The 57,671-nt window shown below is 65.5% G+C and carries 47 protein-coding genes, 1 tRNA gene and 3 pseudogenes (1 of these 51 running past the window's edge); 27 read left to right on the plus strand and 24 right to left on the minus strand.

All coding sequences use genetic code 11. The features are described 5' to 3' along the window. Positions 1-33 precede the first annotated feature (33 nt). The 4 genes from ACCQ03_RS08340 (at position 34) to ACCQ03_RS08355 (ending at position 3,837) form a co-directional block, all read left to right on the plus strand. Positions 34-1,068: an agmatine deiminase family protein gene (locus ACCQ03_RS08340; RefSeq protein WP_057661570.1), complete on the plus strand. Its 1,035-nt coding sequence runs from the start codon at positions 34-36 to the stop codon at positions 1,066-1,068. Positions 1,069-1,193: 125 nt separating this feature from the next. Then, complete coding sequence (locus ACCQ03_RS08345) at positions 1,194-2,078, plus strand: carbon-nitrogen hydrolase (protein ID WP_057661568.1); 885 nt, start codon at positions 1,194-1,196, stop codon at positions 2,076-2,078. A gap of 3 nt (positions 2,079-2,081) precedes the next feature. Next, positions 2,082-2,624, plus strand: coding sequence for a GNAT family N-acetyltransferase (locus ACCQ03_RS08350; RefSeq protein ID WP_057661565.1), 543 nt, complete (start codon positions 2,082-2,084; stop codon positions 2,622-2,624). Continuing rightward, a complete protein-coding gene (locus ACCQ03_RS08355; RefSeq protein WP_209227780.1) occupies positions 2,617-3,837 on the plus strand; it encodes a TraB/GumN family protein in 1,221 nt (406 codons plus the stop codon). The genes ACCQ03_RS08350 and ACCQ03_RS08355 overlap by 8 nt, the downstream gene beginning before the upstream one ends. 249 nt (positions 3,838-4,086) lie before the next feature. Here ACCQ03_RS08355 and ACCQ03_RS08360 read toward each other — a convergent pair whose 3' ends face one another. From ACCQ03_RS08360 to ACCQ03_RS08405, 10 genes and pseudogenes are all read right to left on the minus strand, one after another. Next, the gene (locus tag ACCQ03_RS08360; protein WP_057661563.1) at positions 4,087-5,001 is read right to left on the minus strand and encodes an endonuclease/exonuclease/phosphatase family protein; all 915 of its coding nucleotides are present in this window, start codon (positions 4,999-5,001) and stop codon (positions 4,087-4,089) included. 62 nt (positions 5,002-5,063) lie between these two features. After that, complete coding sequence (locus tag ACCQ03_RS08365) at positions 5,064-8,201, minus strand: discoidin domain-containing protein (protein WP_209227777.1); 3,138 nt, start codon at positions 8,199-8,201, stop codon at positions 5,064-5,066. A 26-nt stretch (positions 8,202-8,227) separates the two neighbouring features. Then, positions 8,228-9,064: a carbohydrate ABC transporter permease gene (locus ACCQ03_RS08370; RefSeq protein ID WP_057661559.1), complete on the minus strand. Its 837-nt coding sequence runs from the start codon at positions 9,062-9,064 to the stop codon at positions 8,228-8,230. Further along, a complete protein-coding gene (locus ACCQ03_RS08375; protein WP_017157814.1) occupies positions 9,061-9,945 on the minus strand; it encodes a carbohydrate ABC transporter permease in 885 nt (294 codons plus the stop codon). The genes ACCQ03_RS08370 and ACCQ03_RS08375 overlap by 4 nt, the downstream gene beginning before the upstream one ends. Then, entirely contained in the window at positions 9,942-11,312 is a 1,371-nt protein-coding gene (locus ACCQ03_RS08380; protein ID WP_209227775.1) for a sugar ABC transporter substrate-binding protein, read from the minus strand. Before ACCQ03_RS08380 ends, ACCQ03_RS08375 begins: the two co-directional genes overlap by 4 nt. 3 nt (positions 11,313-11,315) lie before the next feature. Next, complete coding sequence (locus ACCQ03_RS08385; protein ID WP_057678444.1) at positions 11,316-12,935, minus strand: glucoamylase family protein; 1,620 nt, start codon at positions 12,933-12,935, stop codon at positions 11,316-11,318. A 103-nt stretch (positions 12,936-13,038) separates the two neighbouring features. Continuing rightward, a pseudogene (locus ACCQ03_RS08390) lies at positions 13,039-16,018 on the minus strand (TonB-dependent receptor). A 136-nt stretch (positions 16,019-16,154) separates the two neighbouring features. Continuing rightward, positions 16,155-17,177 (minus strand): LacI family DNA-binding transcriptional regulator, encoded by a 1,023-nt coding sequence (locus ACCQ03_RS08395; RefSeq protein ID WP_150146375.1) that lies wholly within the window; start codon positions 17,175-17,177, stop codon positions 16,155-16,157. Between the two features lie 386 nt (positions 17,178-17,563). Next, positions 17,564-17,833, minus strand: coding sequence for a BolA family protein (locus ACCQ03_RS08400; RefSeq protein ID WP_039571900.1), 270 nt, complete (start codon positions 17,831-17,833; stop codon positions 17,564-17,566). Continuing rightward, entirely contained in the window at positions 17,830-18,129 is a 300-nt protein-coding gene (locus tag ACCQ03_RS08405) for a YciI family protein (RefSeq protein WP_039571903.1), read from the minus strand. Before ACCQ03_RS08405 ends, ACCQ03_RS08400 begins: the two co-directional genes overlap by 4 nt. Positions 18,130-18,356: 227 nt before the next feature. Here ACCQ03_RS08405 and ACCQ03_RS08410 point away from each other — a divergent pair, with 227 nt between their 5' ends. From ACCQ03_RS08410 to ACCQ03_RS08420, 3 genes are read left to right on the plus strand one after another with little or no spacing between them, the layout of a single operon-like run. Continuing rightward, positions 18,357-19,385, plus strand: coding sequence for a segregation and condensation protein A (locus tag ACCQ03_RS08410; RefSeq protein WP_209227773.1), 1,029 nt, complete (start codon positions 18,357-18,359; stop codon positions 19,383-19,385). 13 nt (positions 19,386-19,398) lie between these two features. Further along, positions 19,399-20,607, plus strand: a complete 1,209-nt coding sequence (gene scpB, locus ACCQ03_RS08415; RefSeq protein ID WP_209227772.1) for an SMC-Scp complex subunit ScpB — start codon at positions 19,399-19,401, stop codon at positions 20,605-20,607. Beyond that, positions 20,600-22,243, plus strand: coding sequence for a pseudouridine synthase (locus tag ACCQ03_RS08420; RefSeq protein ID WP_209227771.1), 1,644 nt, complete (start codon positions 20,600-20,602; stop codon positions 22,241-22,243). Before scpB ends, ACCQ03_RS08420 begins: the two co-directional genes overlap by 8 nt. A 337-nt stretch (positions 22,244-22,580) precedes the next feature. Here ACCQ03_RS08420 and ACCQ03_RS08425 read toward each other — a convergent pair whose 3' ends face one another. Next, complete coding sequence (locus ACCQ03_RS08425; protein WP_003487019.1) at positions 22,581-23,018, minus strand: hypothetical protein; 438 nt, start codon at positions 23,016-23,018, stop codon at positions 22,581-22,583. A 162-nt stretch (positions 23,019-23,180) separates the two neighbouring features. Here ACCQ03_RS08425 and ACCQ03_RS08430 point away from each other — a divergent pair, with 162 nt between their 5' ends. Next, complete coding sequence (locus ACCQ03_RS08430; protein ID WP_277601107.1) at positions 23,181-23,951, plus strand: glutaminyl-peptide cyclotransferase; 771 nt, start codon at positions 23,181-23,183, stop codon at positions 23,949-23,951. An 89-nt stretch (positions 23,952-24,040) separates the two neighbouring features. Here the strand turns inward: ACCQ03_RS08430 and ACCQ03_RS08435 are convergent, their stop codons facing one another. After that, positions 24,041-24,844 carry an amidohydrolase gene (locus ACCQ03_RS08435; RefSeq protein ID WP_057678273.1) on the minus strand — a complete coding sequence of 268 codons (804 nt, stop codon included), beginning with the start codon at positions 24,842-24,844 and terminating at the stop codon, positions 24,041-24,043. A 219-nt stretch (positions 24,845-25,063) separates the two neighbouring features. Beyond that, complete coding sequence (locus ACCQ03_RS08440; RefSeq protein WP_209227770.1) at positions 25,064-26,212, minus strand: pyridoxal phosphate-dependent aminotransferase; 1,149 nt, start codon at positions 26,210-26,212, stop codon at positions 25,064-25,066. Positions 26,213-26,437: 225 nt separating this feature from the next. Here ACCQ03_RS08440 and ccmA point away from each other — a divergent pair, with 225 nt between their 5' ends. The 11 genes from ccmA to ACCQ03_RS08495 all read left to right on the plus strand — a co-directional run bounded on the left by ccmA (position 26,438) and on the right by ACCQ03_RS08495 (position 35,728). After that, entirely contained in the window at positions 26,438-27,082 is a 645-nt protein-coding gene (gene ccmA / locus ACCQ03_RS08445) for a heme ABC exporter ATP-binding protein CcmA (protein WP_150146384.1), read from the plus strand. Further along, positions 27,079-27,774 carry a heme exporter protein CcmB gene (ccmB, locus tag ACCQ03_RS08450; protein WP_057678276.1) on the plus strand — a complete coding sequence of 232 codons (696 nt, stop codon included), beginning with the start codon at positions 27,079-27,081 and terminating at the stop codon, positions 27,772-27,774. The genes ccmA and ccmB overlap by 4 nt, the downstream gene beginning before the upstream one ends. Before the next feature lie 94 nt (positions 27,775-27,868). Next, positions 27,869-28,621, plus strand: coding sequence for a heme ABC transporter permease CcmC (gene ccmC, locus ACCQ03_RS08455; RefSeq protein ID WP_209227769.1), 753 nt, complete (start codon positions 27,869-27,871; stop codon positions 28,619-28,621). Next, positions 28,618-28,788 carry a heme exporter protein CcmD gene (locus ACCQ03_RS08460; protein WP_008573809.1) on the plus strand — a complete coding sequence of 57 codons (171 nt, stop codon included), beginning with the start codon at positions 28,618-28,620 and terminating at the stop codon, positions 28,786-28,788. Before ccmC ends, ACCQ03_RS08460 begins: the two co-directional genes overlap by 4 nt. Continuing rightward, complete coding sequence (gene ccmE, locus ACCQ03_RS08465) at positions 28,785-29,255, plus strand: cytochrome c maturation protein CcmE (RefSeq protein ID WP_057678279.1); 471 nt, start codon at positions 28,785-28,787, stop codon at positions 29,253-29,255. The genes ACCQ03_RS08460 and ccmE overlap by 4 nt, the downstream gene beginning before the upstream one ends. Before the next feature lie 171 nt (positions 29,256-29,426). Beyond that, on the plus strand, positions 29,427-31,364 hold the full coding sequence (locus ACCQ03_RS08470; protein WP_150146390.1) for a heme lyase CcmF/NrfE family subunit: 1,938 nt from the start codon (positions 29,427-29,429) through the stop codon (positions 31,362-31,364). Next, positions 31,357-31,959: a DsbE family thiol:disulfide interchange protein gene (locus tag ACCQ03_RS08475; protein ID WP_017157799.1), complete on the plus strand. Its 603-nt coding sequence runs from the start codon at positions 31,357-31,359 to the stop codon at positions 31,957-31,959. The genes ACCQ03_RS08470 and ACCQ03_RS08475 overlap by 8 nt, the downstream gene beginning before the upstream one ends. Continuing rightward, complete coding sequence (locus ACCQ03_RS08480; protein ID WP_057661533.1) at positions 31,956-32,390, plus strand: cytochrome c-type biogenesis protein; 435 nt, start codon at positions 31,956-31,958, stop codon at positions 32,388-32,390. Before ACCQ03_RS08475 ends, ACCQ03_RS08480 begins: the two co-directional genes overlap by 4 nt. Beyond that, positions 32,390-33,388 (plus strand): tetratricopeptide repeat protein, encoded by a 999-nt coding sequence (locus ACCQ03_RS08485; protein ID WP_057661531.1) that lies wholly within the window; start codon positions 32,390-32,392, stop codon positions 33,386-33,388. The genes ACCQ03_RS08480 and ACCQ03_RS08485 overlap by 1 nt, the downstream gene beginning before the upstream one ends. A 371-nt stretch (positions 33,389-33,759) precedes the next feature. Continuing rightward, positions 33,760-34,962, plus strand: coding sequence for a homoserine O-acetyltransferase MetX (metX, locus tag ACCQ03_RS08490; RefSeq protein WP_057678280.1), 1,203 nt, complete (start codon positions 33,760-33,762; stop codon positions 34,960-34,962). A gap of 151 nt (positions 34,963-35,113) precedes the next feature. Next, positions 35,114-35,728, plus strand: a complete 615-nt coding sequence (locus ACCQ03_RS08495; protein WP_209227768.1) for a DUF1294 domain-containing protein — start codon at positions 35,114-35,116, stop codon at positions 35,726-35,728. A 73-nt stretch (positions 35,729-35,801) separates the two neighbouring features. On the opposite strand, the gene cydC is transcribed toward ACCQ03_RS08495, so the two are convergent. Next, positions 35,802-37,487 (minus strand): thiol reductant ABC exporter subunit CydC, encoded by a 1,686-nt coding sequence (gene cydC / locus ACCQ03_RS08500; RefSeq protein ID WP_057678282.1) that lies wholly within the window; start codon positions 37,485-37,487, stop codon positions 35,802-35,804. Then, positions 37,484-39,220, minus strand: a complete 1,737-nt coding sequence (gene cydD / locus ACCQ03_RS08505) for a thiol reductant ABC exporter subunit CydD (protein ID WP_209227766.1) — start codon at positions 39,218-39,220, stop codon at positions 37,484-37,486. Before cydD ends, cydC begins: the two co-directional genes overlap by 4 nt. A gap of 151 nt (positions 39,221-39,371) precedes the next feature. Here cydD and ACCQ03_RS08510 point away from each other — a divergent pair. The 7 genes and pseudogenes from ACCQ03_RS08510 to ACCQ03_RS08540 form a co-directional block, all read left to right on the plus strand. After that, positions 39,372-39,941 (plus strand): annotated as a pseudogene (locus ACCQ03_RS08510) (cytochrome ubiquinol oxidase subunit I); the annotation flags it as partial. A gap of 66 nt (positions 39,942-40,007) precedes the next feature. Then, positions 40,008-40,979, plus strand: a complete 972-nt coding sequence (locus tag ACCQ03_RS08515; protein WP_150147813.1) for an IS5 family transposase — start codon at positions 40,008-40,010, stop codon at positions 40,977-40,979. Between the two features lie 125 nt (positions 40,980-41,104). Beyond that, positions 41,105-42,175 (plus strand): annotated as a pseudogene (locus ACCQ03_RS08520) (cytochrome ubiquinol oxidase subunit I); the annotation flags it as partial. A gap of 16 nt (positions 42,176-42,191) precedes the next feature. Then, positions 42,192-43,343, plus strand: a complete 1,152-nt coding sequence (gene cydB, locus ACCQ03_RS08525; protein WP_057678285.1) for a cytochrome d ubiquinol oxidase subunit II — start codon at positions 42,192-42,194, stop codon at positions 43,341-43,343. 88 nt (positions 43,344-43,431) lie between these two features. Further along, positions 43,432-43,542 carry a cytochrome bd-I oxidase subunit CydX gene (cydX, locus tag ACCQ03_RS08530; protein WP_008573380.1) on the plus strand — a complete coding sequence of 37 codons (111 nt, stop codon included), beginning with the start codon at positions 43,432-43,434 and terminating at the stop codon, positions 43,540-43,542. Between the two features lie 59 nt (positions 43,543-43,601). Beyond that, positions 43,602-43,678, plus strand: a tRNA-Pro gene (locus ACCQ03_RS08535). Between the two features lie 83 nt (positions 43,679-43,761). Next, entirely contained in the window at positions 43,762-45,027 is a 1,266-nt protein-coding gene (locus tag ACCQ03_RS08540; RefSeq protein WP_081023102.1) for a CynX/NimT family MFS transporter, read from the plus strand. Here the strand turns inward: ACCQ03_RS08540 and ACCQ03_RS08545 are convergent. Next, the gene (locus tag ACCQ03_RS08545) at positions 45,008-46,921 is read right to left on the minus strand and encodes a CocE/NonD family hydrolase (protein ID WP_209226833.1); all 1,914 of its coding nucleotides are present in this window, start codon (positions 46,919-46,921) and stop codon (positions 45,008-45,010) included. The genes ACCQ03_RS08540 and ACCQ03_RS08545 overlap by 20 nt on opposite strands. A 326-nt stretch (positions 46,922-47,247) precedes the next feature. Here ACCQ03_RS08545 and ACCQ03_RS08550 point away from each other — a divergent pair, with 326 nt between their 5' ends. Next, positions 47,248-49,659, plus strand: coding sequence for a glycoside hydrolase family 95 protein (locus ACCQ03_RS08550; protein ID WP_057678286.1), 2,412 nt, complete (start codon positions 47,248-47,250; stop codon positions 49,657-49,659). 262 nt (positions 49,660-49,921) lie between these two features. Here the strand turns inward: ACCQ03_RS08550 and ACCQ03_RS08555 are convergent, their stop codons facing one another. The 8 genes from ACCQ03_RS08555 to ACCQ03_RS08590 all read right to left on the minus strand — a co-directional run. Beyond that, the gene (locus ACCQ03_RS08555) at positions 49,922-51,166 is read right to left on the minus strand and encodes a glutamate-5-semialdehyde dehydrogenase (RefSeq protein WP_057678287.1); all 1,245 of its coding nucleotides are present in this window, start codon (positions 51,164-51,166) and stop codon (positions 49,922-49,924) included. A 129-nt stretch (positions 51,167-51,295) separates the two neighbouring features. Further along, positions 51,296-52,444: a glutamate 5-kinase gene (gene proB, locus ACCQ03_RS08560; RefSeq protein WP_209227991.1), complete on the minus strand. Its 1,149-nt coding sequence runs from the start codon at positions 52,442-52,444 to the stop codon at positions 51,296-51,298. 13 nt (positions 52,445-52,457) lie between these two features. Then, positions 52,458-52,718, minus strand: a complete 261-nt coding sequence (locus ACCQ03_RS08565; protein ID WP_057678289.1) for a YciI family protein — start codon at positions 52,716-52,718, stop codon at positions 52,458-52,460. Further along, positions 52,715-54,013 (minus strand): argininosuccinate lyase, encoded by a 1,299-nt coding sequence (locus tag ACCQ03_RS08570; RefSeq protein ID WP_057678290.1) that lies wholly within the window; start codon positions 54,011-54,013, stop codon positions 52,715-52,717. The genes ACCQ03_RS08565 and ACCQ03_RS08570 overlap by 4 nt, the downstream gene beginning before the upstream one ends. Positions 54,014-54,137: 124 nt before the next feature. Beyond that, positions 54,138-55,088: an N-acetyl-gamma-glutamyl-phosphate reductase gene (gene argC / locus ACCQ03_RS08575; protein ID WP_057678291.1), complete on the minus strand. Its 951-nt coding sequence runs from the start codon at positions 55,086-55,088 to the stop codon at positions 54,138-54,140. Beyond that, entirely contained in the window at positions 55,085-55,696 is a 612-nt protein-coding gene (locus ACCQ03_RS08580) for a GNAT family N-acetyltransferase (RefSeq protein ID WP_057678292.1), read from the minus strand. The genes argC and ACCQ03_RS08580 overlap by 4 nt, the downstream gene beginning before the upstream one ends. Positions 55,697-55,701: 5 nt before the next feature. Beyond that, on the minus strand, positions 55,702-57,045 hold the full coding sequence (locus ACCQ03_RS08585) for an acetylglutamate kinase (protein WP_209226842.1): 1,344 nt from the start codon (positions 57,043-57,045) through the stop codon (positions 55,702-55,704). A 44-nt stretch (positions 57,046-57,089) separates the two neighbouring features. Then, positions 57,090-57,671, minus strand: partial view of an acetylornithine deacetylase gene (locus ACCQ03_RS08590; protein WP_209226845.1) — the 3' portion only. Its footprint extends 519 nt past the window's final position; only the last 582 of its 1,101 coding nucleotides appear in the window; its start codon lies off the right edge, out of view; the stop codon is at positions 57,090-57,092.

Raw genomic sequence — 57,671 nt, forward strand, 5'->3', positions numbered from 1 at the left:
TGGCCCGCACACCAAGATGAGTATTTGCCTGGCATGATCGACCGTCTTCGCTTTCCCGCCGAGTGGGAACCCCAATCCGCTGTGTTGCTCGCGTGGCCGCACGCCGGTACCGATTGGGCCGAGCGCCTGGCCGATGTAGAGGAAACCTACATTGCGCTGGTCACGGCGATCTCCCGCTTCGAACCGGTGGTCGTCTGCGTGGCCGACGACGACCTGCAGATCTATGCCGAGGCGCGGCTGCGCTCGGCGCGGGTGGACATGACGCGGGTGCGTTTCGTGATCGCCGCCTACAACGACACCTGGCTGCGCGATTCGGGCCCGATCACGCTGCGCCAGGACGCCGGCTTCCGGTTGATGGATTTCCGTTTCACCGGTTGGGGCGGCAAGTTCGAAGCCAGCCTGGACGATCAGCTGGTGAGCTCGCTGGATGCCGCGCAGGTGTTCGTGCCGGCGCAGGTGGCGACGGTCGACTTCGCCCTGGAAGGCGGCGCAATCGAGACCGATGGTGCCGGCACCCTGCTGACCACCTGGAAGTGCCTGCATGAGCGCCACCCGCAGCACACGCGCGAATCGCTCAGCAGCGATCTGGCCGCCTGGCTGGCGCAGGAGCGCGTGCTGTGGCTGGATCATGGCTACCTGGAAGGCGACGACACCGACGCGCATATCGATACGCTGGCGCGCTTTGCCGGTCCGGATGCGATCGTCTATCAGGGCTGCGATGTGGCCAGCGATTCGCATTACACCGAGCTGCAGGCGATGGGCGCCGAACTGGCCGCGCTACGCACTGCCGACGGGCAACCGTATCGGCTGTTTGTGCTGCCGTGGGCACAGCCCATTCTCGACGAAGGCCGCCGGTTGGCTGCGTCGTATGCCAATTTCCTGATCGTCAACGGCGCGGTGTTGATGCCGGCCTATGGCGATGCCGCCGACGCAACCGCGCAGGCAGTGCTGGCGCAGGCGTTTCCGCAGCACGAGATCGTGCCGGTGCCGTGTCGTGCGCTGATCTGGCAGAACGGCAGCCTGCATTGCCTGACCATGCAATTGCCGGCCGGCCTGCTCGCGGCCTAATCGCAGTTGCGAACCTCGCCTGCGTCGCGGCCGCACCGACCGCGCGTGGCTTCCTGTTCCGGCCGGCAGGCCGGTGTTACGCCATGGCGCGCTACCTTAGTGCGCCACTTACGTTGGATGCTGCCATGACCCGTCATCTCCTTCCCGTCGCGCTGATCCAGGAGCGCAACCACGGCGACGCCGAGGCCAACCTGGCCGTCATCGCATCGCGCGTGGCCGAAGCCGCCGCGCAGGGCGCAAAGCTGGTGCTGCTGCAGGAACTGCACAACGGTGCGTATTTCTGCCAGCACGAGTCGGTGAACGAGTTCAACCTGGCCGAGCCGATTCCCGGTCCCAGCACCGAGCGCCTGAGCGCGCTGGCCAAGGAGCACGGCGTGGTGCTGGTCGCCTCGCTGTTCGAACGTCGCGCGGCCGGCCTGTATCACAACACTGCGGTGGTGTTCGAAAAGGACGGCCGGCTGCTCGGCAAGTACCGCAAGATGCACATCCCCGACGATCCGGGCTTCTACGAGAAGTTCTATTTCACTCCGGGCGACCTGGGCTTTACGCCGATCGATACCTCGGTGGGCCGCCTGGGCGTGCTGGTGTGCTGGGACCAGTGGTATCCGGAAGCGGCGCGCCTGATGGCGCTGGCCGGTGCGGAACTGCTGCTCTACCCCACGGCGATCGGTTGGGATCCGGAGGACCAACAGGCCGAGCAGGAGCGCCAGCGCGATGCCTGGATCCTCAGCCATCGCGGCCATGCGGTCGCCAACGGCGTGCCGGTGCTGTCGTGCAACCGCGTCGGCCATGAGCCCTCCCCGCTGGGCGCATCGGGCATCCAGTTCTGGGGCAACAGCCATGTGCTGGGGCCGCAGGGCGAGTTCATTGCCGAAGCCGGCCAGGACCCGACCGTGCTGATCTGCGATGTCGACCTGCAGCGCAGCGAACACGTGCGCCGCATTTGGCCGTTCCTGCGCGACCGCCGCATCGATGCGTACGGCGATCTGCTCAAGCGCTACATCGACTGACGCATGCCATTGGAGCTGCGTGCAGTCCGCGATGCGGACATTCCGGCGATCACCGCGATTTATGCGGAGCAGATCGCCGGGGTCAACACCTACGAATACAACGCGCCATCGCTCGATGAGATGCGCGCGCGGGTGAGCGCGATCGTGGATGCGGGCTACCCCTATTTGGTGGCAGAGCTCGATGGCGTGGTCGCGGGCTATGCCTATGCCAGTGCATTTCGCGCGCGTGCGGGATATCGCTGGACGGTGGAGAACTCGATCTACCTGGCCGCCGCGATGCAGCGTCGCGGCATCGGCAAAGCGCTGCTGGGCGAGCTGATCGCGGTGTGCGAGCAGCGCGGCTTCCGGCAGATGATCGCGGTGATTGGCGATGCCGAGAATCTGGCCTCGCGCCGCTTGCATGAACGTTTTGGATTTCGCACGGTCGGAGTCTTTAACGGAATCGGCCGCAAACGCGGTCGTTGGTTGGACGGCGTGCAGATGCAACGCGCGCTCGGCTCCGGCGACACCGCCCCTCCTTCTGATGAAAAAAAGCCACATGACTGAGCAGCCCCCCCACGTTCTGGACGATGCGCTGTCCGGCCAGCCGCATCGCATCGTCGAACGCGACGGCGTGCGCTATACCCTGCTCGGCACCGCGCATGTGTCGCTGGCCAGCGTTGCCGCCGTGCAACGGGCGATCGGCAGCGGGCGTTACGACGCAGTGGCGGTGGAACTGGATGCGCAGCGCCTGCAGGCGCTCAGCGACCCGGATGCCCTCGCCCGCCTGGACCTGGTACAGGTGATCCGCAAAGGACGCGTGGCCTTGTTCGCGGCGAATTTGGCACTTGCCGCGTACCAACGCCGCCTGGCCAAGCAACTGGGCATCGAGCCGGGTGCAGAACTGAAAGAGGCGGTGAACCTGGCACGCGCGCAGGGCTTGCCGGTGCATCTGATCGATCGCGAGGTTGGCCTGACCTTCAAACGTGCGTCCGGGCACCTGGGCTTCTTCGGCAAGATGAAACTGGCCGGCGGATTGCTCGGCGGCCTGTTCGCTGCCGATGAGGTCGGCGAAGAGGAAATCGAAAAGCTCAAGCAAGGCGACATGCTGGAGGCAAGCTTCGGCGATTTCGCCAGCGAAAGCCCGGAACTATACGAGACCGTCATTGCCGAGCGCGATCAATACATGGCCACGCGCCTGCGCGAAGAAGTCGGCGCGGATCAGCGCGAGATCTTGGCGGTCGTCGGCGCCGGGCATCTGGCCGGGCTTGCGCGCCATCTGGAACAGGACACCGCAGCACCCGGCCCGCTGCGCGAATCGCTGGAATACGTGCAGCAGCGCAAGCGCATTCCATGGATCACGCTGGGCATCCTGGCGATCATCATCACCGGCATCGGCATCGGGTTCTGGCGTGGCGGCCTGAGCATGGGCGCGGACCTGTTGCTGCAGTGGGCCATGTATACCGGCGGCATGGCCGCGCTCGGCTGTTTGCTGGCCGGTAGCCACCCGTTGAGCATTCTCACCGCCGCGGTCGTCGCGCCGTTCAAACCATTCCGCCTGAGCGTGCCGACAGGTGCATTCGCGGCGTTGGTCGAAGTGCATATGCGCAAGCCGGCCTACGGCGATTTTCTGTCGCTGCGCGACGATGCGCAGACGCTGCGCGGCTGGTATCGCAACCGCGTCTCGCGGGTGGTGCTGACATTCCTGTTGACCAATTTCGGCAGCATGGCCGGTGTATGGCTGGCCGGGGTGCAGATCTTCAACCGTCTGCATGGGTGAGCTTAAGCCGCTTGGTCCAGACCGTTCGCAGGAGCGCACCTGGGCGCGATGAGGCTTTACCGGTCAATCCCCGTCGCGCCCGGGTGCGCTCCTACGACATACGGTGGGTTGGTGGATGCTCCGGCGCGAGCTGCAGGTGTGCACAGACGCCGTGCGGAAACGCACGGGCGCGCCGACGCTTCTTGGTAGGAGCGCACCTGGGCGCGATGAGGCTTTCCCGGTCAATCCCCGTCGCGCCCGGGTGCGCTCCTAGGGCATGCGGTTGATTGCCGGACGCTCCGGCGCGAGCTGCAGGCGTACCCACACCCCATAGTGATCCGATGCCCAGCGGCCTTCGGCATAAGGCGCCTCGAATAGGATGCGGGCTTCGCGGGCCAGCAGGCGGTTCTGCTGGAAAAACACATGGTCGATACGCGCAGGCCTGTCGAAGACGTGCATGTTCAAGGTGCTGACCGTGGCATCGCTATTGCGATGCACGCTGCCATAGCTGTCGCCGTAGCCCTTGCGTAGCGCTTGCAGATCGAGCGTGTCGGCGGCGGTGTTGAAATCGCCGGCGATCACCACCGGCGCCTGCGCGCTGTTGGAGGCGATGAAGTCCAGTAGATCGGCTACCTGGCGCGTGCGGATGCCGGTACCGCGTGGGTCGGCGCGTTCATTGAGATGGGTGACGTAGACGTTGACCGGCTGGCCGTCGACATCGATCTGCAAATGCGCGGCGACACGGTAGTCGTCCAGCGGCTGCAGCAGGCGCTGGTGCGTGGCCAGCACCTTGCGGTGACTCAGCAACGCGTTGCCGTAGCGCTTGGGCGCGTCGACCGGATCGACCGAGGCGAAGGTGTAGTCGTAGCCGAGCTTGCGCGCCAGCCAGGCAGCCTGATTTTCCACGCTGCCGCGGCGCTCGATCACTTCCTGCAACGCAATCACATCTGGCGCCAGTTGCTTGAGCTGCCTGGCGATATAAGCGCGTCGTGCCGGCCAGTCTTCGCGATCGTGATGCAGGTTGAGCGTGACCAGGCTCATTTCACGCGGCGCCGCACTCGGTGACTGCCCGACAGCTGGCAGTGACCGATCGGTCTTGCCGCGTTGCATGGCTTGCGCAGGATTGACGCCCTGAGCTATTCGCCCGGCCTGCGCGCCAGTCGAGCACAGCAGCAGCACGAGCACCGCGACCGGCCATCCGGCATGTCGCCGTACTGGCGCTGCCCGCGACGGCTGCCACGCCTGCCTCATTGCGTGGCGCGCTCGGCCCGCCGCACCGCGCTGGGCACATCGATCTGCACATTGGCCGGCAGTTGCTGGATGCGCAGTTCGCCGTTCTGCCACTCGGCCGATTCGCCGTTGATGGTCGCCTTGCCGGGGGTTCCCTGATACGGCCACGGCAGCACCACGCCGCCCGGCGGCAGGATCAGCCCTGGCTGCAGTTGCAGCACCAGTTGCTTGTCGGTGCGCTGCAAGGTGTAACTCAGGCGCCCGTACGGTGTGCGCAGTTCGGCAATGCCGATTCCCTTGCCTTCGAACCAGCGCGTCGGCGTGCCGGCCGCGATGACCAGGCTGGCATCGGATTCGCGACCGTAGGCGAACATGTCCAGCACCGAGCGTACGAAGTCCGAGGCGACCCAGGCATGCGGCAGGTCGCCGACGAAGAACGGTGTGCGCGGCGTGCGCGAGACCACTTCGGCCCATTGGTTCCACGGTTGTGGCGCGCGGTCCTTGAAGAAGAACGCAGTCGCATCCCAGGCGCGGTCGCGCCAGCCCAGACGCACGAACGCGGCCACGTTGCGCCACTCGTACGGCGTGTAATCCTTCCATTCGCGCTTGCCGTCGCGGCGGTCGGAGAATTCCTTCCAGTAACGCTCGAAGGTCTTGGTCAGCAGATCCTGCGGCAGACGCTGCTGCTCGCCGCCTGGCGTCAACGCAATGGTGGTCGAGGTCGCATCGAAGTCGCCCAGTTCTGCGGAGCCCGGCAGGAAATCCAGGTTGTGCTGACGCACGGCCGCGCCCAACGATGCGACCAGATCGCCGCTGAATTCATCGCGCGCGGCGCTGAAGCGTGCCGCCTCCTCCGGTTTGTCCAGCACCCCGGCCAGCATCGCCGCGTCCTTGTAGCCGCGCAGTGCCCAGAAGTTGTCCCAGTACGAATGCACCGGCTTGGCCGAATAGCCCTCATGGCTGATCGACACCGGCATCATTCCGTAGAAGGCCGGGTTGCGCATGAAGTTTTCTTCGGTGCGCTCGCTGGCGCGCAGCGTTTCCATGTAGTCGTAGGCGCCGCTGACATGCGGCCACATCTTTTCCAGGAAGGCCTTGTCGCCGGTATAACGGTAGTACTCGGCGATGTTGTAGATCAGCTCACCGTGGCTGTCGTTTTCCGGCACCGGGTCGCTGCCACGGTCGTCCACGCAGCACGGCACCATGCCGTCGGCGAACTGATACGGCGCAAACCAGTCCACATAGTCGCGCACCACATCTTCGCGACCCAGCCGCAACAGCCCTTCGGAAATCATCGCGCCGTCGCGGATCCAGCTGCGCGAGTAAGAGCGCGTACCCGGCTGCAGGCGCGGGCCGATACGCGAGATCAGCATGTGCGCCAGCGCCGTGCGCAAGGTATCGACCACCGGCTTGCCTTCGGCCGGCACGCTGATGCGCACGCGATCGAGCTTGCTGCGCCATTGCTGCGCCACCTGCTGCTGCGCCTTGTCCGCATCGAAGTTGGCCGGCAGCTGCGCGGCGCCGGTTTGCGGAATGACCAGGGCCACTTCACGGCGTTGGCCGGGCTCCAACTTCCAGCGATACAGCAGTACACCCGAGGCCAGGCCGGTTTCGTCCTTGACCTGGGTCACCGTTGGGGACGTGGCCGCGGTGAGATGGCTGACGTCCATGCCGCTGTCGAAGGCGCTCGCAAAGCCGGCATCCGGCCGCTGTGCCGCGAACACCCGCGGCTTGCCGTTGACACTGACCTGGCCGCCATTCACTGCGAGTTGCTCGATGCGGCTGACGCCCCCCAGGGTATTGAGAAACTGCGCCGGCGGGTTGACCTGGAATGGCCGTACTGCCAACGCCAGGGTGAACTCGCGCGCGTCCTTGCCGGTGTTGTGCAGTTGGTAACGCGCGACCAGTTGCGCCTGATCGGGGGTGCCCTGCACAAAGGCGGTGACGCGCAGGTTCATCAGGTCGTGGTGCCAATCGACGCTGGGAATCGGCAGGTAATCGTCCTGCAGGCTTTGCTCGCTGCTGACATCGGACCAGTGCAACACCTTGCCGCCGGTAACCACGAACGGCTCGATGCTGAAACCGCCCTTGCCGACTTCTACCGCACCGTCTTCGCCGATCAGGCCCTGTTCGGTGCCGCCGTCCAGACCGAGAATGGTCCAGTACGGCTGTTCCCCGGAAAAACCGCGCGGATAACTGCCGCGCGGCAGCTGCGCCGCCAGCGACTTGATGAAGTCGTTGGGCGTTGCGGCAAATGCCAGCGGCTGCAACTGCACTTCCTTGATGCCGTAGCGCCAGTTGGGGCCGTCCTTGAGATCGAAACGCAGGTAGCGCGCCTCGGTATCGGGAAGCGCCAGCCAATCGGTGCCGCCCGCGCCGGCGGTGACCGTGCGCAGGTCGCGCCAGCTCCGTCCGTCGCTGGAGGAACGCACCACATATTGCGAAGCTTGCAGACCCGGCACCCACTGCACCACGGCGCCGCCGAATTCGCGCACCTTGCCCAGATCCAGCGTGACCGTCTGCTGTTTGACCGCGCCGCTGAGCCAGAACGTGTCCGGCTTGCCATCGGCCAGGCGCTGTTCCAACGCAGGCGCGGTGTCGGTGATGGCCTTGGCCTGCAGCGGCGAGGTGTCTTCGGGTGGCAGCGGCGTCAGCGCCAGGCGGTCGAAGCACACCGTGCCCTGGCCACCGACCTTGTTGTAGATGGTGAACTCCACGTCCGCACTGGTGCGCAACTGCTTGTCCGCACCCGGACCCCAGGCCTTCTCGATGTTGCGCTTGCGGTAGTTGAACGTGGTCCAGTTCTTCGGGAAGTTGAAGCCCGGCCGGTTGACCCACCACACGTTGTCGCCGCTGGCGTCGATCAGCTTGAGCTGCAGGTCGTTGGAGGGCGACTCGCCACGCACCGCGAACGACATCCGGTAATTGTCCGGATAGGTAATCGGCAAATTGCGGCGGATGCCGACATAGCCGGAGACGCCGTTGAAGTTGTAATCCAGACACAAGGCGTGCCCACCGGAGCTGGTGGCCACCGGGCGCAGCGAACCGCTCACCTGGTTTGACACCACCAGGCGCCAGGCACCGATGTCGTTGAAGCCGTCGAGCACGCGCTCCTGCGCCTGCGCTGTGCCCGCAGACGTGACGAAAGCGGCCATGGCACACAGTCGCAGGAACACTGGTTTCACCCCTTCACACTCCCCAGCAGAAGCCCTTGGATGTAGTAACGCTGCAGCGCCAGGAACAATAGCAGCACCGGAATCACCGTCACCACCGCACCGGTCATCATCAGCTCCACGTCCATGATGTGCTCGCGCGACAGCGCCGCCAGTGCCACCGGCAAGGTGTATTGCTCCTGGTCGGTCAGCACGATCAATGGCCACATGAAATCGTTCCACGAGCCCATGAACGTGAAGATGGTCAAGGTGACCAGCACCGGCTTGAGCATCGGCAACACGATCTGGAAGAAGATGCGCATCTCGCTGGCACCGTCGATGCGCGCGGCCTCGATCAATTCATCCGGAATGCTGCGCGCGTACTGACGCACCAGGAAGATGCCGAACACCGTGGCCAACGCCGGCACCACCACCCCGCCGATGTTGTTGACCAGGTGCAGCTGCTTCATCAGCAGGAACAGCGGCAGCATCGCCACCTGCGCCGGGATCACCAGCGCCGCCATCAGGATCTTGAAGATGCGCTCGCGCCCGACGAACTGCAGCTTGGCGAACGCATAGCCGGCCATGGTGTTGACCAGCAGCGAGCCGAGCGTGATCAGCCCGGACACCAGCAAGCTGTTGGCGAAGTTGCGCGCCATGCCGGTGCGCGCGAACAGCTCGTGGTAGTTGGCCGCGGTAAACGCCGAGGGCAGCATCGGTGGCGGAAACCGGCTGGCCTCGCCCGTGGGCATGAACGACACCGACAGCATCCACAGCAGCGGTGCCAGGCTGATCAGCGCCAGCACCAGCAGGCCGCCGTTGATCAGCACGGCATTCCAGCGCGACTCGCCGACATCACGACTCATATCAGGTCCTTCTTGCGGCCAAAGCGCAGCATGACGGTGGTCACCGCCAGGATGATCAGGAACAACAGGAACGCCACCGCCGACGCGCGGCCGAGGTTCCACCACTTGAAGCCTTCTTCGAACATGAAATACAGCACGCTGACGGTGCTTTGCAGCGGGTCGCCGCGGGTCATCACATAGGGTTCGGCGAACAGCTGGAAGTAGCCGGAAATGGTGATCACCCCGACCACCATCAGGACCGGGCCCAGCATCGGCAAGGTGATGTGCAGGAACTGCTTCCAGCGCGACGCGCCGTCGATGCGCGCGGCCTCGTACAGGTCTTGCGGGATCGCCTGCAGCCCGGCCAGGAAGATCACCATGTTGTAGCCGAAGTTCTTCCACACCGCGAACAGCATGATGGTGGGCATCGCCCAGCGCGGGTCGCCCAGCCAGTCGATCGGGGCGATGCCCAGATGGCTCAGCCCGAAGTTGACCAGGCCATATTTGATATGGAACAGGTAACGCCAGATCACCGCCACCGCCACCAGCGTGGTCACCACCGGCGCGAACAAGGCGGTGCGGAACAGCGCCTTGAAGCGCGAGGCCTTGGCGTTGAGCAGCAGGGCCGCGCCCAGCGACACGCCGATCGACATCGGCACGCCCAGCAGCACGAAGTACGTGGTGTTCCACAACGACTTCCAGAACAGCGGCGTCTGCAGCAGGTCGATGTAATTGCCCAGGCCGACGAAGCGCAGATGGCTGCTGTCGGCCAATGCGTACAGGTCGAAGTCGGTCACGCTGAGCACCAGCGCGGCGAACACCGGCACGCCGAAGAACATGCCCAGCACCATGATCGACGGCGCGGCGAAGACCCAGCCGGCAACGGAATTACGCTTGATCATCGTGCGGCTCCCTGGTCCGCTGCGGCGGCTGGCGCAGTGGTGTCTGCAGCCGCTGGCTGCACTGCCGGCCGAGCCGTGTCACCGGCCGGGCCGACATGCCCGCCCTCCTGCTCGAAGATCCAGCGGCGCTTGGCCAAGATTTCGTCCACGCGTTGATCCAGTTCCTGCACGGCGGCTTCGTGCGATTGCCCGCCACGCACCACGCGCTCGGTGACCAGGCGCATTTCCTGCACGATGCGCTCCCACTCCAACACCTTGGGCGTGGCCTTGACACGCTCCAGCTGGTCGCCGAAGGCATGCGCCAGCTCGTCGTTGGCCAGCGAGGGCAGCTTCCAGGTGCTGCGACGCGGCGGCAGGTCGCCGATGATGGCGTGGAAACGTGCCTGTACCGTGGGCTGGGACAGGTATTCGATCAGCTTCCAGCTGGCGTCCTTGTGTTGCGAGGACTTGAAGATCACCAGGCTGGAACCGCCGGCAATCCCGGCACCCAAGCCATTAGGCCCCGGCAACGGCGCGGTGCCCCACTTGCCTTCCATGCCCGGCGGCTGGCGCAGCTTGAATTCGCGCACGTTCCACGGCCCGGACAGATTGAACGCGTAGTAGCCGTTGAAGAACTCGTACCAGACATTGGAGACCTGGGTCTCGGAGACCTTGGGCGCCCAGCCCTGCTGGTACATGTTGTCGTAGAAGCCCAGCGCCTTGCGGAAACCGGCGCCACGGAAATTGCCGTAGTTGTCATGGTCGCGCAGCAGGCGGTCGTCCTGCTGCAGCGCGAACGACAGTTGCTGCTCGAATTCGTTGAGCGGCATCAGGATGGCGTAGCGGTCGGGGCCGACCTTGCGCTTGATTGCGGCCATCACCTGTTCCATCTCGGCCCAGGTCTTGGGCATCTGGTTATAGCCGGCCTCGCGCAGCAAGTCCTTGCGGTAGAACAGCAGGCGCGTGTCCACGTACCACGGCACGCCGTACAGCGTGCCGTCGACCAGATTGGTATCCCACACTCCGGGGAAATAATCGGCGGGCTCGACGATCTTGGAGCGCGCCACGTACGGCTGCATCGGCTCAAGCGTGTCCAGCAGCGCGAATTCCGGCAGCCAGGTGTTGCCGAGCTGGCACACGTCCGGCAGGCCGTCGGCGGCAAAGGCGGTCAGCAGTTTTTCGTGCGCCGCGGTCATCGGGATGTTCTGCACATCCACATGGATGGTGGGGTTCTGCTTTTCGAAATCGGCCACCAGCTCGGCGACCACTTCGGCCTCCTTGCCCATCGCCCAGAAGCGCACCGTGGTCTTGCCCGGATCGGAGCGTTCGCATCCCGTCGCACCTGCACACAGGGCGAGGGCCAACATCAACAGTTTCAAAAGGCGCACGGATTACTCGGGTTTTTGGCGTTGCGAGGGGTCTTGCTGGGCCTGGGCGGCGGCGGCACGCGATTCGGCCATGCCCAGCGCGCGCGCAGCGGCCTTCTGCTCGTCCTTCTGCGGCGCCGGCTGCGGCTCGCCCTCCGGGGTGAGCCAGCCGCCGGTGAAGCCGGCGCGTTCCAGGCCGGCACGGATGTAGGGGTTCTTCTTCATCACGTTCCAGACGAATTCGTCTTGGTAGTTGGCGATCATCGTCAGGATCGGGCCCTGGTCGATGGCGATGTAGTCGCTGGCCACCCAGCCACGGTCCGGCACCATGCGCCCGGTCTTGATCGGGATGTCGTAGTTGAAACTGGGGTTGAACGAATCCAGGAACCCATAGCTCGAATACAGGAAGTCGCCATAGCGCTTGTGCATCTCCTGGGTGGCAGGAATCACCACTTCCGGGGCGAACACGATCGAGGAGATCGCCGCAGTCGGGGCGATGGTGCCGTCGTCGAAATTCTCGCGCAGACCGGCGCCGCGCGAAGAGTAATGGCGGAACTGGCGCTGCTCGCCGCGGTATTCCTGGCTGGTGTTCTGCGGACCATCGCTGGCGGTAAGGCCCCAGACGTTCTCGCCGTAGTCCTTCCACTTCATCGGGTTGTCGATGGCGTAGTCGCGCTGCGCCAGGGTGGCGCGGCGGCTGTTGAGGAAGTAGTCGATGCCGCGTTCGCGCATGTACTGGTCCTGGATATCGCGAAAGTCGATCCAGACATGGCTGTATTGGTGGCCGAACAGCGGGCCGAACGACAGGTATTCCTGGCCCTGGTAGACGCCCCAGTCGTTGTTGTAGGTGCGGGTCCAGCTGGTCCAGGCGTCCGGGTCCACGCCATGCGTCGGCGAGCCCAGCGCGAGGATGTACAGCATCATCGCCTCGTTGTAGCCCATCCAGTCGTGGTTGATGAAGCCGCTCTCGGGGAACCAGCCCATCGAGATCAGCGGCGCACGCTGTTGCAGCCAGCGCCAGTCCACGCGCTTGTAGAGCGTGTCGGCGATCTGGCGGATCTCCTTCTCGCGCGGGTCGTCGCCGTCGTAATACGACTGGGTGAACAACACGCCCATCATCAGCAGTGCGGTGTCCACGCTCGACAGCTCGACCCAGCTGTCGTAGCGGTTGCCCTGCTGCATGTCCAGAAAATGGTAGTAGAAACCTTTGTAGCCGGCGCGGCCGGTCTTCTGCGGGCCCATCGGCGCGTCGCGGAAGAATTTCAGCGTGGTCAGGGTGCGGTCGATCGCCTGATTGCGGCTGACCCACCCGTTTTCGATGCCGATCGGATAGGCAGTGAGCGCAAATCCGACCGACGCAATGCTGGCGAACGGGCGCGACGGAAACCGATCCGGCGACAGGCCGTTGACCTCGTTGGTGGTGTCCCAGAAAAACTGGAACGTGCGGCGTTCGATGTCCGAAAACAGCGGCGGCAGCGGCGGCTTGACCGGTTTGGGCGGCAGTTGCGCCTCAACCAGGATGACTTTCACCGGTGCCTTCTTTTGGGCCACCTTGGGTTCCTCGGCTTGCTTGCACGACGCCAGGACCAGCGCGCCCAGCAAGAGTGGAATCGTCAACCATCGCGACGTGTTGCCCCTGTCCATCCGCCCCCCACGTGTGTAATCGATTACATCTGACACGCCAACCTACCCTATCCAGGCGCCGAGTTCGACCGCTCTGGCGTTGCGGCCAGGGCGGTCGAGCACCTCACCAGTTCAGGCCGAAGGCCAGACGGAAGGTACGCATCGGCGACGCCAGCACACCGGTCGGTGTGCCGTAAGCCGTGTTCAAGTCCTGCAATGTTCCGGTATCGCCGTTGAAGGTGGCGTAATTGACCCAGTTGAACACGTTGAGGATATCCGCACGCACGTTGAATTTGACACCACCGCCGGTGTCCCACTCTTTATTGGCGGCGATGCTGAATTCCTTGTAGCCCAGCGTGCCATCCGGCTTGAACTGGATGATCTCGCACTGGTCGTTGCCAGCCAGGCAATTCTGGCCGTAGCGCGCGGTCTGGCTGGCCAGCGAGAGCTTGCCGGACAGCTTGATCTCATACGGCAGCTCGTAGATGCCGGTGACCACCAGGCGGTTCTTCGGGATGCCGCCGGCCTCGCGCCAGCCATAGTCCTGGATGCGTTCGCGGTCCAGCGCATAGTGCTCGCCGAACTGACGGTTCTCCTTGGCATCGGAATAGGTGTAGGCCACGGTCAGGCCCCAGCCGGATTCTTCGTCGAAGGGCTTTTCCACCTGCAAGGCCAGCTGGTTGTTGCGGGTTTCCACGCCATTGGTGCCCAGCACGATGGCGCTATAGCCATTCGGACCGTCGGTCGGCACCCCGGAGGTGGTGCCCGGCTGGAAGAACGACCCGTCCGGCAGGCGGTTGCCGCGCACGAAAGCGAAGCCGTCATGGCTCTCGATGCGGCTCAGGGTGACATCGGTGAACCAGTCCTGGCCCCACAACGGCACCATGTTGCGCATGCCGATGCTGAACTGATCGGAGTACGGAGTCTTGAGGTTGTTGTCGATCAGGTAGACCTCACGTCCGCCACCACCGGTGCTGTTGGCCGTGAGCGTGTTCAAGCCATCCTGGCTGTTGTACGCCGGATTCCAGGCCGTGCACGGGTCGCCCAGGCAAGTGGGGTTGTTGGCGCTGGTGAAGTAGTAGCTATACGACTTGAAGGAGTTGTTGAGCTGCTCCAGTGCCAGGTAATCGAAGATGTTGCGGTCATAGGCACGGCCGGCGCCGCCATAGATCACGTGGGCCTGATCGCCGAACAGGTCGTAGGACGCACCCAGGCGCGGCTGCCAAGCATTCTTGAACGCCTTGCGGTTGTTGCCGGTGCTGATGAAGTCGTTGATGTTGTAGTTGGCGTTGCGCAGGTTGGGCCAGTTCTGCAGCGCGCTGGCGACATCCGAGGGGGTCACGAAGTCCAGGAATGCCGGGGTTTCTTCGTAGTCGTAGCGCACGCCCAGGTTCACGGTCCAGTGCTCGTTGACTTCCCAGTCGTCCTGCAGGTAGATGCCGTACTGCTTGTTCTTGGACACCACCGAACCGCCACCTTCCACCAGCGGCGCACCGAAGCGCACCCGGTACGGCGTTTCGACGTCGGTGAGGATGTTGTAGTAGTACTGCGGGTTGGCCGGGTTGAACTGGGTCGAATCCAGGCCGATGCTCTTGAACTTCACACCCATCTTGACGGTGTGCGCGCCGTGCCATTCCAGGCTGTTCAGGGTGAGGTCGTCCTGGAAGGTCCAGCCCTTCTGCCCCTTGCGCTGGAAGCTGCTGCCGGCCCCCGCCGCCAGGATGTCGGTCTCGTTGCCGCGCCCCGGCGCGTAGCTGAGGATGTAGCCATTGCCGTTGTTGATCGGCGCCTGGTTCCAGAACGCGCTTTCGTAGCTCAGGTTGGCCTCGTTGAGGAAATTGGCCCCGCTGTACTGCCAGCGCAGGTTGGCGCGCTTTTCTTCCTGCCCGTTGATGCTGCCGTGCTCATAGGTCGAGGTGCGGCCAACGTCGTTGAGCTCGTCTTCCTTGCGGTACTTGCCGGTCAGCTCGAAGAGGTTGTTCTCGCCAATGGTCCAGTCGATCTTGCCGAAATACAGGTCTTCCTTGAACGGCGTGCTGGAGGTCACCACCAGCGGCTGCAGCTGGGCCGGCAGCTGGTCGACGCGGTCGGAATAGATCGAGCCGGGAATCACCACGTTCGGGGTGGTGTATTCCTTGGCCTCATAGGCGATGAAGAAGTGCGCCTTATCCTTGAGGATCGGGCCGCTGAAGGCGGCGCCGTACTGGGTTTCTTCGAAGTCGTCGCGCACGCCGGCCTTTTTTCTCCAGCGGGCTTTCCTCGCGCCAGCCGTCGTTGCTGGTGTCCCAGAAGAAGCTGCCGTGGAAGTCGTTGGTGCCGGACTTGGACGAGGCCACGATGGCCGCGCCGCTGACCTGGTCGAACTCGGCCTTGTAGTTGGACGTAATGACCTTGTATTCGCCGATCGCCGACTGCGGGAACGGGTTACCGCGGCTGGAATCCTGGCCGCTCACACCGCCGGTCAGCACGTAGTTCTTCTGGCTCACACCGTCGATGTAGACATTGGTGCCTTCGGCCGAGGTGGCACCGGTGCGCACCTTGGTGGTGCCGTTGGCCTCGCGGGTGAACTGCACGTTGGGCACGGTGTCGGCCAGTTCCAGGAAGTTGCGCGTGGCGCGCGGCAGGTTCTGGATCTGCACGTTGGAAATGTAGGTCGCGTTCTCGGAGGTGCGCGTCTCCACCAGTACCGGTGGCGCCTTCACCTGCACCGCATCCAGCGTGGTGGCGTTACCACCGGCGGCCGTGGCCGGTTCGCCGCCGACGCCCAGATTCAAGGTCGCGGTCTGGCCGACCTGCACGGTGACGTTCTGCGAGCTGGTCTGGCCATTGGCGGTGACATCGATGCGGTACGAACCCGGCGGCAGGCCGCCTACCGAATAGCCGCCATTGCTGACCTGCACGGTGCGGGTCAGGCCGGTGGCCAGATTGGTGGCGGTGACCTGCGCCTGGGCGGCAGGTGCGGCATCGACGGTGACCTGGCCGCGGATGGTGGCGGCGGTGCTCTGTGCGAAGGCCGGTGCGGCGCCCAGCAGCAGGCAGCTGGCAAGCGCGCAGCTGAGCAGCTTGCGCGCCGGGCGGGCGGAATGGGGGTGGTGGTGGCGCATGGTCGTCCCTCCAGGGATCGGTACAGATTGTTGTTGTGGCAGTGCAGTGGTGCAGGAACAGCCGCTGCGGGGACAGCGGGAGCGGACAGAACGTCCGCGAAAGGGTCGGCAGCCCAGAAACGCGTGGCCGCAAAGGTCAGTGAGCCGATTCGCCAGCACCGCAGGAGGCGCGGATCACCAGCTCGGGTGTCAGCAATTGCCGGATGCCGTCGTCGCGGTCGGGCGTTTCGACCAGGCGCATCAGCCGGCTCATCGCCTGCTCGCCCAGCCGGGCGATGCTCACCCGCATCGTGGTCAGCGCAGGGTGGACAAAGCGGGCCAGCGGAATGTCGTCGAAACCCGCCAGCGCCACGTCGCCAGGCACCGACACATCGGCCTGGGCGAACGCGTACAGGCAGCCCAGCGCAGTCATGTCGTTGGCGGCGAAGACCGCATCCGGCAACGCGCCGGCCGCCAGCATCGCCATCCCGGCACGGTGGCCGGAGGCTTCGTCGAAGTCGCCCGGGTATTCCACGCCCTGCGCTTGCGCACCGAACGCAGCAAGCGCATCGCGGAAGCCGCGCAGGCGTTCGCGCGCGTCGAAATTCAGCGCCGGGCCACCGATGAAGGCGATGCGGCGGTGCCCGGCACGCAGCAGGTGCTCGGTCATGGCCATGGCACCGGCGTGGTCGTCGATGCCCAGCACCGGATAGTCGGCACCGGGCAGGTGCGCATTGATCAACACCGTCGGCAGCGACTGCGGCAGGTTGTCGGTCAGGAACCCCGGCTGCTCGGCGTAGGGCGAGAGCACCAGCAAGCCATCGACGCGCCCGCGCATCGAGCGCAGCGCCCTGCCCTGGGCTTCCGGGTCGCCGTGATAGCTGGACACCAGCAGGTGCTGGCCCGCCGCACGCGCCGCGCCATCGATGCCGCGAATCAATTCGGAGAAGAATTCGCCGTACAAGTCCGGCAACACCACGCCCAGCGTCTGCGACCGCCGGCTGCTCAGGCTGCGCGCGGCCGCATGCGGGCTGTAGCGCAGCCGCTCGGCCAGTTCAAGCACCTGCTGACGCACCGGTCCGGCAACGTTGTCGTGCCCATTGAGCGCACGCGACACCGTTGCAACGGAGACCTGCGCTTCCCGAGCGACATCTTTGATGGTGACCGCACCCTTGGCCATTCGTGCCGCCCTCCGCGACCGACTTCCCAAAACTGGCGCGGACTGTAAGCGTTTTCATACAGAGGCGTAAACCCCTATCTTCACATGCGTGAAAACGCTTACAGATCAATCAGCTGCAGGTGAGGGACGCGTGAAGCAATGTGCTGCGGCGCAACAAACATGCACCCATGCGTCCACAAGCGAAGCTCGATGCAGATCACGATTGGCAGCGAGTCAACCCGGCCTGGCCAGGCGCCGCACGACCCGGCAACCGTCATGGGCACCCCATGCGCCTCGGCAGCGGCGCACTGACGCGCGCTTCCATGAAGGCCATCACCATTGCGCCCCAGCGATTCTGACGACAGCAAACGGCTGGCACGACCGCAGTGCTCCCTGCACGGCAACGCTCAGCCAACCTCGCCCGGCGCGAAGGCCTCGATCGACAAGGCATGAATATCGGTCTGCATCAGCTCGCCCACTGCGGCATACACCGCGCGGTGCCGTGCCAATGGCGGCTTGCCGGCAAATGCAGCACTGACCACGCGCACATTGAAATGCCCACGCCCGTCGCGCGCGCCGGCGTGGCCGGCATGCCGCGCGCTGTCGTCGACGACGTCCAGTTCGGTCGGCACCAGTGCCGCCTGCAATGCTGCGCGGATCTGCTCGACCCGGTTCATGGCAGCACCCGGCGGAACGGGCGGACCTCGGTGCGCGTGTACACACCCGCTTCCACATAGGGGTCGGCATCAGCCCAGGCGCGGGCATCTTCCAGCGCGTCGAACTCGGCAATCACGACGCTGCCGCTGAAACCGGCCGGACCCGGATCTTCGGCATCGATGGACGGACACGGGCCCGCCACCAGCAATCGTCCCGCGGCCGCCAGCGCCTGCAGACGCGCCAGATGCGCCGGCCGCGCCTGCTGCCGCGCCGCCAGTGCGTCGGCCCGGTCATACCCCTCGATTACGTACCACACACGCCACCTCGCCAGAACTTGAAGATCACCAATGGGATTCTAGCTGGCCCGGCGCTGGACACCGCCCCCGCGCACGCATTACCCTTGCCACTACTGCACACGCAACCGGACGCAGCGGCCCGTCGGCCCAGGCTCAACGCTTTTCCCGACGACCGATTCGCTGCCCACCGCCGGCCCGCGTAGACGACCTCCTCGCTGTTCCGTCGCCGCATGCCACGCGGCGCACGTTGTATGTGGATTTGTGGGATCGTGCCGGCGCAGGCACGACATTGATCGCAATAACTAAAGGCAAAGCCCTGCGGGCGCGGCTTAAGACCGCCGCCGGCGACCGTAAGACCGATGTCGACCTGATGAATTCCGAACTCGCGCACGTCGCGACTCCGCCAGCCACGAGCGCGCCGCCACAGCAGCAGGAAATGCCGCTGGCGGTGGTGCATGGGCAACCGGTGCTGCAGATCCCGCAGGATCTGTATATCCCGCCGGATGCGCTGGAAGTCATCCTGGATGCCTTCGAAGGCCCGCTGGACCTGCTGCTGTACCTGATCCGCCGACAGAACCTGGACATCCTGGACATCCCCGTCGCCGAGATCACCCGGCAATATGTGGACTACATCAATGTGATGCAGGAGCTGCGCTTCGAACTGGCAGCCGAATATCTGGTGATGGCGGCGATCCTGGCCGAGATCAAATCGCGCATGCTGTTGCCGCGCCCCCCCAGTCAGGATGGCGAAGAAGAGGATCCGCGCGCCGAGCTGGTCCGCCGGCTGCAGGAATACGAACGCTTCAAGCAGGCCGCCGAGGATCTGGACACCCTGCCCCGCATGGGCCGCGACAGCGCGCCGGTGCAGGCGCATCTGCCCGAGCGCGCCGCGGTCAAGCTGCCGCCGCCGGTGGAATTGAAAGAAATGCTGATGGCGCTGTACGACGTGCTCAAACGCGCCGAGCTGTTCACCGGCCATGCGATCAAGCGCGAGGCGCTGAGCGTGCGCCAGCGCATGGGCGATGTGCTGAGCCGCCTGGACGACGGCAAGTTCTACCGTTTCGAATCGCTGTTCACGGCCGAAGAAGGCAAGCTCGGCGTGCTGGTCACCTTCCTGGCGCTGCTCGAACTGGCCAAGGAGCAGTTGCTGGACATCGTGCAGGAAGCGCCGCTGGCGCCGATCTACGTGAAGTCGCTGGCGTTGGGCAATACCAATGCGCCGTTGCAATTCTCCAGCGAATTCGACGACAGCGATGCCGCCAACGAACCTATCTGAAGCCGATCATCGAATGGATCAAGCGCTGATCACCCGCATTATCGAAGCCGCCCTGCTGGCGAGCAGCCAGCCGCTGACGCTGGCGCAGCTGCAGGGCCTGTTTCCGGAAGAAGAGCCGGCCCCGCCCGGCAGTGTGGAGCGCGCACTGGAATTGCTGCGCGAGGCCTGTGCCGAGCGTGGCGTGGAACTGGTCGAGGTGGCCTCCGGCTTCCGTTTCCAGGTCAAGGCCGACGTGCATGGCTGGGTCGCCCGGCTGTGGACCGAGCGCCGCACCAAATACACCCGCGCCACGCTGGAGACCCTGGCGCTGATCGCCTACCGCCAGCCGATCACCCGCGGCGAGATCGAGCAGGTACGCGGCGTGGCAGTCAGCAGCAACATCATCCAGGCGCTGGAAGAGCGCGAATGGATCCGCGTGGTGGGCCACCGCGACGTGCCCGGCAAGCCGGCCCTGTTCGGCACCACTAAGGGCTTTCTGGATTACTTCGGGCTCAAGCGATTGGACGAGCTGCCGCCATTGTCTGAGTTGAAGGACATCGCCGAGCTGGAACCGCAGCTGCCGCTGGACCGCGACGGGCAACTGGACGGCGCCGTACCGGCGTCGGCAGCGATGGACGCGGCGCAGGATCAGGCCGATGCAGACCAGGCTGGCGCTGAGGGCGGCGATACGGCTGCGAATACCGACGATGCGGATGCTGGCAACACCGACGCGGATATGAAAGCCAACGCTGGCGCTGCGGCTGACGACAGCGGCACCGGCGCTTTGCAAGCGGGTTTGAAAACGGACCAGACCGACGCCTCGGCGAACCCGGCCAGCAGCACCGGAGCACCGAGCGATGACCAGGCCGACGCCGAACGCGATACTGAAAGCGACATTGAAAGTGGTGCCGACGCCGACCAGCATGTACAGGACTCACCCGACGATGCCGCAGTCGACCGGCAACACCACGGTCTCGATGAGGCGATCGACACCGAAGCGGTCGATGCAGTGAACGACCAGACACCGCAGCACCCCGAGCATGGCTCGGCGCACCAGAACAACATGCAGGACCCAGACGACGCCCGTGAGGGCGACCCCGACACCGCGCCGGGAACGCGCGCGGATGCAGTGAACGAAGACGAAGACAACGCCGTCGCGACGACGACCGTGGCTGTTGACGAAGCCGATTCCGACCCAGAGGCCGACCCGCAACGCGGCGGCCGGAGCCAGACACATGAGTGACACCCCCCGCAAGCTGTCGTTGAACAAGCTTTCCCTCAAGCGCGACAGCGCGCCCGAAGCGCCCAAGCTGGAAGAGCGCCTGCACAAGGTGCTGGCCCAGGCCGGCCTGGGTTCGCGCCGCGCACTGGAGCAGCGCATCGCCGACGGCCTGATCAAGGTCAATGGCGCCGTTGCGCAGACCGGCATGTCGGTGCGCAGCGGCGACAAGATCGAGCTGGACGGCCGCAGCTTCGTGGCCAGCGCGCTGACCGAACCTTCGCGCGTGCTGATCTACAACAAGCCCGAAGGCGAAGTGACCACCCGCGAAGATCCCGAAGGCCGCCCGACCGTATTCGAGTCGCTGCCGGCATTGAAGGGCTCGCGCTGGATCGCCATCGGTCGCCTGGACATCAACACCACCGGCCTGCTGCTGCTCACCACCGACGGTGAGCTGGCCAACGCGATGATGCACCCCTCCTACGAGGTCGAGCGCGAATATGTGGTGCGCGTGCGCGCGCCGGAAGGCGAAGAAAAAGTCTCCGATGCCATCATCGAGCGCCTGTCGCGCGGTGTGCTGCTGGAAGACGGCGGCGCCAAGTTCGACGAGATCGAACGCATCGGCGGCACCGATTCGCACGACTGGTTCCGCGTCGTGGTCAAGGAAGGCCGCAACCGTGAAGTGCGCCGCCTGTGGGAATCGCAGGGTTGCCAGGTCAGCCGCCTCAAGCGCAGCCGCTACGGCAAGATCTCGCTGCCGCGCGAGCTGCTGCGTGGGCACTCGGTGGAAGTGGCGCAGGACAAGGTCGACGCCTTGCGCGCCGAACTGAAACTGGAAGAAGGTGCGCCGTCGGCACTGACCCTGCAGCCGGTGATCGGCCAGCGCCGCGCCGCCAAGTCCACCGTGCACGTCTCGCGCGATGGCCGCAGCAATGCCTACGTCAACGGCCAGACCTCCGGCGCCGATGAAGGCCGCGAGCTGCGACGTTTCGACAACTTGCGCGAAGATCGCGGCCGCGGCGGTCGCGGCAAGCCTGGCGGCTTCAGGGGCGACCTGACCGTCAGCGGCGAAGCGGCCGCCAAGCAATCGCAGCAGCGCCCGTTCAAGCAGCGCGGCCCGGCCAAGGGCGACCGTGGCGCGTTGCCGGACGGCAACCCGGCCGCGTTCCGCAGTTGGTATGTGCCCGATGGCGTGAGCACCGGCCCGAGCGGCCACCGCAACGCCGGCCCGAGCGGCCCGGGCACCGGCCAGGCACGCCCGTATGCGAAGAAAGGGCCGGGCGGCGCGCGTCCCGGCGCTGGCGGTCCAGGCGGCGCCCGCTCGGGTGGTCCAGGACGCGGCGCTGGCGGCGGACAGGGTCAGTCGCAGGGTCAGGGGCAGCGCAAGCATCCGTATGGCCACCCGGGCAACGCACCGAGCTTCCCCTCCGATCACGCCAACCCGGGTTTCAGCCCGTACGGTGCGGCACGCCCGGCTGGTCGCCCGAGCGGTGGGCGTCCGGGTCCGGGTGGTAATCGCGGCCCCGCGTCGGCCAACCGTGGCCCCGGCGGTCCCGGGCGCGGTCCGGGCAGCCCAGGCGGCGCACCGCGCGGCCCCGGCGGCCGTCCGCCGGGCGGCGGCAATCGTCGTCCTCCCGGCGGCGGTAATCGCGGTCGTTGACCGTCAACCGATCCATGCACAAAAAACGGCCCCCGCAAAGGGCCGTTTTTTGTGATGGACGCCGCGGGGCATCCACCGAGACTGGGACGCTGCCGCGTATCCGGCGGTGCAGTCGTGTAACGAAGCCCTTCGCTACGGTGCTACCGCGATGCACCGGCCGCACGCACCGGTTGGGTAGGACGACCTCGATGCTGCGATCTAGCCCTGCAACACGATTGCGCGCCCTCCGTGTGGGCGCAAACGCCGTTCGACATCGACACGCACCGCTCGTGCGCTCCGGTGAAGGACGTGCAGTGCACGCCCATCCGGGGACCACTCGCTCAGTTCGTTACCGCGCTTACTTGCGACGCTCGATCACGAAGTTACCGACGTTGACGCCCAGGTCCACGCCCTCGCCTGTGCCTGCCAGCGCGAGCGAGATATCGCCCTTGGTGACCACCTGTGCGGTGCTGGACTTCACGACACCCGCGTGCGCTTCGGCGGCCGCATACGTGCCGAACAGGTCGTTGAGGCTATAGGCACCGCTAAAGGTGCCGCGGCCGCCGACGATCTTGGATTTACCGACCGTCAGGCCACCGCCTTTGCTGGAGATCTTGACCGGAATGACCGCACCGTTGTCGCACTTGATGGTGCCGGTACCGCTGGCGGTCTTGTAGAACACCGACCAGCCGGACAAGTTGAACGACAGCTGGCAATCGATATTGCCGGCGGCCTGCGCCTGCGGGGCCAGCGTGGCGGCGCCAAGCAGCGCGATAAGCGAAAGTGACTTGATCATAGGGCAGTGCCAGTGGTGGACGTGGCGCGAGACTAGCAGCGCCGATGTGGCAGCCGCGACAAGATGCCAGTGCGGCGCATGCGTTTGTTCAGCGAGGTCTTCGCTGGCCTCGAGATGGCAGCAGAACTGCCGCCTGCAGCCGCGGCATGGGATGATTGCCGCATGCCACGCACCGTCTACAGCCTGCTCGTCAGCGCCCTGCTGCTGCCCACCCTCGCCCACTGCGGCGAGGCGATTCCCACCCAGGGTTACACCGTCGTCAGGACCTATCCGCACGATACCGCCGCCTTCACCGAGGGCCTGTTCTATCTGGACGGGCATCTCTACGAGAGCACCGGCGAGCTGGGCCAGTCCAGCGTGCGCAAGGTCGACCTGGACAGCGGCAACGTCCTGCAGCAGGTCAATACGCCGCCGCCGTTCTATGGCGAAGGCATCGTGGCCTGGAAGGATCGCCTGATCCAGCTGACCTGGCGCAATCAGCGCGGCTTCGTCTACGACTTGGCCACGCTGGCACCGCGCACCCAATTCACCTATTCCGGCGAGGGCTGGGCGCTGACCAGCGACGACCGCCAGCTCTATATGAGCGACGGGACCGCCAACATCCGCCGCCTGGATCCGCAGAGCCTGAAGCAGATCGGCAGCATCAAGGTCACCGCCCGCGGCAAGCCGCTGGACAAGCTCAACGAGCTGGAATGGGTCAAGGGACAGTTGCTGGCCAACGTCTGGCTGACCACCCGCATCGCACGCATCGACCCCGCCAGCGGCAAGGTCGTCGCCTGGATCGACCTCAAGGCGCTGGTGCCGGACCCCGACACCTTGACCGACCCCACCAACGATGTCCTCAACGGCATCGCCTACGACGCCGCGCACGATCGCTTGTTCGTCACCGGAAAGCGCTGGCCGAAGATCTACGAGATCAAGCTGGCTCAGTAGCCGGGATTGGGGATTGGGGATTCGGGATTGGGGATTGGCAACAGCGGGCAGGCAGGTATCTGTGCGGCAGTGCTTGTACCAATCACGAATCACGAATCCCCAATCTCGAACCGATCGGCATCCAGCATCGCGGGAAAACGGGCGCGGTGCTCGGCCAGCGCGATGGCGCTGAGGGTGGTGGTGACCACCTGCTCGCGTTCGCGAATTTCCACCTGCGGCTGGCCAAGGAAATCGATCACCGCGCTGTCGCCGGCGTAGTGCAGTTGGTTGCCATCGATGCCAATACGGTTGACCGCCGCGACGAAGCACAGGTTTTCGATCGCGCGTGCGCGCAGCAACGTCTTCCACGCATAGGCGCGGGCGGACGGCCAGTTGGCGACGAACACTTGCAGATCGAAATCCAGTTGCCCCGGGCGCTCCACATCGAAGCGATTGCGGCAGAACACCGGAAAACGCAGGTCGTAGCAGACCTGCGGATTGATCCGCCAGCCCTTCCATTCCACGGTCAACCGTTCGCGTCCGGCCGCGTAGCGCAGATGCTCGTTGCCGAAGCGGAACAGGTGACGCTTGTCGTAATACTGCAGCGCCCCGTCGGGCGTGGCCCATAGCAGCCGGTTGAACACACCGGCCTCGGTGCGCACCTGCACGCTGCCGGTGACCGCTGCACCCAGGCGTGCGGCCTGCGCGCGCACCCACGCCACGGTTGGCCCGTCCATCCCTTCGGCCTTGTCGATGGCGTCGTTGGAGAACCCGCTGGTGAAGGTTTCCGGCAGGATCACCAGATCGGTCTGCCCGGCAAGCGGCTCCAGCAACGCAGCGTAATAGTCGCGGTTACCGGCCGGGTCATGCCAACGGGTGTCGCCTTGGATCAGGGAGATGCGCAGGTCGTTCATCGAAAGCTCGGGAATGGGGAGTCGGGAATCGAGAATGGGTAAAGCTGTCTGCTGCTGCCTGTGCGCTAAGGAATGTAAGGGCGTCAATTGGACAGCAACTCGGCTCATGGGACTATGCAAGGTCTCCAGTGGAGAGGCGGGGCGGCATGCATGGAGAAGGGATACGCTAGACGGCTTGCTCTTCCAATTCCCAACTCCCGATTCCCCATTCCCCGCTCGTCAGAGCTGCTGCAAGCGCTCGATCGCCGCATCCAATGTCGCATCGTTCTTGGCAAAGCACAGCCGCGCCAGGCGCTGCCCTGCAGGCGGGTTCTCGTAGAACGGCGACAACGGGATCGCGGCGACGCCCTTTTCGATCGTCAGCCACTTCACGAATTCGGTGTCGGTCAGGTCGCTGATGGCCGAGTAATCCACCAGCTGGAAGTAGCCGCCGGGCACCGGCAACGGCTTCAAGCGCGTGGTCAGTAGCTGCTCGCGGAAGCGGTCGCGCTTGGCTTGGTAGAACGCGCCCAGTTGCTCGTCGTGTTCGGGCTCGTCGCGGATCATCGCAGCGAAGGCGTGCTGGGCCGGACCGAAACTGGTGAAGGTGTTGTACTGGTGCACCTTGCGGAATTCGGCCGTGAGCGTCGGCGGTGCGATGGCGTAGCCGATCTTCCAGCCGGTGCAGTGGTAGGTCTTGCCGAAGCTGGAGATCACGAATGCGCGCTCGCGCAGTTCCGGCCAGCGCAGCACCGATTCGTGCCGGCGGCCATCGAACACGATGTGTTCGTAGACCTCATCGGACAGCAAAAGGATGTCGGTGCCGCGCAACAGCTCGGTCAGCGTCTGCATGTCGGCGGCCGACAGCATCGCGCCGGACGGGTTGTGCGGCGAGTTGATCATCAACAGGCGCGTCTTGGGCGTGATCGCGGCGCGTAGCGCAGCCCAGTCGACCGCAAAGGTCTGCGGGTGCAGTGCCACATGCACGGCGCGTGCGCCCGCCAGCTCGATCGCCGGCTCGTAGCAGTCGTAGGCCGGGTCCAGCACGATGACGTCTTCGCCGGCCCGCACCACCGCGTGGATGGCGTTGAAGATCGCCTCGGTGGCACCGCTGGTGACGGTGATCTCGGTGTCGGCATCGACCTGTGCGCCATAGCACCGCTGCGCCTTGCCGGCGATGGCCTGGCGCAACGTCGCCACGCCGGTCATCGGTGGGTACTGGTTGTGGCCGGCGGCCATGGCCTTGGTCAGTTCGTCGACCAGCCGCTGCGGCACCGCGAAATCGGGAAAGCCCTGGCCCAGATTGACCACGCCGTGCTCGGCCGCCAGCTGCGACATGACGGTGAAAATGGTGGTGCCCACCTTGGGCAGCTTGGTCGTGAGGGGCATGGTGCCTGTCCGGACAAGAAACGGGGGATAGCGAGTGTACGCAAAGCCGCCAGGCGGTTGCGCCCGGACACTGCAAAACAGCGTTCCCCGACCCCGCGCGGCGCCTGCGACGCTGCCGCGGACGTCCCCGCCATGCCACCATCGTCGCTACAATGCGCGCCCGGTCCGGCGCGTCCTGCCCCGGCCTTTCCCCATGCCGTCCTGCGACGGGAGCCCGCTGCACCGATGATCGAACCGCTGCACACCGCGCCGCCGCTGCTGGCAGCGCACGCGCTGGCCTTCAGCCGCAACGAGGAGCCGGTGTTCGGCCCGCTGGATTTCCATGTCGATGCCGGCGAGGCGTTGCTGGTGCAAGGCGACAACGGCGCCGGCAAGACCACGTTGCTGCGCGTGCTGGCTGGCCTGCTGCATGTGGAGCGCGGGCAGATCCAGATCGACGGCAAAACCGCCAAGCGTGGCGACCGCAGCCGCTTCATGGCGTACCTGGGCCACCTGCCCGGTCTGAAGGCCGACCTCAGTACGCTGGAGAACCTGCACTTCCTGTGCGGGCTGCATGGCCGCCGCGCCAAGCAGATGCCCGGCAGTGCGCTGGCGATCGTTGGCCTGGCCGGTTACGAAGATGCATTGGTACGGCAGTTGTCGGCCGGGCAACGCAAGCGACTGGGGCTGGCACGGCTGTGGCTCTCGCCGGCACCGCTCTGGTTGCTGGATGAGCCGTACGCCAATCTGGATCTGGATGGCATCACCCTGGTGAACCGAATGATCTCTGCGCATCTGCGCGGCGGTGGCGCGGCGCTGGTCACCACGCACGGTGCGTATGCAGCGCCGCCGGTGCGCACCCGCATGCTCACGCTGGAGGCTGCGGCATGAGCACGCCTTCGCCGCAACCCTCGCTCTGGCAGGCCGCCCGCGCCCTGCTTGCCCGCGACCTGCAGCTGCTGTGGCGGCGCCGCAGCGATGCGTTGCAGCCGGCCCTGTTCGCATTGCTGATCGTGGTGTTGTTCGCGTTGGGACTGGGCGGACGCCCGGACCTGCTCGCGCAGGCCGCGCCGGCGGTGTTGTGGCTGTCGGTACTGCTGGCTGGCCTGCTGTCGCTGGACGCCTTGTTCCGCAGCGATGTGGAAGACGGCTCGATGGAGCAATGGTTGCTGGCACCGGTGCCGTTGGCCTGGTTGATCGCAGTGCGCGTGCTGCTGCATTGGGCGACCAGTGCGTTGCCGCTGATTGCCGTGACGCCGCTGCTGGGCGAATTGCTGCACCTGCCGCATGACCAATTGCCGGTGCTGCTGGCATCGTTGGCGCTGGGAACGCCGCTCCTGAGCCTGCTCGGCGCTGTGGTGGCGGCACTGACGGTGACGATGAAACGCTCTGGTATTCTCGTGGCGTTGCTGGCGTTGCCGCTGTACGTGCCGGTGCTGGTGTTCGGTGCCGGCAGCGTGGCGGCCAGCGGACAAGGGCAGGATGCAGTGGGTGCGTTGTTGTTGTTGGGCGCCGGACTGGTGATCGGCGTGGTCCTGGCACCGCTGGCTGCGGCGGCCGCGATCCGCATTTCGTTGAGTTGAGCGCTGCACTCGATGCATTGTCGATAGCACGCCCCGCACAACGCGTTGTTGCTGTTTCGAGAGCCAATGCCATTCCAAAGGCTACTGCCATCGCATGAACGTCGTCGTCCGCTGGTTCCACCAACTCGCATCGCCCCCGATCTTCGACCGTTTCACTGCGCGCTGGGCGCCGTGGTGCTACGCGCTGGCCGCGTTGCTGCTGGGCGTGGGCATCTGGCAGGCCTTGTTCGCGGTGCCGGCCGATTACCAGCAAGGCGACAGCTTCCGGATTCTCTATATCCATGTGCCGAGCGCGTGGATGAGCCTGTTCGTGTTCGGGCTGATGGCGCTGCACGCGGCCATCGCGTTGATCTGGCGCATCAAGATCTGCGAGATCCTGGCGATGGCGTGCGCGCCGATCGGCGCTGCGTTTACCGTGATCACCCTGCTGACCGGCAGCATCTGGGGCAAGCCGATGTGGGGCGCCTGGTGGGACTGGGACCCGCGCCTGACCACCGAATTGATCCTGCTGTTTCTGTATCTGGGTGTGATCGGCCTGTATCACGCCATCGACGACCGCCGTCAGGCGGCGCGCGCGGCGGCGTTGCTGGCCATCGTCGGGGTGGCGCTGCTGCCGGTGATCCGCTATTCAGTGGTGTGGTGGAATTCGCTGCACCAGGGCCAGAGCGTCCGCTTGCTTGGGCCGTCCACGATCGATGCAAGCATGCTGCTGCCGCTGTGGTTGATGGTGATTGGTACCAAGTTCTGGTTTGTCGGGTCGCTGTTGACGCGCGCGCGCGCCGACAACCTGCGCCGCGAGGCGGGCAAGGCCTGGATCGTGCGCGATGCGCAGGAGAGCGCGGCATGAGCTACCTGCCTTACGTCATCGCCGCTTACGCGGTGTTCGTGCTGGTGCTGCTGTGGGATCTGATCGCCGGCCGTTGGCAGGTGCGTCGCGCCCTGAAGACCGCCCAGGCGCGCCGCCTGCGCGAGCGCAAGCGCGCGGTGCCCAGCGATGCGGAGCTGATCCGGTGAACTCGCAACGTCGCCGCCGCCTGTGGCTGGTGCTGGCCTTGGTACTGGCCGGCGGGCTGGCAACCACGCTGGTGGCCATGGCCTTGCAACGCAACGTGGCCTACCTGTACACGCCCTCGGAAGTGCTGCGTGGCGACGCCGGCGCGCATTCGCGCTTCCGGCTTGGCGGCATGGTCGAAAAAGGCTCGTTCCAACGCGCCTCCGGCTCGTTGGAAGCACACTTCCGCGTCACCGATGGCGATGCGCAATTGCCCGTGAGTTACGACCGCATCCTGCCGGACCTGTTCCGCGAGGGGCAGGCAGTGGTGGCCACCGGCCGCATGCAGAACGGCATCTTCGTCGCCGAAGATGTGCTGGCCAAGCACGACGAAACCTATATGCCGAAGGAAGTCGCCGACAAGATGGGCAGCGCGCATCGCAAGCACGATGTGCCAGCCGCGGCGGATCAGGTTGGAGAGCGGCATTGATGACGTGCATCAGGCCATCTGCATGCCGGCAGGCGGGCGGCTTGCGCGCAAGGTGCATGGCCAACGACGTCGCGGTGGGTGGGCAAGCAGGTGCGGGCGCTGCAGGAATGCTGGCGCTGCAGGGCACCTGCGGTCGTCGCACCGGCCGATGCGCGACAACGCGGCGCCCCGATGCTTCCTGAACTCGGGACGTTCCTGCTGGTGCTGGCCCTGCTGGTGGCGCTGGTGCAGGCCGTGGTGCCGCTGGCAGGCGCACAGCGCGGACGCAGCAGCTGGATGGCCGTGGCGCGACCGGCGGCGCTGGTGCAGCTGGCACTGATCGCATCGGCCTTCGCCGTGTTGACGCACGCCTTCTTGGTGCAGGATTTTTCGGTGCGCTACGTCGCCGAAAATTCCAACAGCCTGCTGCCGGTGATGTACCGCTATTCGGCGGTGTGGGGCGCGCACGAAGGCTCGCTGCTGCTGTGGACGCTGGTACTGGCGTTATGGACCGGCGCGGTGGCGCTCTGGTCGCGGCAGCTGCCCGCGCACGTGATCGCGCGGGTGCTCGGCGTCATGGCGCTGGTAAGCATTGGGTTTCTGGCCTTCCTGCTGTTTACCTCCAACCCGTTCGCGCGGTTGTTCCCGGTGCCGCTGGAAGGTGGCGACCTCAATCCGCTGCTGCAGGACCCGGGGCTGATCGTCCATCCGCCGATGCTGTATTGCGGCTACGTCGGCTTTGCGGTGCCGTTCGCGTTCGCCATCGCCGCACTGCTGGAAGGCCGCATGGATGCGCGCTGGCTGCGCTGGACGCGGCCGTGGACCAATGTCGCCTGGTCGATGCTCACCGTCGGCATCGCGCTTGGCAGCTGGTGGGCGTACTACGAGCTGGGCTGGGGTGGCTGGTGGTTCTGGGACCCGGTGGAGAACGCCAGTTTCATGCCGTGGTTGGTGGGCACCGCCCTGCTGCATTCGCAGGCGGTGACCGAAAAGCGCGGCAGCTTCGCCAGCTGGACCTTGTTGCTGGCAATCGCCGCCTTCGCGCTGTCGCTGCTGGGCACCTTTCTGGTGCGCTCGGGCGTGCTGACCAGCGTGCACTCGTTCGCGGCCGACCCGTCGCGTGGGCTGTTCATTCTGGTCTTCCTACTGGCCGTGGTCGGTGGTTCGTTGCTGCTGTATGCGTTGCGCGCGCCGCTTCTGTCGGTGGTGGACGATCCGCGTCGCGCATTCGCCGGCAGCTCGCGCGAAACCTTGTTGCTGTTGAACAACCTGTTGCTCACCTGCGCCTGCGCAATGGTGTTGCTGGGTACCTTGTATCCGCTGCTCGCCGATGCCTTGGGGCTGGGCAAGCTGTCGGTTGGGCCACCCTACTTCGGCACCTTGTTCGTGGTGTTGATGGCGCCGCTGGTCGCACTGTTGCCCTTCGGCCCGCTCACCCGCTGGCAGCGCGAACAGGCTTCGCGGCCGATGGCGATGCTGGCGCCGTGGGCGGGTCTGGCGGTGGCGGCCGGCGTACTGGCCTGGTTCGCCGCGCCGCAGGGACAATTGAAAGCCGCCTTCGGTGTCGCCGGTGCAGCCTGGGTGCTGCTGGGCACCACGCGCTTCCTGTGGACGCGACGGGCGGCCAAGGGGCGCAAATTCACTGCCGAGATGCTCGGCATGGTGCTGGCGCACCTGGGCGTTGCGGTGTTCCTGTCCGGTGCCATGCTGGTGGAGGGATTGAGCCTGCAGCGCGAAGTGGCGCTGGCGCCCGGGCAACAGGTGCAGATCGGCCGCTATGCACTGCATTTCGACCGGATCGAAGAACGGCGCGGGCCCAATTACGTGTCCGACCGTGCCAACCTGCAGGTATTCAAGGACGATGCCCCGGTAGGCGCGCTGCATGCCGAAAAGCGCCGTTACGCCAGTGGCGGCCAGACGTTGACCGAGGCGGCGATCCGCCCTGGTCCGTTTGGCGATCTGTATGTCGCCCTTGGCGAACCGCTGGGCAATCAAGCCTGGGCGGTGCGTGTCCACCTCAAACCGTTCGTCCGCTGGATCTGGCTGGGAGCGTTGCTGATGGCGCTTGGCGGCCTGGTGACCGCGGCCGACCGGCGTTTTCGTCGTTCTCCGGAGATCCAAGATGGTTGAGTCACGTTCGCCCCGCCTGCCCACTGCGGTTCTCGTGGGCGCCATCGTGCTGCTGCTCGCCCTGGCAGCGCTGCTGGTCTATGCGGTGGTGCGCTCCGGTCAGGACGATCGCGATGCCCTGCCCTCTGCGCTGATCGGCAAACCAGCGCCGGAATTCGCGCTGCCGTTGCTGCACGACCCGGCCATCGTGGTGCATGCGCGCGAATTGCGCGGCGCGCCATACATCATCAACGTGTGGGGCAGCTGGTGCCCGGCCTGCCGCGAAGAACACCCGGTGCTGAGCCGCTTCGCCCTGACCAAACGCGTGCGCGTGATCGGCTACAACTGGAAGGACGAGCGCAACGATGCGCTGCGCTGGCTCGAACAACTCGGCAACCCGTATCTGCTTGTGGTCGCCGATCAAGATGGCCGCACCGCCATCGATTTCGGCATCGCCGCCGCGCCGGAAACCTTCTTGGTCGACGGGCGTGGCGTGGTGCGCTGGAAGTACAGCGGCATGCTGACCCAATCCATCATCGACACCCAGTTGATTCCGGCGCTGAGCAAGATCGAGCGTTCCCCCACTGCCGCACCGGACCTGCACGCCAAACGATGACGCGCACCTGGCTGCTCCTGCTGCTGTTGCTACCCTGGCTGGCCGTTGCCCAGCCGGTCGGCGACCCGGCGCCGCTGCGCTATGCATCGGCCGAAGAGGAGGCGCGTTTTCATGCACTTACCGCCGAGTTGCGCTGCGTGCAATGCCAGAACCAGTCGCTGGCCGATTCCAACGCGCAAATTGCGCAGGACTTGCGCCGCGAGGTGCTGGCACTGATGCACGAAGGCCGCAGCGATGCGCAGATCCGCCAGTTCCTGGTCGCGCGCTATGGCGAGTTCGTGCTGTACCGTCCGCGTGTGGAGTCGCGCACCTGGCTGCTATGGTTCGGTCCGCTGCTGGTGTTGCTGCTGGGCGCGGGCGCCGTTGTGCTGGTGGTACGCAAACGCAGCGTGGCCGCGCCTGCCATGCCTGCCGATGAGCAGGAGTGGTGATGGCCGGCTTTGTCATCGCGGGGATCGTGATTGCGCTGCTGGCCTTCGGCGTGGTGGTGCGCCCGCTGTGGCGCGAGGCGCGCGGCCTGGCCGCAAGCGTGGCAGTGTTGCTGCTGGCCGCGAGTGCGGCGTTGTACTGGTTGGTCGGCACGCCAGGCGCCATCACCCAGCCGACCAATCGCCCGGCCACGCCACGTTCGCTGGATGAAGCCATCGTGCAGCTGCGCGCGGCGCTGGCCAGTAACCCCGAACAGGCCGAAGGCTGGGTGTTGCTGGGGCGCTCGCTGTCCAGCCAGCAGAAATTTGCCGAAGCGCGCGATGCCTTCGCACGCGCGGTGGCACTGCGTCCGGACGAAGCGGACGTGCTGGTCGCCGCGGCGCAGGCGCGCATGCTTGCCGACGACAGCGGTCGCCCGGATCCGGAAGCCATGCGCCTGCTCGAATACGCGCTGGCGGTGCAACCGGACCATCAACGCGCACGCTGGTTCCTGGGGGTGGTGCAGCGCCAGGCCGGTGAGCCGGCCAAGGCCAGTGCGACATGGGAGCCGCTATTGCGCGTGGTCGATGTCGCAACCCGCCCTGGCCTGCTCGAACAGATCAATGCAGCCCGACAGGACGCCAAGCTCGAGCCGATCCAGGCACCGGCTGCACCTACCGCCGCTGCAGCGAGCGACAAACGCATCCAGGTGCGCGTGACGCTGGATGCCGAATTCGCCAAGCGCGCCGGATTGTCCGGCGACACCAGCGTGTTCGTGATCGCGCGCGCGGCCGACACGCCGATGCCGGTGGCGGTGGAAAAACACGCGCTGAGCGAGCTTCCATTGACCATCATGCTGGACGATGGCGACAGCCCGATGCCTACGCTGGACAAGGTACAGCTGCTGGCCCGGCTGTCGCGCAGCGGCAACGCCATGCGTCAGGCCGACGACGTGGAAAGCGCACCGGTGACGATCGCACTGCCTGCGGACGCGCCAGTGGAGCTGGTGATCGGCCGCTGATGGCGTGTTGCGTCTCATTGCGACGCTTCGGCGCAGTGCCGCATAAGAATGCCAAACACCATCTGCGCCAGCCTGACGGCTGCGCAGGAGTTCTGTTGGTCGCTCCTGGTCGGTTGCGATGTTCAAATCATCTGTACCGACCATCTCGACCGGCCCTTGCCTGCTCACCGTCGCGGCACGGATGTCGCTCAGGCGCTTGCAAGGACGCATTGCAGCGTTCCGCGCTGGTGGGCATGCAAGGGTCTTGCAGCCAAACCGCAGGTCTGCCGCCCTGCAAAGTGGCATCACGCAGCGCATGGCTTCCAGCCAATTCCGGATTTCCCATTCCCATCCTGCACACTGGCGCGTGCCATGGCAGATAGAATTGGCCCATGACTGAATTCATCCCCGCCGGCACGCTGTACCACGCCCTGCCCTCACCGTTTCCGATGAAACGCGGCGGCGTGCTGCATCAGGCACGCGTGGCGTACGAGACCTGGGGCACGCTGGCAGCAGACCGCAGCAATGCGATCCTGATCGTCACCGGCCTGTCGCCTAACGCGCACGCGGCGGCAAACCAGGCCAACCCAGAGCCGGGCTGGTGGGACGCAATGCTAGGGCCGGGCAAGCCGATCGATACCACACGCTGGTTCGTGGTGTGCGTCAATTCGTTGGGCAGTTGCAAGGGCTCGACCGGGCCGGCTTCGGTGAACCCTGCCACCGGCTTGCTGTATCGCCTCACCTTTCCGGACCTGTCGATCGAAGACGTGGCCGACGCCGCAGCCGATGTGGTACGCGCGCTGGGTATCGCGCAGCTGGCCTGCCTGATCGGCAACTCGATGGGCGGCATGACCGCGCTGGCGCTGTTGCTGCGTCATCCCGGCGTCGCGCGCAGCCATATCAATATCTCCGGCAGCGCACAGGCATTGCCGTTTTCGATCGCGATCCGCTCGTTGCAACGCGAGGCGATCCGGCTGGATCCGCACTGGAACGGCGGCCACTACGACGATGCCAGCTACCCCGAATCGGGCATGCGCATGGCGCGCAAGCTCGGCGTGATCACCTACCGCTCGGCGCTGGAATGGGACGGCCGCTTCGGCCGCGTGCGGCTGGATTCCGAACAGGCGGCCGATGATCCTTTCGGGCTGGAATTCCAGGTGGAAAGCTATCTGGAAGGCCACGCGCGCCGCTTCGTGCGCTTCTTCGACCCCAACTGCTATCTGTATCTGAGCCGCTCGATGGACTGGTTCGACCTGGCCGAGTATGTCGAGGAAAGACTCGCTGCCGGCTCTACCATCGACCACCCCCATGCAGATGCCCTGCCTGGCTCCGCCAAGCCGCAGACAGGCGTCTCGACCGCCGACGCGGTGCTTGCCGGCCTGGCGCGTATCCGCATCGCGCGTGCGCTGGCGATCGGTGCCAATACCGACATCCTGTTCCCGGTGCAGCAGCAGGAACAGATCGCCGACGGCTTGCGTGCCGGCGGTGCCGATGCGCACTTCATCGGCCTGGATTCGCCGCAAGGCCACGATGCGTTCCTGGTCGATTTCGCCCGGTTCGGCCCAGCGGTGAGCAATTTTTTGCGGGGCTGTTGAGCTGCTCGAACCGCGCGCTGCGCCGCTGGATCTCGGCCGATGTTGCTGGACCTGGGGCGACCGTCACCGCTGTTTTGCCGGCCGAGCAATCGATGCGTGATGTGCGCGCACACCGCATCAGCACGCCACACCATCCAACGGAGCAACGCGAATGCGCTATCAGGGACGTCTCAGCGACTGGAATGATCACAAGGGCTTTGGCTTCGTCACGCCCAATGGTGGTGGCGACCGCGCATTCGTCCATATCAGCGCGTTTGCACAGCAGACCCGTCGCCCGCGCGACGGGGAGATCATCACCTACGCGATCGAACGCGATGCGCACAAGCGCCTGAATGCCACGCAAGTGCGGTGGGCAGACCGTACCACCGCCGCCAGAGCCGAACAGCGTCGCAGCGGGTTGCCACGCAAGACGCTGGCTGCGGTATCGATGCTCGCCTTGGCGGCGGCCACGCTGATGCACGTGATACCGATGCTCGTACCGCTCTGGTACGCGGCGGCCAGCCTGCTCACACTGTTGATCTATGCGATGGACAAATCGGCTGCGCAACGCAATCAATGGCGCATACCCGAATCCAGCTTGCACCTGCTGGCGCTGATCGGTGGCTGGCCAGGTGCATTGCTGGCGCAGGAAATCTACCGGCACAAATGCAGCAAGGCGGCGTTCCAGATGACGTTCTGGATCACGGTTGCGTTAAATGTCAGCGCACTGGTGCTCGCGATGACCGAGACCGATCTGATGGCCGCGCTTCCGGTGCTATTCGATTGAACGCGATCAACAACGTGTGGCCGGGGTGATCAACGCTCATCCCGTGACAACCTTCGAGAAACGCAGCCATTGGCTATGCGTCTTGATCGAGCAACTCCAGCTTTCCCTCACGCATCCGGTAATGCCGCTGCACCACGCCGGGCGGTAACGCGTCGTGGGTGATCATCACCAGCGAGCGTTCGCCCAGTGCAGCGGCCAGGTCGAGCAGCAGCGCGTCGGCGGTATCCACGTCCAGACCGTCGGTGGGTTCGTCGAGCAATAGGATCGGGGCATCGCGCAGCAGTGCCCGCGCCAGGGCGAGCCGGCGCGCCTGGCCGGCGGACAGCGTGGCGCCGTTTTCGCCAACCCAGGTGTCCAGGCCGTTGTTCGCGCTGGCCCACGCGCCCAGGCGCACTTGTTCGAGTACCCGCCACAACGCGGCATCGTCGGCAGCAGGGTCGCCGATGAGCAGGTTGTCGCGCACGCTGCCGGCAAATACCGGCGCATTCTGCGGCAGCCAGGCGATACGCTGGTGCCATTGCGCCTGTGCGACGTGGCGCAGGTCGATGCCCGCATAGCGCAGCTGCCCGGCCTGCGGATCCCACAGGCGCAGTATCAACGCCGACAATGTACTTTTACCGCTGCCGCTATCGCCGCTGATGGCAATGCGCTCGCCCGGCGCCAGGGTGAGATCGAGCGCATGCAGTACCGGGCGCACGCTACCGGGCCAGGCAAACGACACCTGCTGCAATTGCAGCGTGCCGGTGCGCGGGGCATCGATCGCGCGCGCCGGATCGCTCACCGACGGCGCTTGGTCGACGATGGCCTGCAGGCGCCCGGCGGCAACGCGCGCACTTTGCAGCGCCTGCAAGGCCAGCCCGGCACCGGCCCAGACTTCCAGCAACGCCATGGTCAAAAACACCAACCCTGCAGCACGCTCGGCGCCGATCAGCCCGCGCTCGGCCGCACCAAGCGCCAGCCACAGCATGCCGGCCAGCCCCAGCCCGCCGCAGAGCGCATGCAGCAGGTTGTCGGTGATCAGCCGTCTGCGCTGGATGCGATCGCCACCGGTCACGGCGGCGGCCGCGGCGTCGCTGCGCTGCAGCCAGGCGCCCTGCGCGTCGATCGCAGCAAGGTCGGCTGCGCCCTCCAGCCCTTCGAAGGCTTGTGTACGCAAGTCGGTTCGCTGCTGTGCACGCAACTGCTCGCGCTGTGAGCCGCCGCGTGCCACCTGCCACGGCACCAGCCCACCGATCAGCACGCCAAGTACCAGCAACACGCATGCAGCGGGAAGATAGATCAGTGCAGCGGCGACCACACCGCCTAACCAGATGCCGAGCAACGCAGCCAGCGGTGCCAATGCGCGCACGCTGAGGCCATCGACCTCGCCGATGTCGGACATCAGCCGCGCCAGCAGATCACCGGTCCGGGTGGCCGACAATCGCCCAGGCGCCAGCGGCAAGGCGCGGCGAAAGAACCACACCCGCAGATCGCGTGCGATGCGCAAGGTGGCATCGTGCCCGATCAACTTTTCGGCATAACGCGACACGATACGCGCGAAGGTCAAGGCGCGAATGCCGGCCGACGGGGAGAAGAAATTGAAGCCGGCCCCCATGCCGGCAACGCCTGCCAGCGCAGCGGCGGTCAGGAAGCTGCCGGACAAGCCCAGCAGGCCGACACCGGCAAGCATGGTGACCAGCACCAGCCCTGCCGACAGCAGCAGGCGCCAGGCATGCAGACCAAACACATCGCGCAGACGCTCGGGCTGGGAGCGGCTCATAGTGCCTGCACCGTGACCGGCGCGCCGCGCAGATCGATGACCGTGTCGGCCCAACGCATCACCGCAGCGCTGTGCGTCGCCAGAACGACCGCACGGCCGCGCGCAAAGATGCCCAGCGTACGCAGCAATTCCGCTTCGGTATCCGGGTCGAGAAAGGCGGTGGGTTCGTCCAGCAGCAACACATCCGGCTCGCGCAACAACAGCCGCGCCAACGCCACGCGGCGGGCTTCGCCACCGGACAAACCGAAGCCACGCTCGCCGATCACCGTGTCCAGGCCGGCCGGCAAGTGCGCGGTAAAGCGCAGCACTTGGGCCGCCTCGGCCACCGCGTGCAGGCGCGTATCGCTGGCCTGCGGGTCGGCCAGGCGCAGGTTGTCGGCAATGCTGGCCTGAAACAGATAGGGGCGCTGCGTGGCATATCCGATGCGCGCACCCGGGCGCACGGCGACGCTGCCCGCCTCGGGTGCAAGCCAACCGGCGAGCCCTTCCAGCAGCGTGCTCTTGCCGCTACCGCTGGCACCGATCACCGCAACGCGCTGCCCGGGCTCCAGCGTCAGCGCAAACTCCCTGACCACCAGCTGCGGCGCGCCGGCAGGACGCAGCGCCAATCCGCGTGCCTGCAACAAGGGCGCATGCGCTTGTGCCGGCTCCAGGGCACGTGCGGGGAGCGCCGCGATCTGCGCAGCGGCAGGCGGCTGGAAGCCCTGCAGCAATCGCTCGGCCTCGGCGACTGCAGCCAAGGCGTTTGCGCGGTCATGGTAGTGCGCGGCCAAGCGCCGCAGCGGTGCGAAGAATTCCGGCGCCAGCAGGAGGCAGAACATGCCCGCACCCAGCGATGGCAGACCGTGCAGATGGAGCATGCCCAGATAACTCAAACCGAAGTACAGCGCCACGATCGCAACGCTGACGGAGGCAAAAAATTCCAGTACGGTCGACGACAGGAATGCAATGCGCAACACGTTCAGCGAGCGCTCGCGCTCGCCCTCGGCAGCGGCGGCAATGCCCTGCAGTTCGGCCTGGCCGCGGCCGTATACGCGCAGCAACCCCAGTCCTTTGAGTCGATCGGCAAAATGCCCGCCCATGCGCGCCAACTCGCCGAGTTGTTCGCGCCCTGCGGCCTCGGCGCCCCACCCCACCAGCATCATGAAGAACGGAATCAGCGGCGCGGTGAGCAGCAACACCAGCCCGACCACCCAATCGACGTAAAACACCGCGATCAGGATCAGCGGCGGCACCAGCAACATTTCGATACGAGCAAGCTGATAGCCGACGAAATAGCCTTCCAGCGCATCGGTATGCGCCAGGCTCAATTCGCCCAGTTCGCCGCTGCGCTGCCGGCGCAGCCATAGCGGCCCGTGCTGCACCAGGCGTCGCGCAATACGCGCGCGCAGTTCGCGTTTGGCCACGTCGGCCACTTCACCGGTCAACGATTGCGCCCAGGCGTTGAGGAGCGCGCGCCCGATCAGCGCAACCAGCAATCCGGCGCCCACGTTGCGCAATTGCGCCAATGCCAGGTGCTGCACCAGCACCGCCTGTACCAGCCAGGCGATCGCAGCCGATTGCGCAAGCAGCAGCACACCCGACAACGCCACCGCCACGCCGGCAAGCCGACGCGCGCGCGTGGCCGATGCGGCCAGCGCATCCAGCCAGTGGCCGCGTTGACGGCGCTGGGCTGGCGTTTCGCTGGCTTGCACGCTGGGCTGGCTCACGTCGCTCTTCTGAAGACTGCGCATTGCACGCGATTGTAAGTCGCCGCCTCCCGGTGGGGGATAGACAGTGTGACGCACCTGTTCAGCGCCGCATTGATTTGGATCAACGCGGCCGGCGCGCTGGCGGCAGATGATCGCCACATTCCTTACCGACCCTCAACCAGGCCCTCCCGCCATGATCGACTCGACAGTTGTCGAACTGTCGCGGCTGCAGTTCGCAGTCACCGCGATGTACCACTTCATCTTTCCGCCGCTCACCATGGGCCTGTCGTTCCTGCTGGGCATCATGGAAAGCGTCTACGTCATGACCGGCAAGCAGATCTGGCGGCGCATGACCATGTTCTGGGGTGTGCTGTTCGGCATCAACTTCGCCATGGGCGTCGGCACCGGCATCGTGATGGAATTCGAGTTCGGCATGAACTGGTCGTACTACAGCCATTACGTGGGCGACATCTTCGGCGCGCCGCTGGCGATCGAAGGGCTGATGGCGTTCTTTCTGGAAGCCACGTTTTTGGGCCTGTTCTTCCTTGGCTGGAATCGCCTGAGCAAGGTGCAGCACCTGATCACCACCTGGCTGGTGGCGCTGGGCAGCAACTTCTCGGCGTTATGGATCCTGATCGCCAATGGCTGGATGCAGAATCCGGCCGGCGCGGTGTTCAACCCCGACACCATGCGCATGGAAGTGGTGGACTTCGTGGCGGTGCTGTTCAACCCGGTGGCGCAAGCCAAGTTCGTGCATACCGTTAGGGAAACTCTGAACAATCCATCGTGATCTGCCACAATCGATCAACGACCCGAGTAGACGATTTCGATGCAGCTGACCTTCGGCGACGCGGAGTACAACGGCAAGCGCAAGCGGACGCGGCGTGAGGTGTTCTTGGCCGAGATGGACCAGGTCGTGCCGTGGAAGGACCTGCTGGCGCTGATCGAGCCGCACTACCCGAAGTCGGGGCAGCCGGGGCGACAGCCGTATCGGCTGGAGACCATGCTGCGCATCCACTTTTTGCAGCAGTGGTATGCACTGAGCGATCCATCGGCGGAAGAAGCGCTGTACGACACGGTGTCGATGCGCCGTTTCGCCAAGATCGGCGGGCTGGATGAGGTGCCGGACGAGACGACGATTCTCAACTTCCGCCATCTGTTGGAGCAGCACGATTTGGCGCGCAAGCTGTTCAATCGGGTCAACGCGCACCTGTCGCGCAAGGGGCAGAGCTTGCGCGGCGGGACGATCGTGGACGCCACGATCATCGCTGCGCCCAGCTCGACCAAGAACAAGGATGGCGAGCGCGATCCGGAGATGCACCAAACCAAGAAGGGCAACCAGTACTACTTCGGGATGAAGGCGCACATCGGGGTGGACGATGACTCCGGGCTGGTGCACCACGTGGAGTGCACGGCGGCCAACGTGGCCGATATCACACAAGCGCACAAGCTGCTGCACGGCAAGGAGGACACGCTGTGCGCGGACAGCGGCTACACCGGGCTTGAGAAACGCGAGGAGATGAAGCGCAAGCGCAAACTGCGCTACCTGATCGCGGAGAAGCCCTCGAAGCTGAAGCAGATTAAGAACAAGCGCGAACTGAAGTTGGCCAAGCGCTGGGAGCACACAAAAGCCAGCCTGCGTGCAAAGGTGGAACACCCGTTTCGGGTGATCAAGCGCCAGTTTGGCTACGTCAAGGTGCGCTATCGCGGTTTGGCGAAGAACACCGCACAGATGCTGATGCTGTTTGCGCTGTCGAATCTGTGGCTGAAGCGCAAAGAGTTCATTACCGCCGCGGGGTAGGTGCGCCCGTAATCGGGACGATACCCCGAAAAAGCGCCAAAAACGGCGAAAAACCGAGGATCTGAGCGCGGTCACCGCGACCGATATGGCTTACCACATCCTCCGATCGCGTTGTTCAGACCTTCCTTAGTGCGGGCTACGTGCTGGGCGCGGTCTTCGTGATGTCGATCAGTGCGTTTTACCTGTTGCGCGGCAAGCATATTGAAATGGCACGGCGTTCGTTTGCGGTGGCTGCAGCGTTTGGCCTGCTGTCGTCGCTGTCGGTGGTGGTGCTGGGCGACGAGAGCGGCTACGCCGCCAGCGAACACCAGAAGATGAAACTGGCGGCCATCGAAGCGATGTGGGAAACCGAAGCTGCGCCGGCCGATTTCACAGCGTTCGGCATTCCGAACCAGACCACCCATCGCAACGATTACGCCATCAAGATTCCGTACCTGATGGGCTTGATCGCCACGCGTTCGCTGGATGAGCCAGTTCCAGGCATTCTCGAACTGGTCGGCCGTGCCGAACACCGCATCCGCGGTGGTCAGATCGCCTACGGCGCACTGCAACGCATCCGTGCCGACAAGAACGACGCCCAAGCGCGCAAGGTCTTCGATGCGCATTGGCAGGACCTGGGCCACGGCCTGCTGCTCAAGCGCTACCGCGACGATATCGGCAATGCCACACCGGAGCAGATTGCCCAGGCTGCGATGGACACCGTGCCGCGCGTGCTGCCGCTGTTCTGGACCTTCCGCATCATGGCCGCCATCGGCATGTATCTCATCGTGTTTTTCGCTGTCGCCTTCTGGTTTGCCTGCAAGCACAACTTCCAGGAAAAACGCTGGTTCCTGAGCTTGGCCCTGTGGACGCTGCCGCTGCCGTGGATCGCGATCGAATGCGGCTGGTTCGTGGCCGAATACGGCCGCCAGCCCTGGGCGGTGGAAGGCGTGTTGCCCACCTTCTACGCCGCCTCGGGGCTGGATCTGTACGAGATCGTGATGACGCTGGTGGGCTTCACCGCGCTGTACACCACGCTGCTGGTAATTGCGATCAAGTTGTCGCTGAAGACCATCAACAAGGGCCCGGAGATGCTGTTCCCGACAATGCTGCCCAACGCATTGCCTGTCGCCCCACCCGAGCATGCCCGGCAAGACCACGCCACCTCGCCTCACGCACCGCTGAGTTCCGGTGCCGTGGCCGGCAGCGCACCGTAAGCGAAGGAGAGACATCATGGATTTCGTATTGCTCGATTACACAACCCTGCGCGTGATCTGGTGGCTGCTGCTCGGTGTACTGCTGTCCGGTTACGCGGTGATGGGCGGCTTCGATCTGGGCGTGGGCGCACTGCTGCCGTTCGTCGCCAACAACGATGCCGAACGCCGGCTGGTGATCAACACCGTCGGCCCGGTCTGGGAAGGCAACCAGGTGTGGTTGATCCTGGGCGGCGGCGCGATCTTTGCCGCGTTCCCACCGTTGTATGCAGTGAGTTTCTCCGGGTTCTATCTGGCGATGTTCCTGATCCTGTTCGCGCTGATCCTGCGCCCGGTCGGTTTCAAGTTCCGCGGCAAACTGGTGAGTCCGCGCTGGCGCAGCAACTGGGACTGGGCGTTGTTCGTCGGCGGTTTCATTCCGGCACTGATCATGGGCGTGGCGGTCGGCAACGTGCTGCTGGGGGTGCCGTTCCATTTCGACGACAGCATGCGCACGTTCTATACCGGCAACCTGTTGGGGCTGCTGACGCCGTTCGCATTGCTTGCCGGCTTGCTCAGCGTGGCGATGCTGCTCGCGCATGGCGCCGCGATGCTGGTGCTCAAGACCGATGGACCGGTGGCCGAGCGCGCGGCACGTTTCGGCGCCATTGCCGCGCTGTGTGCGCTGGCACTGTTTGCAGCAGGCGGCGCGTGGGTGGCGCTGGGCCTGCCCGGCTACGCGGTGACCTCGGTGCTGGCCACCGATGCGGCCACCAACCCGCTCGGCAAGACCGCTGCGCTCACCGCCGCGGGCGGCTGGTTGCACAACTACAGCAGCATGCCGGCCACACTGATGGCGCCGCTGGTGGGCCTGGTCGGGCTTGCGATGAGCGCGGTGTGCTTACGCATGCGGCGCGGCGGCCTGGCCTTCATCGCCTCCGGCAGCGCCATCGTCGGCATCGTGTTCACGGTGGGCTTTGCGTTGTTCCCGTTCCTGCTGCCCTCTTCCACTACGCCGAGCGCGAGCCTGACAGTGTGGGATGCATCCAGCAGCCGCCTGACGTTGTGGATCATGTTATTGGCCACGGCCGTGTTCATGCCGATCGTGCTGGCGTACACCAGCTGGGTGTATCGCGTGCTCAGGGGCAAGGTCACCGACGATGCGGTCACGGCCAATCCCAACGCGTACTAAGCACCGCGGTAGCGATCGCAGTGCCTGCGCTGCCGTCGCCGCATCGCGCGTCACCATCATCTTGTTCAACGATTCGAGGAGCACACCAATGTGGTATTTCGCATGGATACTCGGCACCGGCCTGGCGGCATTGGCCGCGGTGCTCAACGGCATGTGGTTCGAAGCACGCGAGCCCGAGCGTGGCGAGCCGCCTCAGTAAAATAATTTCATCAGATGCTTGCCGATTCCCCATTCCCTATGTAACATACGCGGCTCCTTCGGGGTGTAGCTCAGTCTGGTAGAGCGCTACGTTCGGGACGTAGAGGTCGCAGGTTCGAATCCTGTCTCCCCGACCAGTTTCAAAACACAAACCGGCCTCGTGCCGGTTTTGTGTTTTCAGGCGTCGTTGCACGCAGGTGCGCGGCGCGGATGGTCTGTCATGTCTGTTGTCACTTCCGCGTCTTCTTCGTCCGCCCAGTTGCGTGGTCGCGGCCTGGTGCTGGCCGCGATCTTGCTGTCCGCATTCAACTTGCGCACCGCGGTGACGTCGCTGACGCCGCTGCTGGAACGCATTGCCGACGAGTACGCCTTCGGCGCGCCCACCATGGGCGCGCTCGGCATGTTGCCGACCGCAGCGTTCGCACTCACCGGCGTGGCAACGCCCGCGTTGCTGCGCCGTTTCGGTTTGCTGCGCGTGGCGCTGGCGTCGATGGCGTTGGCCACGCTGGGATTAGTGCTGCGCCCGCTGCTGCCGGGCACCGCCGGGTTGCTGGTCGGCTCGCTGGTGGCGTTGGCCGGGATGGGCATGGGCAACGTGGTACTGCCGCCACTGGTGAAGCGTTACTTCGGCGACCGCGTGGGCCGGGTGAGCACGCTGTACATCACCGTGCTGCAGGTCGGTACGCTGCTGCCGGCGCTGCTGGCAGTGCCGGTGGCCGATGCGCTGGGTTGGCGCAGTTCGATGGTGGCGTGGGTGCTGCCGGCCCTGCTGGCAACGGCGGCGTGGGCGCTGGTGCACGCCAACCATCGGCGCCTCCGCGCAACCGGCCCGGCACCGGTCACCCCCACGCCCGAAGCCGAAGGCCGCGTCGCCCGTACTGCGCTGGGGTGGTGCATGGCGGTGACCTTCGGCATGACCTCGCTGGTGACCTATTCCATGTTCACCTGGCTGCCGACGCTGCTGCGCGAAGCCGGTGCATCGCCTGCGTTCGGCGGCACCATGGTGGCGTTGTTCGCGGCATTGGGCATGGCCGGGGCGCTGACCATGCCGGCGCTGGCGGTGCGCATGCGCAATCCGTTTCCGATCGTACTGCTCTGCGCAGCCTGCCACCTCGTCGCGTTTGCCGGGCTGTGGTGGGCGCCGCTGGCCGCACCGGTGCTGTGGGTGACCCTGCTCGGCCTGGGGCCGAGCACGTTTCCGTTGGCATTGGTGTTGGTGAATCAGCGCAGCCGCACGGCGGCCGGTTCGGCCGCACTGTCCGGTTTCTCGCAAGGTGTGGGCTATGCGGTGAGCTGCCTGGGGCCATTCCTGTTCGGCTGGCTGCACGCGCACAGTGGCGGCTGGACCTCCCCGTTCGTGTTCCTGGTCATCTGCCTGCTGGTGCAGCTGGCCGCCGCCTGGGTGGTCTGCCGCCCGCAGCTGCTGGAAGATGCGTGGGCGCCGCCGGCACGCGGCGCCCACGCGCTCAACGTACCGGCAGAGTGATGTAGCTGGGCTGCTCGGGGGACACGTACACCCGCTGCGTGGCTTTTTGATAATCGCCAGGCTTGGCGAAGAAGATGTTGGGCACGTAGGTCTGCGGATTGCGGTCGTATAGCGGGAACAGGCTGGATTGCACCTGCACCATCACCCGGTGGCCCGGTTGGAAGGTGTGGTTGGCGGTTGGTAAGCCGAACTGGAATGCCAGCGGCTGATTGGACGCCAAGGGTTTGGGCGTGCTGAAACTCTCGCGGTAGCGGCCGCGGAAAATCGCCAACGACACCGGCAACTCGTAGCCGCCCATCTTCGGGTTCGAGGCCATCTCCTCCGGATACACGTCGATCAGCTTCACCACCCAATCGCTGTCGCTGCCGCTGGTGGAGGCCTGCAGATGCACTTCGGGCGCACCGGCGATCTGCAGTGGCTCGGTCAGCGGCTCGGTGACGAAGGTCAGCACGTCCGGGCGGCCATCGACAAAGCGCTGGTCGTGCACCAGCCAGGTGGTCCACATCGTGCGGTCGGCAAAGTCCACCGGGCGCGGCACGAACGGCACCGGCTTGGCCGGGTCGGACACGTACTCTTCAAACCCCACCTGCCCGGCCACCGGTTGCTGGAACGACAACTTGCCGCCGGCCTGCAGATACAGCGGCTTGCTGGCCGAGGCGCAGCCATTGTCGCAACTGCGCGGCCACGCCTTGAGGCGGTCCCAATGGTTCTCGCCGGTGTTGTAGATGAACACCGGCGGCGTGTCTGCCTTGGGCGCGTCATCGACCAGGTACTGGTCGAAAAACGGGCGCAGCACCTCGGAACGGAATTGGCGCGCGGTGTCGCCTTCGAAATTCAGCGCACCCAAGGCGCTACCGTCGTAGTTCACCTGACTGTGGCGCCACGGGCCCATCACCAGGTAGTTGAGGGTATTGCCCTTGTCGCGCGGCTCCATCGCCGCGTAGCTGTGGATCGCCCCCCACATGTCTTCCTGATCCCACAGGCCTTGCAGCCACATCGTGGGCACCTTCAGCGGCGTGCGCGCCATCACCTTGTCCAGCGCCTGTTCCTGCCAGAACGCGTCATAGGCGGCGTGTTCGGTGAGCTTGTGCCACCACGGCAACTGCTCCAGGCCCGCAGCCTTGGCGAAGTCGCCGGCCGAGCCGGCCTGCAGGAAATTGCTGTAGTCGTCGTGCCCCTGGCGCGCGATGCCGGCGCCCTTGCCGCGTTTGCTCAGCTGGCCGGTGAAGTAATCGAAATTGACCTGGCGGAACGCGCCGTAATTGAACCAGTCGTCGCCCATCCAGCCGTCGATCATCGGGCTTTCCGGCACCGCCACCTTCAACGCGGGATGCGGATTGGTCAGCGCCATCACCACGGTGAATCCTTCGTAGGACGAACCGATCATGCCAACCTTGCCATTGGATTCCTTGACGTTCTTCACCAGCCAGTCGATGGTGTCCCAGGCATCGGTGGCATGGTCGACCTCGCTGGAATTGAGCGGCCCACGCAGCGGGCGCGTCATCACGTAATCGCCTTCGGAACCGTACTTGCCGCGCACGTCTTGGAACACGCGGATGTAGCCGCCTTCCACGAACACGTCGTCGCCGGGCGGCAGCAGATCCTTCATATGCGGCGAGGCCAGGCGCTCGCTCCGGCCACTGGCATCGTAAGGCGTGCGCGTCAGCACGATCGGCGCGTTCCTGGCGCCCTTGGGCAGCACGATCACCGTGTGCAGCTTGACCCCATCGCGCATCGGAATCATCACCTCGCGCTTGATGTAGTCGTTGCTCGCATCGGCAGCCACGAACGGCTTGCCGGTGATGTCCGGCGTCATCGGCGAGGTTTGCGCCCAGGCGCTGCCGGTGGCGGCGGCAATGGCGGTGGCGAGCAGGCAGGCGGCAAGGCGGCGCATGGAATCTCCGGCAGCAACGGTGGGCAGGATGAACAACTGCAGCAGCGTAGGCACAGACAACTGGCTTGCGGGAGTGTCGAAGGTACCGGGTCGGCCAGGCTGCGGCGAGCACGCGCTGCGGATCGGCTGCACGGGCGCCGACGTTTAGGTTGTCCTGAAATGACCACGCCGTGCATTGCATCCCTTGCACGCCAGTCTTCGATCGGTGCGCGCAAGCCACCCCCAAGCCAAGCAAACGTCATTGGAAGACCGGCAAAATCGCACGCTTCCGCAGGCGCGGCAGATGCTTTACAACGTTTGATCCCACGATTGCAGCGAGCGCTCGCATGCGCATTCCCCCCTCGCACGATTGCGCCAACCCACACCGCCGTCGCCTGCTCACCCACCTCGGTGCGGCCGCGCTGCTGCCGTTGCTCGGCCGTGCTGCCAGTAGCGACGCGACCACGCCACCGCTGCGCCCCACCCGTTCGCCGTTGCTGCCGCCCGAGCATGCGCTACGCCTAGCGTATGCGGCGCCTGCCAGCGATGCCCAGCTGTTGCGCGAAGGACTGCCGATCGGCAACGGCCGGCTCGGGGCGCTCTGCGGCGGAGCTCCTGCCTGCGAGACGCTGTTCGTTTCCGAAGGCAGCCTTTGGTCAGGCGGCAGCAACGCAGTGCTGCAGGACGATGGCCAGTTTGCATATACCAAGGAAGAGTTCGGCAGCTTCATGCTGCTGGCCAAGCTTTTTGTGGAACTGGAAGGGCATGCGCAGGCGCAGACGTCCGATTACCAGCGCGAACTGGACATGAGCAACGGCTGCGTACGCGTGCGCTATCGCATCGGCGACACGCGTTATACACGGACGCTGTTCGCAAGCCACCCGGATGCGGCCATCGTGTTGCGCCTGGATTGCGAAGGCGCAGGCAGCCACCGTGGCCGCATTCGCCTGGTCGACACGCATGCCGGGGCCGGTCGCGCCGACGGCCACGCCGGGCTGCGCTTCGCCGGCCAGCTCGATAACGGCCTGCGCTATGCCGCAGCGCTGCGCGTGCACAGCGACGGTGGCAGGCTCGAAACAGGCGAAGGCCTGCTGCAGTTTCATGACTGCCGTGGCCTGACCATCGTGTTGTGCGGCGACACCGACTACGCCGCCGATGGCGCACGCGGCTGGCGCGATGCCACGCGCGACCCGCTTGCGCTGGCGCGCAACCGCGCACAGGCCGCCGCCACAGTGCCTGCGGCGCTGTTGCTGGACACCCATGTGGCCGATCACCGTGCGTTGTTCGATACGTTGCAGGTGGAGCTTGGCCAGTCCAGCGATGCGCAACGCGGCCTGGAGACCTGGCAGCGCATCCAGGCCCGCGCCGCCACGCCTGCGCTCCCCGACCCGGAACTGGAGGTGGCCTATCTGCAATTTGGCCGCTATCTCACCATCGCCGCCTCGCGTGATGGATTGCCCACCAACCTGCAGGGCCTGTGGCTGGAAAACAACGACCCGCCATGGATGAGCGACTACCACAGCGACGTCAATCTGCAGATGAACTACTGGCTGGCGGACCCGTCCGGCCTGGGCGCCTGCGTCGATGCGCTGACACGCTATTGCCTGGCGCAGCTGCCGTCCTGGACACGCATCACCCAAACCCACTTCAACGACCCGCGCAATCGTTTCCGCAATACCTCCGGCAAGATCGCCGGCTGGACCGTGGCCATTTCCACCAATCCGTTCGGCGGCAACGGCTGGTACTGGCACCCGGCAGGCAACGCGTGGTTATGCGACAGCCTGTGGCAGCACTACGAGTTCACCCAGGACCGGGACGACCTGACGCGCATCTATCCGCTACTCAAGGGCGCCTGCGAATTCTGGCAGGCGCGCCTGATCGCAATGGAGGTCACCGACGCCGACGGGCGCACGCGACAGTGCCTGGTCGACGACCACGACTGGTCGCCAGAGCATGGCCCGGAAAATGCGCGCGGTATTGCCTATGCGCAGGAACTGGTGTGGACGTTGTTCGGGCAATACCGCCAGGCCAGCGCCCTGCTTGGCCGCGACGCAGCCTACGCCGCGACCATCGCCACGCTGCAGCAGCGTCTGTACCTGCCGGAGATCAGCCCGCTCAGCGGCCAATTGCAGGAATGGATGTCCCCCACGGACCTGGGTGAAGCCCATCACCGGCACCTGTCGCCGCTGATGGGTCTGTTCCCCGGCCATCGCCTGCATCCGGATCTGGCGCCGCCTGCGCAGCTGGAAGCAGCGCGTAAGCTATTGGAAGCGCGCGGCATGCAGAGCTTTGGCTGGGCTTGCGCATGGCGGGCGCTGTGCTGGGCAAGACTGGGCGATGCGGAGCGTGCTTATGCGCTGGTGCTGACCAATCTGAAACCCTCGATCGGTCATCGCAATGGCACCGCGCCGAATCTGTTCGATATCTACGATCTCAGCCAGCACGGCGACCCCACCCTTGGCGGGGTGTTCCAGATCGATGCCAACTTCGGCACCCCGGCCGCAATGCTGGAAATGCTGCTGTATTCGCGCCCTGGGCAGATCACGCTGCTGCCGGCACTGCCCAAGGCCTGGGCCGCGCAAGGCCGCGTTACCGGCCTGGGCGCACGTGGCGGATTTACGGTGGACATGGCGTGGCGCAACGGCGTGCCGACGCAGATCAGCGTGCGCAGCGTCGGCGGCACCCGCACCCGCCTTAGCTGGGGCGCCCAGGCGCACGACATTACGCTTGCACGTGGCCAAGTGCTGCGCGTGCTGTGAGCCAGTGCCACGTGCCGGCCGCGCTTGAAGCGTGACGCGGTTGCAAGCGCGGCAAGGCATCTGCTCGTTGGCCGGCGATTGGCTGCGCCCCGCAGTATGGCCTGGCCCAGCGTTACCCAGCCAGGTCGCACTGCGCACGCAAGGTATTGTGGAAAGCAGGTGCGTCCGGGCAGCATCCAATGACGCAGCGACGACATTGCCGATCGCTCAGCGATGCAAGCAGCCGCCGTTGATGGCGCTTGCGGCAGGTGTGCAGCCTTGCCTAATGCCGCACCTGGCCTTGGCCGCGCACCACGAAGCGCTCCACGGTCAGCGCTTCCAGGCCCATCGGGCCATAGGAATGCAGGCGCGTGGTGGAGATGCCGATCTCCGCGCCCAGGCCGAGTTCACCGCCGTCGGAAAAGCGCGAGGAGGCGTTCACCATCACCACCGCCGAGCGTAGCGACTGCACGAACCGTTCTGCGTTGCCGGCGTCCTGCGTGGCGATGACTTCGGTGTGGTCCGAGCCGTAGCGGTGGATGTGCGCCAGCGCCGTGTCCAGATCCGGCACCACGCGGATGGCCAGAATCAGGTCGAGAAATTCCGCGGCATAATCGTCGTCGCTGGCAGCACCGATGTCCGGCAGCGCCGCCTGCGTCGCCGCATCGCCACGCAGTTCCACCTTGCGTTCGCGCAATGCCTGCGCGGCAAGCGGCAGAAAGCGCTCGGCGATGTCTGCATGCACCAGCAAGGTCTCCAGCGAATTACAGGCTGCCGGCCGCGTCGCCTTGCCATCGATCAACAACCGCAGCGCAAGCTCCACATCGGCCGACGCGTCCACAAACAGATGGCACACACCCTTGTAGTGCTTGATCACCGGCACGCGCGCGTGCTCGGCGACAAACCGGATCAGCCCTTCGCCACCGCGCGGAATCGCCAGGTCGACGATCTCGTTGAGCTGCAGCAGCTCCAGCATGGTCTCGCGGCGCAAATCCTCGACCAGGGTCAGCGCCGCTTCCGGCACATTGGCGTTGCGCAAGGCCCGCTGCAGTGCGCGCGCAATGGCGGTATTGGAATGGATCGCCTCCGAGCCGCCGCGCAAGATCACGCCATTGCCGGCCTTGATGCACAGCGCGGCGGCGTCGGCCGTGACGTTGGGCCGCGCCTCGTAGATCATCGCGATCACGCCCAGCGGCACACGCACCTTCTGCACGCGAATCCCGTTGGGGCGCACATCTTCGCGCGTGACCTGGCCGACCGGATCGGGCAAGGCCGCCACCTCGCGCAACGCATCCGCGATACCGGCCAGGCGCTTGTCGTCCAGCGCCAGACGATCAAGCATGGCACTGCCGGTGCCCTTGGCACGCGCTGCCTCCAGATCGCGCGCATTTGCGACCAGGATCGCCGCGGCATCGGCTTCCAGCGCGGCAGCCATCGCCTCCAGCAAGGCGTGCTTGGCCTGTGCAGACAATTGCGACACCACCTGCGCGGCATCACGGCATTGCAGAGCGAGCGTTTTGATGGTCATTGGAGAATCGGGAATGGGGAATCGGGAATGGTAAAAGCACGCGACATCACTTTACTGCGACGTAATTGGCGCTGGGAACGTTCGGTGGGAAGCTCTTGCGATTCTCCATTCCCGATTCTCCATTCCTCGCTACAACACCACCAGATCATCGCGATGCACCACGTTTTCGCCGTAACTGTAGCCGAGCACATTCTCGATCTCGCGCGAGTGGCGGCCTGCGATACGACGGATATCCAGGGCCGAGTACTGACTCACGCCGCGTGCCAGACACTGTTCGCCCGCGCGCAGGCGGATCTCCACCATGTCGCCGCGACGGAAATCGCCCTGCGCGCCGGCCACCCCGCCTGGCAACAGCGAGGCGCCCTTGCCGGTCAGGGCCGCCGCAGCGCCGTCGTCGATGAGGATCGCGCCTGCCTCCACCGGTGCGTGCCGTAGCCAGTATTTTCGCGCAGCGATGCGCGTGCGTGCGGCGTGGATGCGCGTGCCACGCAGGCGGTCCTGCGCCAGGGCGCGTACCACCTCGCCACTTCGGCCGTTGAACAGATAGGTTTCGATGCCGGCCGCACCGGCCTTTGCAGCGGCCTCCAGTTTGGTGCGCATGCCGCCGGTGCCCACGCTGCTGCCGCTGCCGCCGGCCATCGCCAGCACTTCGGGGGTGAGCTCGGGCACATCGTCGAGCGGGCGCGCCAATGGGTTGCTGCGTGGGTCGGCGCTGTACAAGCCATCGATATCGGTGGCGATGAACAAGGCGTCAACATCGACCAGCGCTGCCACGATCGCGGCCAGGTTGTCGTTGTCGCCCAGCTTCAGCTCATCTACCGAGACGGTGTCGTTTTCGTTGATCACCGGCAGCGCGCCCAGCCGCAGCAGCTCGCCCAAGGTGGCACGCGCGTTGAGATAGCGGCGACGGTTGCGCAAGTCGTCATGTGTGAGCAGTACCTGCGCCACCGGTCGCTCGAAAAAGCGCTGCCACAACGCAATCAACTGCGCCTGGCCCAAGGCGGCCAGTGCCTGCCGCGCCGCGATCGGCGCGCCGACATCCACCGCCTTGGGCAGGATGGCGCGACCAGCGGCCACCGCGCCCGACGACACGATCACCAGCTCGCGCCCGGCAGCTAGGTTGGCGGAGACGAACTGCGCCAGACCCAGCGCGAAGCGCGGGGACAGCCCGCCCCCATCGGCGGCGAGCAGGCTGCTGCCGACCTTGAGCACCGCACGGCGCCATGGCGGCAGCGCCTGCTCGGTGAACGGCGACAAGGTGCTGGCAGGCGTGCTCATGGCAATGGCGTCCTCAGTGCGTGTTCCACTCGTACACCGTCAGTGCAGAAGCATCGCGCAGCACCAGCGGGTCGCGCGCAACGATCTGCTGCGCGTCTTGAAGCGTGGCCACGTTGACCAGCACATACGCGCCACCGCTACGATCGCTGAAGCCGCCGGTCAGCTCGAGCTGCCCGGCGGCGCGCAACGCATCGAGAAAGTCCAGATGCGGCTGCACCACATCGGCAGCAAACCCCGGCTTGCGCAGCGCAAGCACCAGATAGCGGGTCGTCATGCGCGAAGCGCCTGCCAGCGCGCCTGCAACACGTCCAGTTGCAGGTCGGCTGCCGCACCGGGCGACACCCGCGCAGCCAGGCTGCCTTCCGGCGTACGTCCCTGCCCTGCGGTCTCGGAGGCTTGCGCTGCGGCCTTGTACGCCTCGCGGAACGGCACGCCGGCTACCGCAGCTTCCACGGCCACATCGGTGGCGTACATGCCCAAATCGATGGCGGCACGCAATTTGTCCGGGCGCCATTCCAGATTGGCCAGCAAGGCCGGCAGCAGTTCCAGCGCTGCAAGTCCGCGGCCAAAGCCATGCACGATCGCGCCCTTGCTGCTCTGCAGATCGCGGTGATAACCCGACGGCAGCGACAGCAGCTGTTCGATCTCGGTGCGCGCTGCCGCCACGCTGGCATGGGTTGCGCGCATCAGCTCGATCACGTCCGGGTTGCGCTTGTTCGGCATGATCGAGCTGCCGGTGGTGTACTGCGCCGGCAACGCGACAAACGCGAATTCGCCGCTGGTGAACAGCGACAGATCCCAGGCGATGCGGCGCAGATCCAGCGTGGCGCCGCCGAGCGCTTCGAGCGCGGCCAGTTCGTACTTGCCGCGCGAAAGCTGGGCGTAGATCGGCGAGACCTGCAAACGTGCAAACCCCAGTTCGGCGGTGGTATGCGCACGGTCCAGCGGCAAATTCACGCCATAGCCTGCGGCGGTGCCGAGCGGGTTGCTGTCCACCAGCTGCAAGGTATCGGTTGCGCGTACGGCATTGTCGATGAAGGCTTCTGCCCAGCCCGCCCACCACATGCCGGCCGACGACACCACCGCCCGTTGGATGTGCGTATAACCGGGCACCGGCAGTTCGGCCTCTGCCTGCGCGCGATCCAACGCCACCTTGGCGATCTCGGCGCTGAGCGTGGCAACGCGCTGCAGCTTGTCCTTCAGCCACAAGCGCGTGGCGACCAGGATCTGGTCGTTGCGGCTGCGCCCGGTGTGGATCTTGCGGCCTGCATCGCCCAGACGCTCGGTCAAGCGCGCTTCGATAGCCGAGTGACAATCTTCGTATTGCGCATCGAGCACGAAGGCGCCGCTGCGAAAATCGGCGGCCAGCAGGTCGAGCTGTTCGCTCAAGCCACCCAGCTCCTGCAACGACAAGATGCCGATGTGCTGCAGCCCCTGCGCATGCGCCTTGCTGGCAGCGATGTCATACAGGAAGAATTCGCGATCCAGGATCACATCGTCGCCGGCCAGGAAACTCTGGATCTTGGCGTCCACGGCAACGCCAGGTTTTTGCCACAACAGATTGGTCATCGGAAAGCGTCTCGAGTCAGTCGTCCAGTTTCGATCCCCGCACAGGGATGTGCGGGCTGTTGCAAGGCACTCGCTTCGTTGAATCCCTGCACAGGGATGTGCAGGCTCTTGCGAGGGACTCGCATCAACCAATTGCCATCAACTCGTCCCAGCCCAGCGCCAGGTTGAGGTTTTGCATCGCCTGCGTTGCCGCACCCTTGAGCAGATTGTCCAGCGTCGCCACCACCACCACGCGCTTGTTGCCGGGCGCCAGCGTTACTCCGCCAATCTGCACACCGTGCTTGCCGGCGATGCGGCTCACCCAGGGCGCCTCGTCGACGATCTCGATCAATGGCTCGTCGGCATAACGCTGCGTATAGCGCGCCTGGATCTGCTCGCGCGTCAGTGGCTGCTGCAGCCACAGATTGACGGTCATGGTGATGCCGCGGAAATGCGGTGCCACATGCGGCATGAACTCCACCGGCACGCCGAGCTGCGCAGACACCTCGCGCTCGTGCATGTGGTTGGTCAGCGCATACGGCATCAGATTGTCGGCGAGCAGCTCGGGATTGTTCTTGTCCGAAGGCGTGGTGCCCGCGCCCGAATAGCCGGACACGCCGAAGCACTGCGGCGGGCCGGCCAGCTGGTCGAGCAATGGCGCGATCGTCAGCTGCATCGCGGTGGCATAGCAGCCCGGGTTGCTGATGCGTCTTTGCCCGGCGTAGCTGCCGCGCGTCAACTCAGGCAAGCCGTAGTACCAGGCCGGATCGAAGCGGTAATCTGCCGACAGATCGATCACCAGCGTCTGCGGCGCTGCGGCGTCGATCGCGGCGACGAAAGGCGCTGCCATGCCATTGGGCAACGCCAGGATCACCACATCGGCAGCCTTGGCGGCCACCGCGTCGGCATCCAGGTTCTCGTAGCGCAACTGCCCCTGGTAGGCACCGTTATGCTCGGCCACGCGCTGTCCGGCCAGCTCGCGCGAGGACACGAAGCTCAATTGCAGCTGCGGGTGCGCCGCCACCAATTTGATCAATTCCGAGCCGGTATACCCGCGGGCGCCGACAATGCCGATGGTCTTTGGTTGAACAGTCATGCGTTTGCTTCCAGGCGGAACTGCAGGTGGCGTTTGACCCCGGCCCATTCCGTATCGATGATGGAAAACACCACGGTATCGCGCGGCGTACCGTCGGCGTGGCGGGTGTGGTGGCGCAGCACGCCGTCCTGTTTTGCGCCCAGCCGCGCGATCGCTGCGCGCGAGGGATGGTTGAACCAGCTGGTTTCGAACACCACGCTCAAGCATCCCAGTGTTTCGAAGGCGTATTGCAGCAGCATCAGCTTGGTTTCGGTGTTGACGCCGGTGCGCTGCACGCGCGGCGCGTACCAGGTGTAGCCGATCGACAGCCTGGGCACCGCTGCATCCAGCGCGTAATAGCGCGTGCAACCGACGATGTCGCCGGCCGCGTCGCGCACCGCAAATGGCAACGCCGCGCCGTCGGCGCAGGCGGCCAGGGCTGCGGCGATATACGCATCGACCTGCTCAGGTGCGGGCACGCTGGTGTACCACAGCCGCGACAGCGCGCCCTCGCCCAGTGCCTCGCGCAACCCATCGGCGTGCACTGCTTGCAGCGGCTCCAGGCTCGCATGCCGTCCACGCAGGCTGGGCTGTTCGCGCCAACGTGCTGGCAAGCCGACGACGCTCATCGCAGTCAGCCCAGCAAGGTCGGCTGACGCGTCGCGCAGTGCGCAACGCAATGCTGGATCTGTTCGAAGTTTTCCAGCCCGTACCAGAACACCTTCCACTTCTCCTGCTTGATGCAGCCGTCCGATTCGGCGTAGTAAAAGATATTGACCTGGTTGTTATGACGCGAGCGCCAGAACAGTTGTGGGGTCTCTTCGCGCATCACGTTCCACACCGCACGGCCAAGGCCTTCGCCCTGCGCATCGTCGAGCACGGCGAACTTGTCCAGATAGGTCAGCCTGCCCGCACCGAACTGGCCTTCGTCGGTCAGGATCACCGCGGCGCGATAGTTTTCGCTGACATACGCGCGCAGCAACGTGGTGGTGTCGAAATACTCCGGCACCAGCGTGCGGCCGAAGCTGGACTCGATCAGCGACTTCAGCCGAGGCAGATCCAGTTCGTCCCAGGAGGTGGCGCGCAGCACGCGCTCGCCGCGCCGCACCAGCGTGCCCGAGCCCTTGTGGGTGAACAGTTCCTTGGCCAGGTCCGCCGGCCGGGTGATCGACACCGACGACTCCAGCGGCAGGCGATCGAGCAAGTCCTTGATCTGCTCGATCTTCACCCGCATGCCGCCGTTGATCCACGGCTGCTGCATCAGGTGATCGAACTCGGTAGACAGGTTGATCGAATCGATCAGCTTGCCATCGGCATCCAGCAGGCCGCCGGTGCCGGTGAGAAAAATGATCTTGTACGGCTGCAGCTCCTGCACCAACTCGTTGGCGGCGAAATCCGCATTGACGTTGAGGATCTGCCCGCTGGGCGTTTCGCCCAGGCTGGTGATCACCGGGATGGAGCCGGCCTGCAGGCTGGCTTCGATCGGCGCCAGATTCACCGCCTTGACCTCACCGACCAGGCCGTAGGTGTCGGGATCCAGATACTCGGCCTCGAACACGCCACCGGTAATCGAGGTCGCACGCGCACCGTTTTGCTGCAGCGCTTCCACCAGTTTCAGGTTGGAGGCCTGGAACACCTTGCGCACGATCGCCAAGGCTTCGGGCGAGGTCACACGCAGTCCGTTGACCGTGTGCTTTTCGATGCCGGCTGCCGACAGCTCTGCATCCAGCTGCGGGCCGGCGCCATGCAGCACGATCGGGGTCAGCCCCACTTCCTGCAGGAACGACAACGACGAGGTCAGCGCGTCCAGATCGTCGCGCAACACCGCGCCCCCCACCTTGACCACTGCGAAGCGCTTGGCGTCGAGCTGCGAAAACCGCTTGAGGTACTGGCTGATTTCCTTCGCGCTGGCCATGCTCGAAAGCAGGCGCACGATGGTCTGGCGGGTTTGTTTGTGGGGCTGTGCGGAAGGGGACATTGCCGTGTTCGAAAGAGGAAAGGGAGCGCCAGGCGCGTGTCGGCTCAACGCGAACCGTTGATGATGCGATGGACCGATTCGGCATAACGCTGCAGCTGCGCCAGCGTCACGAATTCGTCGGCGGTATGCGCCTGGGCGATGTCGCCCGGACCATACACCAGCGCGGTATAGCCGCCGGCCGAAAACAGCGAGGCCTCGGTCCAGAAGTCCACTGCGTTGCCGATCGGCAGGTCCAGCGCATCGGCCACATCGCGTGCAGCCAGGCGGCGTTCTTCCGCGCGTGCGATGTCGCCCGATGGCAGGCTCGGCCCGCGGAAGGTTTCTTCGAAATGCGCTGCCGCCGGTTCGGCGAAACCGGCGAAGGTTGCGAGCAAGCCATCCACGTCCATCGACGGCAGCGGACGAAAGCCGAAGCGCACTTCGGCTGCCGGCGCGATCATGTTGGCCTTGATGCCGCCCTCAACGCGGCCGATGTTGAAGCGCAATCCGGTCAAGCCGCCGAAGCGCGCATGCGCCAGCGATTCCACATGGTCCAGGGCTCTGCCACCCCAGCGCATTGCCTGATGGAGCGCGCTCGCCGAGGGATCCTGCTTGCCCGAGGCATGGCCTGCGCGCCCGGCAAACCG

This window comes from Xanthomonas sp. NCPPB 3569, from assembly GCF_041475645.2.
GTDB lineage: Bacteria > Pseudomonadota > Gammaproteobacteria > Xanthomonadales > Xanthomonadaceae > Xanthomonas > Xanthomonas phaseoli.

Coding starts and splice junctions, on each gene's coding strand:
- ACCQ03_RS08340 (WP_057661570.1), top strand. CDS start 34: ATGATCGACCGTCTTCGCTTTCCCGCCGAGTGGGAACCCCAATCCGCT.
- ACCQ03_RS08355 (WP_209227780.1), top strand. CDS start 2,617: ATGACTGAGCAGCCCCCCCACGTTCTGGACGATGCGCTGTCCGGCCAG.
- ACCQ03_RS08540 (WP_081023102.1), top strand. CDS start 43,762: ATGTCTGTTGTCACTTCCGCGTCTTCTTCGTCCGCCCAGTTGCGTGGT.
- cydC (WP_057678282.1), bottom strand. CDS start 37,487: ATGAGCCGCTCCCAGCCCGAGCGTCTGCGCGATGTGTTTGGTCTGCAT.
- ACCQ03_RS08400 (WP_039571900.1), bottom strand. CDS start 17,833: ATGAACCGGGTCGAGCAGATCCGCGCAGCATTGCAGGCGGCACTGGTG.
- ACCQ03_RS08550 (WP_057678286.1), top strand. CDS start 47,248: ATGCGCATTCCCCCCTCGCACGATTGCGCCAACCCACACCGCCGTCGC.
- cydD (WP_209227766.1), bottom strand. CDS start 39,220: ATGCGCAGTCTTCAGAAGAGCGACGTGAGCCAGCCCAGCGTGCAAGCC.
- ACCQ03_RS08470 (WP_150146390.1), top strand. CDS start 29,427: ATGCTTCCTGAACTCGGGACGTTCCTGCTGGTGCTGGCCCTGCTGGTG.
- scpB (WP_209227772.1), top strand. CDS start 19,399: ATGGATCAAGCGCTGATCACCCGCATTATCGAAGCCGCCCTGCTGGCG.
- ACCQ03_RS08480 (WP_057661533.1), top strand. CDS start 31,956: ATGACGCGCACCTGGCTGCTCCTGCTGCTGTTGCTACCCTGGCTGGCC.
- ACCQ03_RS08515 (WP_150147813.1), top strand. CDS start 40,008: ATGCAGCTGACCTTCGGCGACGCGGAGTACAACGGCAAGCGCAAGCGG.
- ACCQ03_RS08345 (WP_057661568.1), top strand. CDS start 1,194: ATGACCCGTCATCTCCTTCCCGTCGCGCTGATCCAGGAGCGCAACCAC.
- ACCQ03_RS08430 (WP_277601107.1), top strand. CDS start 23,181: ATGCCACGCACCGTCTACAGCCTGCTCGTCAGCGCCCTGCTGCTGCCC.
- ACCQ03_RS08545 (WP_209226833.1), bottom strand. CDS start 46,921: ATGCGCCGCCTTGCCGCCTGCCTGCTCGCCACCGCCATTGCCGCCGCC.
- ACCQ03_RS08585 (WP_209226842.1), bottom strand. CDS start 57,045: ATGTCCCCTTCCGCACAGCCCCACAAACAAACCCGCCAGACCATCGTG.
- cydX (WP_008573380.1), top strand. CDS start 43,432: ATGTGGTATTTCGCATGGATACTCGGCACCGGCCTGGCGGCATTGGCC.
- cydB (WP_057678285.1), top strand. CDS start 42,192: ATGGATTTCGTATTGCTCGATTACACAACCCTGCGCGTGATCTGGTGG.
- ACCQ03_RS08475 (WP_017157799.1), top strand. CDS start 31,357: ATGGTTGAGTCACGTTCGCCCCGCCTGCCCACTGCGGTTCTCGTGGGC.
- ACCQ03_RS08580 (WP_057678292.1), bottom strand. CDS start 55,696: ATGAGCGTCGTCGGCTTGCCAGCACGTTGGCGCGAACAGCCCAGCCTG.
- ACCQ03_RS08555 (WP_057678287.1), bottom strand. CDS start 51,166: ATGACCATCAAAACGCTCGCTCTGCAATGCCGTGATGCCGCGCAGGTG.
- ccmC (WP_209227769.1), top strand. CDS start 27,869: ATGAACGTCGTCGTCCGCTGGTTCCACCAACTCGCATCGCCCCCGATC.
- ACCQ03_RS08425 (WP_003487019.1), bottom strand. CDS start 23,018: ATGATCAAGTCACTTTCGCTTATCGCGCTGCTTGGCGCCGCCACGCTG.
- ACCQ03_RS08385 (WP_057678444.1), bottom strand. CDS start 12,935: ATGGACAGGGGCAACACGTCGCGATGGTTGACGATTCCACTCTTGCTG.
- proB (WP_209227991.1), bottom strand. CDS start 52,444: ATGAGCACGCCTGCCAGCACCTTGTCGCCGTTCACCGAGCAGGCGCTG.
- metX (WP_057678280.1), top strand. CDS start 33,760: ATGACTGAATTCATCCCCGCCGGCACGCTGTACCACGCCCTGCCCTCA.
- ACCQ03_RS08370 (WP_057661559.1), bottom strand. CDS start 9,064: ATGAGTCGTGATGTCGGCGAGTCGCGCTGGAATGCCGTGCTGATCAAC.
- ACCQ03_RS08570 (WP_057678290.1), bottom strand. CDS start 54,013: ATGACCAATCTGTTGTGGCAAAAACCTGGCGTTGCCGTGGACGCCAAG.
- ACCQ03_RS08350 (WP_057661565.1), top strand. CDS start 2,082: ATGCCATTGGAGCTGCGTGCAGTCCGCGATGCGGACATTCCGGCGATC.
- ccmA (WP_150146384.1), top strand. CDS start 26,438: ATGATCGAACCGCTGCACACCGCGCCGCCGCTGCTGGCAGCGCACGCG.
- ACCQ03_RS08395 (WP_150146375.1), bottom strand. CDS start 17,177: ATGGCCAAGGGTGCGGTCACCATCAAAGATGTCGCTCGGGAAGCGCAG.
- ACCQ03_RS08495 (WP_209227768.1), top strand. CDS start 35,114: ATGCGCTATCAGGGACGTCTCAGCGACTGGAATGATCACAAGGGCTTT.
- ACCQ03_RS08460 (WP_008573809.1), top strand. CDS start 28,618: ATGAGCTACCTGCCTTACGTCATCGCCGCTTACGCGGTGTTCGTGCTG.
- argC (WP_057678291.1), bottom strand. CDS start 55,088: ATGACTGTTCAACCAAAGACCATCGGCATTGTCGGCGCCCGCGGGTAT.
- ACCQ03_RS08365 (WP_209227777.1), bottom strand. CDS start 8,201: ATGGCCGCTTTCGTCACGTCTGCGGGCACAGCGCAGGCGCAGGAGCGC.
- ACCQ03_RS08440 (WP_209227770.1), bottom strand. CDS start 26,212: ATGCCCCTCACGACCAAGCTGCCCAAGGTGGGCACCACCATTTTCACC.
- ccmB (WP_057678276.1), top strand. CDS start 27,079: ATGAGCACGCCTTCGCCGCAACCCTCGCTCTGGCAGGCCGCCCGCGCC.
- ACCQ03_RS08375 (WP_017157814.1), bottom strand. CDS start 9,945: ATGATCAAGCGTAATTCCGTTGCCGGCTGGGTCTTCGCCGCGCCGTCG.
- ACCQ03_RS08435 (WP_057678273.1), bottom strand. CDS start 24,844: ATGAACGACCTGCGCATCTCCCTGATCCAAGGCGACACCCGTTGGCAT.
- ACCQ03_RS08420 (WP_209227771.1), top strand. CDS start 20,600: ATGAGTGACACCCCCCGCAAGCTGTCGTTGAACAAGCTTTCCCTCAAG.
- ACCQ03_RS08565 (WP_057678289.1), bottom strand. CDS start 52,718: ATGACGACCCGCTATCTGGTGCTTGCGCTGCGCAAGCCGGGGTTTGCT.
- ACCQ03_RS08485 (WP_057661531.1), top strand. CDS start 32,390: ATGGCCGGCTTTGTCATCGCGGGGATCGTGATTGCGCTGCTGGCCTTC.